At 60.6% G+C, this 57,671-nt stretch carries 59 protein-coding genes (2 of these 59 cut by a window edge); 53 read left to right on the forward strand and 6 right to left on the reverse strand.

Annotated elements, in window-relative coordinates; genetic code table 11:
• From OOZ53_RS19125 to OOZ53_RS19230, 22 genes are all read left to right on the forward strand, one after another.
• Positions 1-107, forward strand: the final stretch of a protein-coding gene (locus OOZ53_RS19125) for an NAD(P)-dependent oxidoreductase (protein ID WP_271091315.1). 910 nt of this gene lie to the left of the window's left edge; the window shows 107 of its 1,017 coding nt (coding positions 911-1,017); its start codon lies beyond the left edge, outside the window; its stop codon occupies positions 105-107.
• Positions 108-128: 21 nt separating this feature from the next.
• Positions 129-1,217, forward strand: a complete 1,089-nt coding sequence (locus tag OOZ53_RS19130) for an ABC transporter ATP-binding protein (RefSeq protein ID WP_271091316.1) — start codon at positions 129-131, stop codon at positions 1,215-1,217.
• Entirely contained in the window at positions 1,214-2,257 is a 1,044-nt protein-coding gene (locus OOZ53_RS19135) for a Gfo/Idh/MocA family protein (RefSeq protein ID WP_271091317.1), read from the forward strand. Before OOZ53_RS19130 ends, OOZ53_RS19135 begins: the two co-directional genes overlap by 4 nt.
• A 7-nt stretch (positions 2,258-2,264) precedes the next feature.
• Positions 2,265-3,293: a Gfo/Idh/MocA family protein gene (locus OOZ53_RS19140; protein WP_271091318.1), complete on the forward strand. Its 1,029-nt coding sequence runs from the start codon at positions 2,265-2,267 to the stop codon at positions 3,291-3,293.
• A complete protein-coding gene (locus tag OOZ53_RS19145; protein WP_271091319.1) occupies positions 3,293-4,369 on the forward strand; it encodes a Gfo/Idh/MocA family protein in 1,077 nt (358 codons plus the stop codon). Before OOZ53_RS19140 ends, OOZ53_RS19145 begins: the two co-directional genes overlap by 1 nt.
• Complete coding sequence (uxaC, locus tag OOZ53_RS19150; protein WP_271091405.1) at positions 4,369-5,784, forward strand: glucuronate isomerase; 1,416 nt, start codon at positions 4,369-4,371, stop codon at positions 5,782-5,784. Before OOZ53_RS19145 ends, uxaC begins: the two co-directional genes overlap by 1 nt.
• A gap of 20 nt (positions 5,785-5,804) precedes the next feature.
• A complete protein-coding gene (locus OOZ53_RS19155) occupies positions 5,805-7,268 on the forward strand; it encodes a mannitol dehydrogenase family protein (protein WP_271091320.1) in 1,464 nt (487 codons plus the stop codon).
• Positions 7,269-7,408: 140 nt separating this feature from the next.
• Positions 7,409-8,395, forward strand: a complete 987-nt coding sequence (locus OOZ53_RS19160) for a LysR family transcriptional regulator (protein WP_271091321.1) — start codon at positions 7,409-7,411, stop codon at positions 8,393-8,395.
• A 708-nt stretch (positions 8,396-9,103) separates the two neighbouring features.
• A complete protein-coding gene (locus OOZ53_RS19165; RefSeq protein ID WP_271091322.1) occupies positions 9,104-10,705 on the forward strand; it encodes a methyl-accepting chemotaxis protein in 1,602 nt (533 codons plus the stop codon).
• A gap of 82 nt (positions 10,706-10,787) precedes the next feature.
• Positions 10,788-12,794 carry a methyl-accepting chemotaxis protein gene (locus tag OOZ53_RS19170; RefSeq protein ID WP_271091323.1) on the forward strand — a complete coding sequence of 669 codons (2,007 nt, stop codon included), beginning with the start codon at positions 10,788-10,790 and terminating at the stop codon, positions 12,792-12,794.
• Positions 12,795-12,840: 46 nt separating this feature from the next.
• On the forward strand, positions 12,841-13,143 hold the full coding sequence (locus tag OOZ53_RS19175) for an STAS domain-containing protein (RefSeq protein ID WP_271091324.1): 303 nt from the start codon (positions 12,841-12,843) through the stop codon (positions 13,141-13,143).
• Positions 13,140-13,508, forward strand: a complete 369-nt coding sequence (locus tag OOZ53_RS19180) for a response regulator (RefSeq protein WP_271091325.1) — start codon at positions 13,140-13,142, stop codon at positions 13,506-13,508. Before OOZ53_RS19175 ends, OOZ53_RS19180 begins: the two co-directional genes overlap by 4 nt.
• Positions 13,509-13,521: 13 nt before the next feature.
• Positions 13,522-15,840: a chemotaxis protein CheA gene (locus OOZ53_RS19185; protein ID WP_271091326.1), complete on the forward strand. Its 2,319-nt coding sequence runs from the start codon at positions 13,522-13,524 to the stop codon at positions 15,838-15,840.
• A 4-nt stretch (positions 15,841-15,844) separates the two neighbouring features.
• Complete coding sequence (locus OOZ53_RS19190; RefSeq protein ID WP_271091327.1) at positions 15,845-16,312, forward strand: chemotaxis protein CheW; 468 nt, start codon at positions 15,845-15,847, stop codon at positions 16,310-16,312.
• A 14-nt stretch (positions 16,313-16,326) separates the two neighbouring features.
• Positions 16,327-17,238 carry a CheR family methyltransferase gene (locus OOZ53_RS19195; protein WP_425499192.1) on the forward strand — a complete coding sequence of 304 codons (912 nt, stop codon included), beginning with the start codon at positions 16,327-16,329 and terminating at the stop codon, positions 17,236-17,238.
• On the forward strand, positions 17,238-18,293 hold the full coding sequence (locus OOZ53_RS19200; protein ID WP_271091329.1) for a protein-glutamate methylesterase/protein-glutamine glutaminase: 1,056 nt from the start codon (positions 17,238-17,240) through the stop codon (positions 18,291-18,293). The genes OOZ53_RS19195 and OOZ53_RS19200 overlap by 1 nt, the downstream gene beginning before the upstream one ends.
• On the forward strand, positions 18,293-18,679 hold the full coding sequence (locus OOZ53_RS19205; RefSeq protein WP_271091330.1) for a response regulator: 387 nt from the start codon (positions 18,293-18,295) through the stop codon (positions 18,677-18,679). Before OOZ53_RS19200 ends, OOZ53_RS19205 begins: the two co-directional genes overlap by 1 nt.
• Positions 18,679-19,224, forward strand: coding sequence for a chemotaxis protein CheD (locus OOZ53_RS19210; RefSeq protein ID WP_271091332.1), 546 nt, complete (start codon positions 18,679-18,681; stop codon positions 19,222-19,224). The genes OOZ53_RS19205 and OOZ53_RS19210 overlap by 1 nt, the downstream gene beginning before the upstream one ends.
• Positions 19,225-19,300: 76 nt before the next feature.
• On the forward strand, positions 19,301-19,705 hold the full coding sequence (locus OOZ53_RS19215; protein ID WP_271091333.1) for a hypothetical protein: 405 nt from the start codon (positions 19,301-19,303) through the stop codon (positions 19,703-19,705).
• 182 nt (positions 19,706-19,887) lie between these two features.
• Positions 19,888-21,624, forward strand: a complete 1,737-nt coding sequence (fliF, locus tag OOZ53_RS19220) for a flagellar basal-body MS-ring/collar protein FliF (protein ID WP_271091334.1) — start codon at positions 19,888-19,890, stop codon at positions 21,622-21,624.
• Between the two features lie 289 nt (positions 21,625-21,913).
• Positions 21,914-22,636: a transcriptional regulator VisN gene (gene visN / locus OOZ53_RS19225; protein WP_425499193.1), complete on the forward strand. Its 723-nt coding sequence runs from the start codon at positions 21,914-21,916 to the stop codon at positions 22,634-22,636.
• A 194-nt stretch (positions 22,637-22,830) separates the two neighbouring features.
• Entirely contained in the window at positions 22,831-23,466 is a 636-nt protein-coding gene (locus tag OOZ53_RS19230) for a helix-turn-helix transcriptional regulator (RefSeq protein ID WP_271091336.1), read from the forward strand.
• A 16-nt stretch (positions 23,467-23,482) separates the two neighbouring features.
• On the opposite strand, the gene OOZ53_RS19235 is transcribed toward OOZ53_RS19230, so the two are convergent.
• The 6 genes from OOZ53_RS19235 to motA form a co-directional block, all read right to left on the reverse strand.
• The gene (locus OOZ53_RS19235) at positions 23,483-23,920 is read right to left on the reverse strand and encodes a hypothetical protein (protein ID WP_271091337.1); all 438 of its coding nucleotides are present in this window, start codon (positions 23,918-23,920) and stop codon (positions 23,483-23,485) included.
• 6 nt (positions 23,921-23,926) lie between these two features.
• Positions 23,927-25,003 carry a flagellar biosynthesis protein FlhB gene (flhB, locus tag OOZ53_RS19240; protein WP_271091338.1) on the reverse strand — a complete coding sequence of 359 codons (1,077 nt, stop codon included), beginning with the start codon at positions 25,001-25,003 and terminating at the stop codon, positions 23,927-23,929.
• A gap of 68 nt (positions 25,004-25,071) precedes the next feature.
• Positions 25,072-26,112: a flagellar motor switch protein FliG gene (locus tag OOZ53_RS19245; RefSeq protein WP_271091406.1), complete on the reverse strand. Its 1,041-nt coding sequence runs from the start codon at positions 26,110-26,112 to the stop codon at positions 25,072-25,074.
• Positions 26,112-26,681 (reverse strand): flagellar motor switch protein FliN, encoded by a 570-nt coding sequence (gene fliN, locus OOZ53_RS19250; RefSeq protein ID WP_425499189.1) that lies wholly within the window; start codon positions 26,679-26,681, stop codon positions 26,112-26,114. The genes OOZ53_RS19245 and fliN overlap by 1 nt, the downstream gene beginning before the upstream one ends.
• A 51-nt stretch (positions 26,682-26,732) precedes the next feature.
• Entirely contained in the window at positions 26,733-27,698 is a 966-nt protein-coding gene (locus OOZ53_RS19255; protein ID WP_271091340.1) for a FliM/FliN family flagellar motor switch protein, read from the reverse strand.
• Positions 27,682-28,560: a flagellar motor stator protein MotA gene (gene motA, locus OOZ53_RS19260; protein ID WP_271091341.1), complete on the reverse strand. Its 879-nt coding sequence runs from the start codon at positions 28,558-28,560 to the stop codon at positions 27,682-27,684. The genes OOZ53_RS19255 and motA overlap by 17 nt, the downstream gene beginning before the upstream one ends.
• 188 nt (positions 28,561-28,748) lie before the next feature.
• Between motA and OOZ53_RS19265 the strand changes: the two genes are divergently transcribed.
• From OOZ53_RS19265 to cas9, 31 genes are all read left to right on the forward strand, one after another.
• Positions 28,749-29,525, forward strand: a complete 777-nt coding sequence (locus OOZ53_RS19265) for a DUF1217 domain-containing protein (RefSeq protein WP_271091342.1) — start codon at positions 28,749-28,751, stop codon at positions 29,523-29,525.
• A gap of 9 nt (positions 29,526-29,534) precedes the next feature.
• Entirely contained in the window at positions 29,535-30,245 is a 711-nt protein-coding gene (flgF, locus tag OOZ53_RS19270; RefSeq protein WP_271091343.1) for a flagellar basal-body rod protein FlgF, read from the forward strand.
• A 28-nt stretch (positions 30,246-30,273) separates the two neighbouring features.
• Positions 30,274-31,677: a flagellar protein export ATPase FliI gene (gene fliI, locus OOZ53_RS19275; RefSeq protein ID WP_271091344.1), complete on the forward strand. Its 1,404-nt coding sequence runs from the start codon at positions 30,274-30,276 to the stop codon at positions 31,675-31,677.
• Positions 31,678-31,690: 13 nt separating this feature from the next.
• On the forward strand, positions 31,691-32,254 hold the full coding sequence (locus OOZ53_RS19280; protein ID WP_271091345.1) for a flagellar protein: 564 nt from the start codon (positions 31,691-31,693) through the stop codon (positions 32,252-32,254).
• A 96-nt stretch (positions 32,255-32,350) separates the two neighbouring features.
• Positions 32,351-32,728, forward strand: coding sequence for a flagellar basal body rod protein FlgB (gene flgB / locus OOZ53_RS19285; protein WP_271091346.1), 378 nt, complete (start codon positions 32,351-32,353; stop codon positions 32,726-32,728).
• A gap of 5 nt (positions 32,729-32,733) precedes the next feature.
• The gene (gene flgC, locus OOZ53_RS19290; RefSeq protein ID WP_271091407.1) at positions 32,734-33,150 is read left to right on the forward strand and encodes a flagellar basal body rod protein FlgC; all 417 of its coding nucleotides are present in this window, start codon (positions 32,734-32,736) and stop codon (positions 33,148-33,150) included.
• On the forward strand, positions 33,150-33,479 hold the full coding sequence (gene fliE, locus OOZ53_RS19295) for a flagellar hook-basal body complex protein FliE (protein WP_271091347.1): 330 nt from the start codon (positions 33,150-33,152) through the stop codon (positions 33,477-33,479). Before flgC ends, fliE begins: the two co-directional genes overlap by 1 nt.
• Positions 33,480-33,490: 11 nt before the next feature.
• Positions 33,491-34,276 carry a flagellar basal-body rod protein FlgG gene (flgG, locus tag OOZ53_RS19300; protein WP_271091348.1) on the forward strand — a complete coding sequence of 262 codons (786 nt, stop codon included), beginning with the start codon at positions 33,491-33,493 and terminating at the stop codon, positions 34,274-34,276.
• 26 nt (positions 34,277-34,302) lie between these two features.
• The gene (gene flgA / locus OOZ53_RS19305) at positions 34,303-34,758 is read left to right on the forward strand and encodes a flagellar basal body P-ring formation chaperone FlgA (protein ID WP_425499194.1); all 456 of its coding nucleotides are present in this window, start codon (positions 34,303-34,305) and stop codon (positions 34,756-34,758) included.
• Positions 34,755-35,861 carry a flagellar basal body P-ring protein FlgI gene (locus tag OOZ53_RS19310; protein ID WP_271091350.1) on the forward strand — a complete coding sequence of 369 codons (1,107 nt, stop codon included), beginning with the start codon at positions 34,755-34,757 and terminating at the stop codon, positions 35,859-35,861. Before flgA ends, OOZ53_RS19310 begins: the two co-directional genes overlap by 4 nt.
• A complete protein-coding gene (locus OOZ53_RS19315) occupies positions 35,858-36,403 on the forward strand; it encodes a MotE family protein (protein ID WP_271091351.1) in 546 nt (181 codons plus the stop codon). Before OOZ53_RS19310 ends, OOZ53_RS19315 begins: the two co-directional genes overlap by 4 nt.
• A complete protein-coding gene (gene flgH / locus OOZ53_RS19320) occupies positions 36,400-37,110 on the forward strand; it encodes a flagellar basal body L-ring protein FlgH (RefSeq protein WP_271091352.1) in 711 nt (236 codons plus the stop codon). The genes OOZ53_RS19315 and flgH overlap by 4 nt, the downstream gene beginning before the upstream one ends.
• Before the next feature lie 23 nt (positions 37,111-37,133).
• Entirely contained in the window at positions 37,134-37,652 is a 519-nt protein-coding gene (locus tag OOZ53_RS19325; RefSeq protein WP_271091353.1) for a flagellar basal body-associated FliL family protein, read from the forward strand.
• Complete coding sequence (fliP, locus tag OOZ53_RS19330) at positions 37,649-38,386, forward strand: flagellar type III secretion system pore protein FliP (protein ID WP_271091354.1); 738 nt, start codon at positions 37,649-37,651, stop codon at positions 38,384-38,386. Before OOZ53_RS19325 ends, fliP begins: the two co-directional genes overlap by 4 nt.
• A gap of 244 nt (positions 38,387-38,630) precedes the next feature.
• Positions 38,631-39,593, forward strand: a complete 963-nt coding sequence (locus tag OOZ53_RS19335) for a flagellin N-terminal helical domain-containing protein (protein WP_271091355.1) — start codon at positions 38,631-38,633, stop codon at positions 39,591-39,593.
• Positions 39,594-39,989: 396 nt separating this feature from the next.
• Positions 39,990-40,952 (forward strand): flagellin N-terminal helical domain-containing protein, encoded by a 963-nt coding sequence (locus OOZ53_RS19340; RefSeq protein WP_271091356.1) that lies wholly within the window; start codon positions 39,990-39,992, stop codon positions 40,950-40,952.
• 348 nt (positions 40,953-41,300) lie between these two features.
• A complete protein-coding gene (locus OOZ53_RS19345; protein WP_271091357.1) occupies positions 41,301-42,266 on the forward strand; it encodes a flagellin N-terminal helical domain-containing protein in 966 nt (321 codons plus the stop codon).
• 176 nt (positions 42,267-42,442) lie between these two features.
• Positions 42,443-43,102: a hypothetical protein gene (locus OOZ53_RS19350; RefSeq protein ID WP_271091358.1), complete on the forward strand. Its 660-nt coding sequence runs from the start codon at positions 42,443-42,445 to the stop codon at positions 43,100-43,102.
• Entirely contained in the window at positions 43,099-44,388 is a 1,290-nt protein-coding gene (locus OOZ53_RS19355) for a MotB family protein (protein ID WP_271091359.1), read from the forward strand. Before OOZ53_RS19350 ends, OOZ53_RS19355 begins: the two co-directional genes overlap by 4 nt.
• Before the next feature lie 6 nt (positions 44,389-44,394).
• Positions 44,395-45,666 (forward strand): chemotaxis protein, encoded by a 1,272-nt coding sequence (locus OOZ53_RS19360; RefSeq protein ID WP_271091360.1) that lies wholly within the window; start codon positions 44,395-44,397, stop codon positions 45,664-45,666.
• Positions 45,659-47,113, forward strand: coding sequence for a flagellar hook-length control protein FliK (locus OOZ53_RS19365; protein ID WP_271091361.1), 1,455 nt, complete (start codon positions 45,659-45,661; stop codon positions 47,111-47,113). The genes OOZ53_RS19360 and OOZ53_RS19365 overlap by 8 nt, the downstream gene beginning before the upstream one ends.
• Positions 47,049-47,615, forward strand: coding sequence for a transglycosylase SLT domain-containing protein (locus OOZ53_RS19370; protein ID WP_271091362.1), 567 nt, complete (start codon positions 47,049-47,051; stop codon positions 47,613-47,615). Before OOZ53_RS19365 ends, OOZ53_RS19370 begins: the two co-directional genes overlap by 65 nt.
• A gap of 281 nt (positions 47,616-47,896) precedes the next feature.
• On the forward strand, positions 47,897-48,568 hold the full coding sequence (locus OOZ53_RS19375; protein WP_136659705.1) for a response regulator transcription factor: 672 nt from the start codon (positions 47,897-47,899) through the stop codon (positions 48,566-48,568).
• A gap of 136 nt (positions 48,569-48,704) precedes the next feature.
• A complete protein-coding gene (locus OOZ53_RS19380; RefSeq protein ID WP_271091363.1) occupies positions 48,705-49,961 on the forward strand; it encodes a flagellar hook protein FlgE in 1,257 nt (418 codons plus the stop codon).
• Between the two features lie 35 nt (positions 49,962-49,996).
• Entirely contained in the window at positions 49,997-51,451 is a 1,455-nt protein-coding gene (gene flgK, locus OOZ53_RS19385; protein ID WP_271091364.1) for a flagellar hook-associated protein FlgK, read from the forward strand.
• A 4-nt stretch (positions 51,452-51,455) separates the two neighbouring features.
• On the forward strand, positions 51,456-52,508 hold the full coding sequence (locus OOZ53_RS19390; protein WP_271091365.1) for a flagellar hook-associated family protein: 1,053 nt from the start codon (positions 51,456-51,458) through the stop codon (positions 52,506-52,508).
• Positions 52,509-52,553: 45 nt separating this feature from the next.
• Positions 52,554-52,901 carry a flagellar biosynthesis regulator FlaF gene (flaF, locus tag OOZ53_RS19395; RefSeq protein WP_271091366.1) on the forward strand — a complete coding sequence of 116 codons (348 nt, stop codon included), beginning with the start codon at positions 52,554-52,556 and terminating at the stop codon, positions 52,899-52,901.
• Positions 52,898-53,347, forward strand: coding sequence for a flagellar biosynthesis repressor FlbT (gene flbT / locus OOZ53_RS19400; RefSeq protein ID WP_271091367.1), 450 nt, complete (start codon positions 52,898-52,900; stop codon positions 53,345-53,347). The genes flaF and flbT overlap by 4 nt, the downstream gene beginning before the upstream one ends.
• Positions 53,338-53,739 carry a flagellar hook assembly protein FlgD gene (gene flgD / locus OOZ53_RS19405; protein WP_271091368.1) on the forward strand — a complete coding sequence of 134 codons (402 nt, stop codon included), beginning with the start codon at positions 53,338-53,340 and terminating at the stop codon, positions 53,737-53,739. Before flbT ends, flgD begins: the two co-directional genes overlap by 10 nt.
• A 9-nt stretch (positions 53,740-53,748) precedes the next feature.
• Positions 53,749-54,015: a flagellar biosynthesis protein FliQ gene (gene fliQ / locus OOZ53_RS19410; protein WP_271091369.1), complete on the forward strand. Its 267-nt coding sequence runs from the start codon at positions 53,749-53,751 to the stop codon at positions 54,013-54,015.
• Between the two features lie 477 nt (positions 54,016-54,492).
• Positions 54,493-57,671, forward strand: the 5' portion of a protein-coding gene (cas9, locus tag OOZ53_RS19415) for a type II CRISPR RNA-guided endonuclease Cas9 (protein ID WP_271091370.1). It continues 148 nt past the right edge of the window; only the first 3,179 of its 3,327 coding nucleotides appear in the window; its start codon is at positions 54,493-54,495; its stop codon lies off the right edge, out of view.

The following is a 57,671-nucleotide window of genomic DNA, read 5'->3' on the forward strand; positions in this document are numbered from 1 at the left end:
TCCGCGACATGATGCTCGACGATGTGAAACAGATATTGCGCGGCCTGCCGCCTCAGCGCCTTCAGCGCGCCGAGCCGAAACAGGCTGCCATGGCGCGCAGCAGATAGCGGCCAGGAAAGGGCAGGCACGTGACCGAAATCATCCTCAAGGACGTTCGCAAGGCCTATGGTGACGTGGAGGTCATCCACGGCATCGATCTGAGCATCGACAGCGGTAAATTCGTCGTCTTTGTCGGCCCGTCCGGCTGCGGAAAGTCGACATTGCTGCGCATCATTGCGGGTCTCGAAGGCGTTACGTCGGGCGATGTCGTGATCGACGGCGATGTGGTCAACGAACAGCCCGCCTCCGAGCGCGGCCTTGCCATGGTATTCCAGTCCTATGCGCTCTATCCGCATATGAGCGTCTACAAGAACATGGCATTCGGCCTGGAAAACTCGAAGATGCGGCGCGAGGAGATCGACCGCCGCGTCAACGATGCGGCTTCCATGCTGCAGATCACGCCCTATCTCAAGCGTCGGCCCAAGGCGCTTTCCGGCGGCCAGCGCCAGCGCGTCGCCATTGGCCGGGCCATCGTGCGCGATCCCAAGGCCTTCCTGTTCGACGAGCCGCTTTCCAATCTCGACGCTGAGCTTCGCGTTGCCATGCGCAAGGAACTGGCCAGCCTGCATGCCAAGCTCGGCGGCACCATGATCTATGTGACCCATGACCAGGTCGAGGCGATGACGCTGGCCAACACGATCGTCGTCCTCAATGCCGGCCGCATCGAGCAGGTCGGCGCGCCCCTCGATCTCTACAACAGGCCGCAAAATACTTTCGTTGCCGGCTTCATCGGCTCGCCCCGCATGAATCTCGTCGACGCGGCGGCCGAAGCCTCGGACGGGCGCATCGAACTCGTGACCGGCCCGCAGCGGATCGCCATATCCTCATCCATTCGCATCACGCGCAGCGACAAGATCACCTTCGGCGCCCGGCCGGAGCATATCGAGATCGTCGATGAGAAGGATGCCGACATCACCGCGACCGTGGATCTTTCCGAGCAGCTTGGCGGCGAGACCTATCTCTACTGCACGCCGGACGGCATGCCGCAACTGACGGTTCATCAGCTCGGCCAGTTGCCGGTGCAGCGGGGCCAGGAGGTCCATTTGCGCTTCGACCGGGCCTCCATGCATCTCTTCGATGGCGACGGAAAGGTCATCGCCAACGGTATCCCGCAATGAGCGGAGGCAGATTTGGCATCGGCGTCATCGGAACGGGCATGGCGGCAAAGCCGCATGCCGGCGCGCTGCGCGATCTTGAGGAGATACTCGATGTGCGAGGCGTGTTTTCCCGCAATCCGGACAAACGCGCCGCCTTTGCCGGGAACTATGGATTTCCAATCGCCGATTCCATAGACGCGCTCGCCGACGATCCCGAACTGAACGCCGCGATCCTGATCACGCCGCCCAGCGAGCGGCTTCACCTCGTGCGCCGCTTTGCCGAGGCCGGCAAGCATATCCTGATGGAAAAGCCGGTCGAGCGCACCACCGATGCCGCACGGGAGATCGTCAGCATCTGCGAGCAAAACGGAGTGCGGCTCGGCATCGTCTTCCAGCACCGTTTCCGCCAGGCGTCGATGGCCCTGAAGGACCGCATCGACAGCGGTGCTCTGGGCGCCATCGGTCTCGTGCGGATATCGGTGCCGTGGTGGCGCGAGCAGGCTTATTATGACGAACCCGGCCGCGGCACCTATGCCCGCGACGGCGGCGGTGTCCTGATCAGCCAGGCAATCCATACGCTCGATCTGATGTTGAGCATCGCCGGCCCGGTGGCCGAGGTGCAGGCGGTGGCGGCAACGACACCGTTCCACCGGATGGAGGCGGAAGATTTCGTTGCCGGCGGCATGCGCTTCGACAACGGCGCCACCGGCTCGCTCATGGCAACGACGGCGGCTTTTCCGGGCGGCGCCGAATCGATCGCCATCGATTGCGAGGCGGCAAGCGCCCATCTGCAATCGGGAACGCTGACGATAGACTGGCGCGACGGCCGGACCGAGACGGTGGGCGAGGCGGCCGGCACTGGCGGCGGGGCCGACCCCATGGCTTTCCCGCATGACTGGCACCGCGACCTGATCCGCGATTTTGTCGACGCTGCCAAATCCGGCCGCGACCCGGCGGTCACGGGCCGCGAAGCGCTGCGCGTTCATCATCTGATCGATGCGCTCATGGAATCGTCGCGCGAAGGACGGGCCGTCAAACTGACCGCGAACAATCTGAACTGAGGTTTCTATGCACGATCTGAAGCTCGCCGTCATCGGCGTCGATCACCGGCACATCTATGGCCAGCTTGAGGGCATGCTGGCGCTTGGCTGTATGTGCAAGGGCTGGTGGACCGAGGGCGATCCGCAGCCCGTGGACGGTTTTGTAAAACGGTTTCCCGATGTGCCTCGGGTCGCGGACCGTTCGGTCCTGCTCAACGACCCGGAAATCGATCTGGTGCTGATCGCAGATATTCCGGCGCGACGGGCTGAACGGGCGATTGAGGCAATGCGTGCCGGCAAGGACGTGATGACCGACAAGCCCGGCTGCACGACCATGGAGCAGCTTGAGGACATCCGCCGGACCGTTTCGCAGACCGGCCGCATCTGGTCAATCGACTTTTCGGAGCGCTTTGAAGTGCCGGCGGTTTCGAAAGCGGCCGAACTGGTGAATGCCGGCGCTGTCGGCACCGTTGTGCAGACGGTGGGACTCGGCCCGCACCGACTGAACCGGGCTACCCGGCCGGACTGGTTCTTCGACGATAGGCAATATGGCGGCATCCTTTGCGATATCGCCTCGCATCAGATTGACCAGTTCCTGTTCTTCACCGGTTCAAGCGACGCGGAAATCGTCTCCGCCGGCATCGGCAATTTCGCCAATCAGCAAGATCCGGGCCTGCAGGACTTTGGTGAGATTCTGCTGCGCAGCGACAAGGGGCAGGGCTATATCCGCGTCGACTGGTACACGCCCGACGGCCTGCCCACCTGGGGCGACGGGCGGCTGACGATCCTTGGTACCGAAGGCTATATCGAGTTGCGAAAATATGTCGACGTCGCCGGCCGCCCCGGGACCGATCATCTCGTTTTGGTCAACGGCGAACGGTGCGAGCACATCGACGCATCGGGCGCGCCGCTGCCCTATTTCGAGAACCTCGCCAGCGATGTTCGAAACCGGACCGAAACGGCGATGGGCCAGTCCCACTGTTTCAAGGTGATGGAACTGGCGATCCGGGCACAGGCGGCGGCAACGCGGCTCGGCCATCTCCGGGATACGGCCTGATGCACAATGTCGCGATCCTGGGCGCCGGTATCGGCCGGGAACATATGCTGGGCTACCTGGCGCTTGCCGAGCAGTTTGCCGTCCTGACCGTCTGCGACCGGGAGACAGAGCGCGCAGAGGAGCTTGCCGCCCTTTCATCCGGCTGCGCCGCCGTTTCGGAAATCGATACTGTGATCGCCGACCCACGGATCGATATTGTCGATATCTGCCTGCCGCCGCATCTGCACGGCCCGGTCGCCTTGCAGGCGCTGGCGGCCGGAAAGCATGTGATCTGCGAGAAGCCGGTGGCCGGAAGTGTCATCGAGGCCGATGAATTATTGGCGGCGGCTGAACGGGCAGGGCGTCTCTTCGCGCCGGTGTTCCAGTATCGTTACGGACGCGGGCTCTACCGGCTTGCCGGCCTTCGGGACAGGGGCCTTGCCGGAAAGCCGCTCGTGGCAACCCTCGAAACTCACTGGAACCGGGGCGAAGACTATTACGCCGTGCCCTGGCGCGGACGCTGGCAAAGCGAGCGCGGCGGCGCGGTTCTCGGCCATGCGATCCATATCCACGATCTTGTCACCCGGTTTTTCGGACCCGTAACGCAAGTCGCATCCTTGGTGGACACGCGGGTGAACGATATCGAGGTGGAGGACTGCGCCGCCATTGCGATGACGACGGGCTCCGGCGGGCTGGTGACCTCGTCCGTGACGCTGGGCGGCGCGACCGACACGTCGCGCCTGCGCTTCGTCTTCGATGCGCTGACGGCGGAAAGCGGGCGCAATCCCTATGCGCCGGGAGCCGGTGACTGGACCTTCACGGCACGCGATCCTCAAGGGCAGGGCGCGATTGATGCGGCGCTTGCCGAAATCGACCGGGAAATCGCCGACCGCCCGACCGGCTTTGCCGGATTGTTCCGGGAGATATCGAACCACCTGAACGGCAGGCCGGCGGATCTGGTCAGCGCAGAGGACGGGGTGCGATCGATCGAACTGGTCGCGGCGATCTATCGTGCCGCGCGTACCGGCACGCGCGTTTGCCTGCCGCTTGACCGTGCACTGCCGGTCTGTGCCGACTGGGTGCCGGAGGACGAATGATGAGACCGCCGCTCAACCATCCGGACAGGCTGTTTCCCCCGGACCCGGCCGTGCGCGATATCGCCCGCGCGCTCTACGGTTCGATCCGCGACCTTCCGATCATCAGCCCGCATGGGCACACGGACCCGCAATGGTTTGCCGGCAATGAAAAATTTTCCGATCCCGCATCGCTCCTGGTGATCCCGGATCACTACGTGCTGCGCATGCTGGTCAGCCAGGGTGTGCCGCTGGACGATCTCGGCGTTGCGCGCCGCGATGCCGACAGTGCAGAGGTCGATGGGGAGGCGGTCTGGCGGCTGTTTGCCGAGAACTATCATCTGTTCCGGGGCACGCCGACGCGCCTTTGGCTTGATCATACATTCGAGACCCTGTTCGGCCTGGACGAGCCGCTGGGGCCGGCAAGCGCCGACATGTATTTCCGCCGCATCGGCGATTGCCTGGGACAGGACGATTTTCGCCCGCGCGCGCTCTATGAGCGTTTCGGGATCGAGGTGCTGGCGACCACCGAGAGCGCTGTCGATCCGCTTGTCCACCACAAGGCCATCGCGGAAAGCGGCTGGCATGGCAAGGTGGTGACCACCTACCGGCCGGACAGCACGGCCGATCCCGATCACCCGCAATTCCTGGGCGACCTGGAAACGCTCGGTTCCCTGACCGGATGCGATGTCACCCGCTGGCAGGGCTTCCTCGACGCCCATCGCCAGCGCCGCGCCACTTTCCGCGACCATGGCGCCACGGCAACCGATCACGGCTTTCCGAGCGCCGATACGGCCGATCTGTCGCCATCCGACTGCATCGTCCTGTTCGACAAGATCATCGCGGGCGGTGCGGATGCGTCGGAACGCGCCCTGTTCCGCGCCCAGTTCCTGACCGAGATGGCGAAGATGAGCGTCGAGGACGGGATGGTCATGCAGATCCACCCCGGATCGGTGCGCAATCACAACGCAGCCGTGTTCGAACGCTACGGGTCGGACAAGGGTTTCGACATACCGGCGCGCACGGATTACGTTGCAGCCCTCCGGCCCCTTCTCAACGCCGTGGGCATGGAACCGGGACTTTCGCTGATCGTCTTCACCCTGGACGAAACCACCTATGGACGCGAGCTTGCGCCGCTTGCCGGTGCCTATCCGGCGCTGAAGCTGGGGCCGGCCTGGTGGTTCTTCGACAGCCCGGACGGCATCAAGCGGTTCCGCGAGCAGACCACGGAAACCGCCGGCTTCTACAACACCGTCGGCTTCAACGACGACACCCGCGCTTTCCCGTCCATCCCGGCCCGCCACGACATGGCCCGCCGCATCGACTGCGCTTTTCTGGCCGAGCGCGTGACCGACCATCGCCTGCGTGAAGATGAAGCGCATGAAATCGCGCGCGCGCTGACCTATGATTTGCCCAAGGCGGCCTATCGGTTCGTCTAAGGAGTCAGGAGGAGCATCCAATGCGCAGGCTTGGCCCGGACATCCTGAACGATTATGAGGGCACCGCAAGGCGGCCCGCTTATGATCGCCGCGCGGTAGCGCCCGGTATCGTGCACCTCGGCATTGGCGCTTTCCATCGCGCGCACCAGGCGGCCTATATTGACGAGCGCCTGGGTGAGGAGCCGGACTGGGCGATTATCGGAGCCAGCCTTCGGCGCGGCGACATGCGCGAGGCGCTTGCGCCGCAGGATTTTCTCTACACGCTCGCGGTCCGCCACGGCGCGGAAACGCAAGCACGCATCATTGGCGCGATCGTTGATGTGTTGCACGCGCCGCCCGGCAATCGGCCGGTCATCGAAGCGATCGCGTCTCCGGTGACGCGGATTGTCACGCTGACGGTCACCGAAAAGGCCTACTGTCGCAATCCCGCGAGCGGCGATCTTGATTTCGAGCATCCCGAAATAAAAGCTGACCTCGGCGAGACGGATGGCGCCGTATCCGTTCCGGGGCTTCTTGCAGCGGCGCTCGCGGAAAGGCGCCGCCGCGGCCTGCCCGCGATAACGCTTTTGAGCTGCGACAACCTGCCGGACAATGGCGCGACACTTGCCCGCGTGGTCACGCAGTTCGCGCAGGAACGCGATCCGTCGCTTGCCCGCTGGATCGCGGATCATGTCGCTTTTCCCTCATCGATGGTCGACCGGATTGTGCCGGCGACCACCGACGCGGATCGCGAGGCGCTTGCGGCAATGACGGGCTATCACGACGCGTGGCCCGTCGTCACCGAACCGTTCAGCCAGTGGGTGGTGGAGGACAGCTTCGCGGCCGGCCGGCCGGCGCTTGAACTGGCCGGCGTGATCATGACCGGCGATGTCGCGCCCTTCGAGGCGATGAAACTCAGGCTGCTCAACGCCAGCCACTCGGCGCTCGCCTATCTTGGTGTCGAGGCGGGCTACGAGACGGTCGCCGAAGCGGTGGCCGATCCGGTCCTGACCGCATATCTGGAAGCCATGATGCGCGACGAGATCATTCCGACGCTCAGCGTGCCGCATGTCGATCTCGATGCCTACGGGCGTGCGCTCCTCGAGCGATTTGCAAACACGGCGCTCAAACACCGGACCATGCAGATTGCCATGGACGGCTCGCAGAAGATCCCGCAGCGGCTGCTCGGCACGATCCGCGACCGCATCGCACAACGTCAGCCCTGTCAGCGCCTGGCGCTGGCTGTTGCGGCCTGGATCCGCCATCTGAGTGGCAGCAATGGCAATGGCGACCGTTACGAGATCGATGATCCGATGGCCCGGGAGCTGTCGGGCATTGCCGGAAGGACGCTGCCGGACGTGTTGGCATTCGGCAATGCCATCCTTGATCTTCAATCGGTGTTCGGTGACCTTTCAGGCAACGAAGACTTCCGTGACGTCGTTCTGGCGCAACTGCGCATTCTTTTCGACGACGGCGCAATTACCGCCATGGCGGCGACCCGTTAGATCGGCTCAACCTTGCCGTCGGCAATGATCACCGGCCGATCCCCGTACAGTTGGTGCAGCCGCGCACCAACACAGCGCTTCGATTTGCCTCCGCGCCCGGGCCGCTCCATAGTGGCGGCCGGCCGTGTTCGAAATCGGTTATGGTTCCGATAGCATATCGGCAAGCCGCAAAGGATAGGGCGTTGGATTTCCGCCAGTTGAAGACTTTCATTTGCGTCGCTGAGTCGGGTTCCTTGAGCCGGGCCTCGGACCGCATGCGAATTGCGCAGCCGGCCCTCTCGCGCCAGATCAAGCTTCTCGAACACGAGGTCGGCGTGCCGCTTTTCGACCGGCATGTGCGCGGTATGGAACTGACCGAAGCCGGCACCGAGCTGTTGCGCCGCGTTTCGGGTGTCATACGCCAGCTGGAACAGACCATGCAGGATGTGCAGTCGCTGCACGCTGAAATCAGCGGCAATGTCGCGCTCGCGCTGATGCCGACCATATCGGCCGTCTTCGCGGCCCGGCTGGTCCAGCGGATATCAAGGGAACTGCCGCAGGTCAGCCTGCGCATCCGCGAAGGTTATTCCGTCGACATTCTGACATGGATCCAGCGTGGCGATGTTGACTTCGCTTTCCTTTACGGGCCGTCAAGCGATCTGCACATACGCACGAAGGAACTGCTTCACGAGGAGGTCGTCCTCATCAGTCCGCCCGGTTCCCTGGACGGCGTCGGTCAGCAACCGGGTTTCGACGTCATCGAGACCTTGCCTCTCGTTCTGCCGGGACGCCCTTACGCGCTGAGACACCTCGTCGAAAGTACGGCCAAGAAGGCGGGGCACACCATCAACGTGCCGCATGAAGTGGATTCATACTGGGCTATCAAGTCGATGGTCATGTCTGGCATAGGCCACTCATTCCTGCCCCCGGCTTCGCTGAAATCGGAACTCGAACAGGGATTGATGGAGGCCCGCTCCGTAGGATCGGGCGGCCTGTGGCGGCAGCTTGTACTGGGAATTCCCTCGCAGCGGCCGAATACGCGCGCGGCCGATGCGGTTCTCGACCTGCTGCTGGATGAGATCGCGTCGATGATCAACGACGGCGATTGGCAGGCTCAGCCGGGGGCGGATCTTCGCGACCGGATCTGAACCGTCTGCGTTCCTTTCGGCAATGGTGCCGGTGTACAACTCAATCGGTTACTGCGACCTGGAACGATTTCGCTCTAGATGCGCGGATAAGCGTTTGTTTTCCGGTGTGTATCCAAAATATCCAATAATGAAATTGCAAGTGTCATTACAACGACGATAGACAAGGCGACCAGGCCGATAGCAAACATTCAGCACATCTCCACTCAGTCATCATGACTGGAACACAAGAGGTCCTGCTCCAGATTACGGGCTCAGCCTTGCAGAGAAAGCTTGCACGAAGCTTGCGGTCTGGAGGTCGTCTTACTCAAGTAATATTAATGCATGAAAACAACTATAAGTATTTATAAGTGTCGTGGACTCTATTTATCTAATAAAAATCAGACGCCTGTCGACTAATTCGTACTACATTTTTGAAGGTTTTGTTAACCTTAGTGAAACGAATTCGCCATAGCGTTTGAGTGAGGCGGAATGGGTCAGCGCAACGGCGTTCGGTCCATGAGCATGAAGCTGCTCCGTTGAACCGGTCGTAACCCGGTATTTTCACTTCAGATTGTTTTGACTGGAACCGTAACCCCGTAAGCGCCAGCGGGAGTTGGGTTGGCTTGTGCCAGGGTTTGCAGCGCGACGGGCAACCGCGCCGAAACCTTCCGGAAGGAAGTGGCCCGTCGTCCTGCACGGTCGATGGTGTCGGGTTGTCGGGGAATCCGTGTGCGCAGGCAGACGTCAACACAGACAGACAACGACCAGGGGGCGGGCACGCGCGGCAAGCGCGATTTCCTGACTCTGGGCGATGCCGGCGCCGGCGCAGCGCGGAGGATTGGCGGTGAGATCGAAGCCGCCGCCGATGCCGCCCAATCGCGCCTGCAGTCGCTGCGGGCACCTTCCGGCGTGCAACCGGCTGAATTCGATAAAATGCGCACCGCCATGGCATCCGTGGTCAGACTGCTTGAGGCGGCCGGTGAGTTGGGGCAGGCCGCCGACCGCTCGGCCTACGAGGATAGAGCGCGTTCGCAAGGCAGTGCGTTGGCGCGCGACGATATAGACCCGCAATGGGCCCTGGCAGCGCAAACCGTCCATTTCGAGCAACTGGTCCGGCAGGTTCTGAGCCAGCATTGGCCAAAGGGCATGTTCGCCCGTTCGGCCCGGGAAACTCTCGATGAGGCGGTCGATGAGATCGCCGCCGCATTTACTGTTTTTGCCGATACCACCGGCCTGTTGTGGTCGGGACATCGTGAAGAGCAACAGGCATCCGCCGACGCTGCATTCCAGGAAACCGCCTCGCAGGAGCGCCAGGCGGTCAATGACGAATTGGGAAGTGCCGTTCGCGGTCTGATGATGGGGGATCTCCAGAACCGTATCACGGGATCGGTGCCGGCGGATCACCGGGAACTGGCGGCGACGTTCAACGTCGCGCTGGATCGCATCCAGTCGACCTTCGCGGCGATCGTCAAAAACCTGCTCGCCGGAAACGAGAAAGCCGAGACCTCGGTTGCGACGATCGGTGAGCTTGCCGGCGGCGCAGCGTCCGCCGCAAGCCGGATCGGCGATGTGTCCTCTGCCCTTGCGGCATTGGGCAGCGCCAATGGCGGCCGCGACGCCTTCGCCGGTGTCGAGACGGTCATCGTCAGTGCCCGTGACAGCGCGGAAAACAGCGGCAAGGTCATGGGCAGGGCCGTTGAGGCGATGAACGGCATCGAAGGTCTCGCCGACCGGATCGGCCAGATTACCGCGGCAATCGACGACATCGCGTTTCAGACAAATCTCCTTGCGCTCAACGCAGGCATCGAAGCGGCGCGCGCCGGAGAGGCCGGACGGGGCTTTGCCGTCGTTGCGCAGGAAGTCAGGGCGCTGGCGCAACGCTCGACGGAAGCCGCAAAGGAAATCGAGACGCTGGTCAGCGACACCAAGACGCGCATCGACGCCGGCGTCGAGGCCGTCGGCAAGGCGGGCACCGCAATCGACGATGTGGTCGGCCGCTTTGAAGAGATCGATACCGCCATCGCGCAGACCGTTGAAGGGTCGGGCGGCAATTCCGATGAACTGGAAAAGCTTCAGGCCGATCTGGCGGCTGCGGGCGCGCAGGCAGCCGGCGTCGCCGCAGAATCGGACCGCGCACACAAATCCGTCGAGGATGTGCAGTCGGCGATCGTTCAGCTTGGCGAGATCGTTCGCCGGTTCCGTCTCGGCGGGCAGGCGGGTCAGCCGGTGACACAGCCAGCGCAGAACCTGGACCGGCATTCCGATGCCGCCCCGGATTTCGATGCGCATGCGTTGGCGGATATGCCGGCGCCGATCAGGCGGAGTGCGTGATCATGGACTGGCTGAAGAAGAACAATGTGCGGGCGAAAGAAGGTTGCTTCGTGCCGGCAACGAGTATCCGCGGGGAGACGGAATGAGTATTTCGATTGCAAGGGGTTTGCTGGTATTCGGTTCGATCGTATCGCTCGGTTTTCTGGCCGCGGTCGGCATCAATTCGCTGACGATCAGCAAGGTCGAAATCGGTTCAGCCGAATACAATCGCATCATCGATCTCAATGACCTGCGCGCAGACATCCTGCCGCCGCCGCTTTTCCTTGCCGAGGCCTATATGATGACCCTCGAGGCGGCCAGCACGCGAAGCCTGCTTGAGGAGAATGTCGAGCGGCTGCACGGGCTCGAAGCGCTTTACCACGAACGTGCCCAACACTGGCGCGATTCCAGCATCAAAGGCACTTTGAAGGAAGGCATCGAAGCCAGCGTGATGAACGACGGGGAGCGTTTCTGGCAGGTCGTCAACCAGAGCGTGATCCCGGCCATGGAAGCCGGCGACAGCCTTCTTCTTCTGCCCGCCCTTTCCGAGTTGCGTCAGGTGTTCCACCAACACCGCGAGAACCTGCAAGCCGTTATCGGCGAGGCGGATACGGCCTTGGCAGAGCAGCAGGTTCGGGCGAACCAGACGGTGACGCTCTACCAGTCCGCAGCGCTCGCTGCTGCGTTGATCGCACTGCTGCTGTTGCTGGGCGGTATTTTCGCCATCCGCCGGCTGGTTGTACGGCCGATCGGCAAGATGACCGAATACATGGGCGTTCTTGCCTCCGGCACCTATGACCAGGAGGCTCCATACACGAACCGGTCGGATGAAATCGGTCAGATGGCCCGGTCCGTCGAGGTGTTCCGCCAGGCGATCATCGACGGTCAGGACGCACGCGATGCCGCCGATCTTGAACGGCGCAACCGTGAGCAGGCCGAATCCGACAGCGCGGCCCGGCGCGAGGATGAAGACCAGCAGCGCCGCACGGTCATCGACAGCGTGGCGAACGGGCTCAACCACATGGCCGAGGGCGACCTTTCGTTCGAATTGCGCGAGCCTTTCATTGCCGAATACGAGGAACTGCGCAAAGCCTTCAATCGCACGGTTGGCACTTTGAACAGAACGCTGTCCGAAATCACCGGATCGACCGATATCGTACAGACCGGCTCGACCGAGATTTCGCAGGCGGCCGATGACCTGTCGCGTCGCACGGAACAGCAGGCGGCCGCGCTTGAGGAAACCGCGGCGGCGCTGGACGAGATAACGACCACTGTCAGGAATTCCGCTTCTGCCGCCGAAGAGGCCGGCCAGATGGTCGAGGACGCCAATAACGGCGCCCGCAAATCCGGCAAGATCGTCAAGGACGCCATAACGGCGATGCAGCGCATCGAGCAGTCGTCCGGGCAGATAAGCCAGATCATCGGCGTCATCGACGACATCGCGTTTCAGACCAACCTCCTGGCGCTCAACGCCGGTGTCGAGGCGGCGCGTGCGGGTGAAGCCGGCAAGGGTTTTGCCGTCGTCGCTCAGGAAGTGCGCGAACTGGCCCAGCGTTCGGCCAACGCCGCCAAGGAGATCAAGGACCTCATCAACAATTCGGTCGAGGAAGTCGGCGATGGCGTCTCGCTTGTCAGCCAGACCGGTGAGGCGCTTGAAGATATTGAACAGCATGTCCTGAAAATAAACGACCGTGTCGCCTCGATCGTCACCTCGTCGCGGGAACAGACCGCGGGCCTGCAGGAGATCAACACCGCCATCAACCAGATGGACCAGGTGACTCAGCAGAACGCGGCGATGGTCGAGCAGACCAATGCCGCCTGTCAGAACCTGACGGCCGAAAGCGGCAAGCTCAGGAGCCTTGTTTCGGCGTTCAACACCGGCGCAGCCGTTGCCGTGCGCAAGCAACCTGTGCAGGTCAGGGCGCCTGCCCCTGCTGCCGCTCCGGCCCCCGTTTCGGCTCCGGCGCCCGCTCCCGCGCCGGCGCATGAGAACAGCGCGCCGGTGGATTCGCCTGCCAGAAGCCTTGGCAAAAAACTGGCCAGCGCATTCGAATCGGGCGGCGGAGCAGCGACGTTAACGGAATCGGACGACGACTGGACTGAGTTTTGAGCGAGGGGCGCTTAACGCAAATGAATGTCAACGGGATGGGACCAAAATGAGCGACGAAAGCCAGACAGGGACAGGACAGTTGAAACTGGCCGAGAATCTCGACCTCACGGCTGTAACGCCATTGCACAAGAGCCTTCTGTCGGCGCGCGGCAGCGCCCTCGTCATCGATGCGTCCGAGGTTGAGCGCATTGGGGGACAGAGCGTCCAGTTGCTGCTGAGCGCCAGCAAGAGCTGGGCCGACGATGGCGTGCCGTTTGAAATCGGGAATGCATCCGACAATTTCCTTTCGGCCCTTGCGCTGCTCGGGGTGGGACCGGACAGCCTGCATGTGAAGGAGCAAACACAATGAACAAAACGATCGTCTTGACAGTCGATGACTCACGCACCATCCGCAACATGCTGCTGATGACGCTCAGCGGCGCCGGATTCGAGACCCTCCAAGCTGAAGACGGTGTCCATGGGCTTGAGGTGCTGGACGGCTCGATGCCGGACGTCATCATCACTGATATCAATATGCCGCGCATGGACGGGTTCGGTTTCATCGAGAATGTCCGCAAGAGCGAGCGGCATCGCGCGATCCCGATTCTGGTCCTGACGACCGAAAGCGATGCAGAAAAGAAAAACCGGGCGCGCGAAGCCGGTGCCACCGGCTGGATCATAAAACCCTTCGATCCCGAAAAACTCATCAACGCAATTCAACGCGTCACGGCCTGACGGAGATATCGCGATGGATATGAACGAAATCAAAGAGATTTTCTTCCAGGAATGCGAGGAGGGGCTCGCGGAACTGGAAACCGGTCTGCTGGCGCTCAACGATGGCGATGACGATCCCGAAACCGTAAACGCGGTGTTCCGGGCGGTGCATTCGATCAAGGGTGGCGCCGGCGCATTTGCGCTCGACGATCTGGTCAGCTTTGCCCATGTCTTCGAAACGACCCTCGATTGCGTTCGATCCAAGCAGCTGGAAGCGACCCGCGACGTGGTCAAGGTTCTGCTGAAATCCGCGGATGTCCTGGCCGATCTGACCAATGCGGCCCGCGATGGCGGCAGCGTCGATCCGGCGCGTTGCCAGGCGCTTGTCGCGGATCTGGAAGCGCTGGCCAATGGCGAGATTCCAGCGTCCGACGACGCGGTTGCCGACGAGCCGGCGGCGGAAGCTGAATCGGCGCCTGCCGACGAACCGGCACCGGAAGCCCAGGCCGAGGGCGAAGATGACTTCAAGCCGATCCCGGTCCAGTTCGACGATCTGGAGGAGAAGGGCGACGACTTCGAACCGGTTCCGTTTTCCTTCGACGATTTCGGTACCGATCAGGCGCCGTCCGCCAATATTTTCCGGATTGTGTTCAAACCGAAACCGGATCTGTATCTGAAGGGCAACGAGACTTTACTGCTTCTGCGGGAACTCGACCAGCTCGGCACGCTGGACGTCGCCTGCGACTGGTCGGAACTGCCGGCGATCGATGAATTGGATCCTGAAGGCGCCTATCTGACCTGGGATGCGACGCTGACCACATCCGAGGATGAGGATGCCGTTCGCTCGGTATTCGAATTCGCCGAATGGGATTGCGAGCTGACAATTGCCGCGGCAGGCGAAGAGGCCGAAACCGCCGAAGACGCAGCGCCGCAGCCGGACGTCGAACCGGAGACGGATGAAAGCCAGCCTGATACGGAGCAGGAGGATGTGTCTGCCTCCAAGGAAGAGGAACAGGCCGAACCTGTCGAGAAGCTCGAATTGCCGAACGTCATAGACCTGCAGCAGGCAGCCGGCGCGAACAGGCAGCAGGCCGCCGAAAGCGCCGCCGCGCCGAAGGCTCAGGCGACGGCGTCCGCATCCGGCGCGGGTTCGACCATTCGCGTCGAACTCGGTCGCATCGACCGCCTGATCAACCTCGTGGGCGAACTGGTGATCAACCAGGCCATGCTGGCGCAAAGCGTAACCGAATCGGCCACGTCCGGTTCATCGGCCGTGACCATGGGGCTGGAGGACCTTCAGCAGCTGACCCGGGAGATCCAGGACAGCGTGATGGCAATCCGCGCCCAGCCGGTCAAGCCGATCTTCCAGCGCATGTCGCGCACCGTGCGCGAAGCGGCGGAAATGGTCGGCAAGAATGTGCGCTTGGTCACCGAAGGCGAGGCAACGGAGGTCGACAAGACCGTCATTGACAAGCTTTCCGAGCCGTTGACGCACATGATCCGCAACGCCGTCGATCATGGCCTCGAGTCGCCGCAGGACCGTGAAGCCGCGGGCAAACCGGCCGAGGGCATCGTCAAGCTTTCGGCCAAGCACCGCTCGGGGCGCATCGTTCTCGAGATCGCCGATGACGGCGCCGGCATCAACCGCGAGAAGGTGCGCCAGAAGGCCATCGATCGCGGCCTGATTTCCGCAGAAGCCACGCTCAGCGATGAAGAGATCGACAACATGATCTTCCATCCCGGTTTTTCCACGGCCGAACAGCTGTCGGATATTTCGGGGCGCGGCGTCGGCATGGATGTCGTCAAACGCTCCATCCAGGCGCTTGGCGGGCGTGTCGGCATTACCTCGACACCAGGCAAGGGATCGGTGTTCACGATGAGCCTGCCGCTGACGCTGGCCGTGCTCGACGGCATGGTGGTTTCCGTCGGTGAGCAGACACTGGTCGTGCCGCTCACCTCGATCATCGAGACGTTGAAGCCTGAAACCGAACATATTCATGGCTTCGGCGCCAGCGGTCAGCTGATTTCGATCCGCGACAGTTTCAAGCCGCTCATCGATGTCGGCCAGATCCTGAATTTCAGCAACATGCCGACCGATCCGCTGGCAGGTGTCGCCCTGCTGGTCGACTCGGAGGACGGCGGTCAGAGCGCTCTTCTGGTGGATGCCATTCAGGGGCAGCGTCAGGTCGTGATCAAGAGCCTCGAGGCCAACTACGCGAATGTGCCCGGCATTGCCGCGGCCACCATACTTGGCGATGGCCAGGTAGCGCTGATTGTCGATGTCGAGGCGGTTGTCTCGGCGTCGCGGAGCGGCGCGCTTAAATCCGAAATGTCACTTGCAGCTGTGGGGTAAGACCATGCATCAGACTTCAAAGAACCTTGCCGAGGGCGCTCGCGAACTGATCGCATTCAGGATCGGCGAGCAGGAATTTTGCGTCGATATCATGTCCGTGCGGGAAATCCGCGGCTGGACGCCGGCAACGGCTTTGCCGCATTCGCCGGGCTATGTCCTGGGTGTTATCAACCTGCGCGGCGCGGTATTGCCGATCGTTGATCTTTCAAGCCGGCTCGGCATGAATGAATCGGATCCTTCCGCCCGCCATGTCATCATCGTCGCCCAGGTGCACCAGAAAGTGGTCGGCCTGCTCGTCGACGCGGTGTCCGACATTCTGACGGTCACCGACGACAACATTCAGCCGACCCCGGAAGTTTCCTCCGAACTCGACCGTTCATTCGCCAAAGGCGTGCTGGCGATCGAGGGGCGGATGATCTGCCTGATCGAGCTGGAATCGATTTTCCCGGAAGGTGAGAGTGAAGCTGCATGAGTGCATTACCCGCCATGAGCAAGCCGTCGTTAACCGGCGGAACCACGGACTCGAGCAAGAATCAGGCGCCGGGTGGCGACGTGCTTGTGGATGGCGAGTTTCGCATGACTGCCCGCGATCTGAAGGACATCGCGTCGATGATCTATGACGACGCGGGGATCTATTTGAACGAGAGCAAGGCATCGCTTGTGTATTCCCGGCTCGCCAAGCGTATCCGGCGCATAGGCATCGACAGCTTTGCAAGCTACTGCAAACTCGTTTCCGGTCCTGAGGGACAAGATGAGCGGCGGCAGATGCTGTCCCTGCTGACGACCAACTTTACGCGGTTTTTCCGCGAGGAACATCATTTCGAGCATCTTCGCAACGAGGTTTTTCCCGATCTTGCGGCCCGCGCCAAGGCTGGCGGCCGCGTGCGCATCTGGTCGGCCGGATGCTCCCAGGGACAGGAACCCTACACGATTGCGCTGACGGTCCTTTCGGCAATGCCCGATGCCGAACGCTACGATGTGAAGATCCTGGCCACGGACATCGACCCGATGGTGATCGCCCATGCCAGGGAAGGCGTCTATGACGATGCGGCAATCGAAACGGTTTCGCCGGAATTGCGCCGTCAGTGGTTCAAGCCCCACGACACGGCCGGTCAATGGCGCGTCGACGACGCGGTCAAGCGGCTGATCACTTTCCGTGAACTCAATCTCATGCGTGACTGGCCCTTCAAGGGGCCCTTCGACGTGCTCTTCTGCAGAAACGTCGTGATCTATTTTGACGAGCCCACGCAGGCTCGGATCTGGGCGCGGTACCGCGACATGCTGGCCGAAGGAGGCTGGCTCTATATCGGCCATTCCGAACGCGTGTCGGGTGAGGCCAAGGATCATTTTCGCAATTCGGGGATCACTACCTACCAGAAACGGACGGGAGGCGTGTAGTGGACAACGGCAAGGTACAGGTTCTCGTCGTCGACGACTCACCCACCATGCGCAGCATGATCAGTTCGGTGCTCGCCTCGGACGCCGCCATCGAGGTTGTCGGCACAGCCGGTGACGCCGCGCAGGCGCGTACCGCCATCAAGCAGCTCAATCCCGATGTCATCACGCTTGATGTCGAGATGCCGAACATGAACGGGCTGGAGTTCCTGGAAAAGATCATGCGGCTGAGGCCGATGCCGGTAATCATGGTCTCGACCCTGACGAGCAAGGGTGCCGAGGCGTCGCTGGCCGCACTGGAACTCGGCGCGTTCGACTGCATCGGCAAGCCGACCGCCGGGGATCCGCAGCCTTTCGCCGGGCTGGTTGAAAAGGTCAAGCAGGCCGGCAAATCCAAGGCGCGCATTGCATCCGCCGCGTCTTCAACGCCGAAGCTCAATGGAACACCGGTGATCGAGGATTACCGCCCGGGCGTGAATCTCGTGGCGATCGGCGCATCGACGGGCGGTGTGGAGGCATTGATAACGCTGCTTTCCAACTATCCCAAGAATTGCCCGCCCACCTTGATCACGCAACACATGCCGGAGGCTTTCACCAGCAGCTTCGCGGCACGGCTCGACCGGCTGTGTCAGCCGGACGTTGCCGAGGCGACCGACGGGGCGCCGATCCTGCCGGGCAAGGTTTACGTGGCGCCGGGCGGCGAGCGGCATCTGGAGGTCGTGGGCGGAACATCGTTGCGCTGTCGGCTGCGCGAGGGTGAGACGGTGAATGGCCACAGGCCATCCGTCGATGTTCTTTTCAAATCGGTTGCCGCGCGTTGCGGCAAACGGGCTGTGGGGGTGATTTTGACCGGCATGGGGCGTGACGGTGCCGCCGGGCTGCTCGAGATGCGCAAGGGGGGCGCAATCACAATCGGGCAGAATGAGGCCAGCTGCGTGGTTTATGGAATGCCGCGCTCGGCCTTTGAAATAGGTGCCGTCGAGAACCAGTTACCGCTTCGCAAAATCGGCGAAGAGGTACTCAGATCAACTCTATCCCGCAAAGGGGGGACAGCGTGATGTCTATGGCCCAGAAAATAAAGGCACTCATTGTCGACGATCAGGTCACCAGCAGGTTGCTGCTGGGTGACGCTCTGCAACAACTCGGATTTACGCAGGTGACCGTTGCCGGCGACGGACAACAGGCTTACGAGATTATGCAGAAGGATCCGCACCATCTGGTCATCTCCGATTTCAACATGCCCAAGATGGACGGACTCGGCCTGTTGCAGGCGATACGCGCAAACGCCGCGACGAAACGGGCTGCGTTCATCATCCTGACGGCGCAGGGCGATCGCGCATTGGTTCAGAAGGCGGCGTCCCTCGGTGCCAACAACGTGTTGGCGAAACCGTTTACGATCGACAAGATGAAAGCCGCGATCGAGGCTGTGTTCGGAGCACTGTGATGAATGTCGATGTTCCGCGTAAGCGACTGCATGTAATACAGGGTAATTTTCTCGTCTCCGATCAGCCGGACGTGGTCCTGACGACGATACTGGGCTCTTGTGTCGCCGCCTGTCTGCGCGATCCCGTGGCCGGCGTCGGTGGCATGAACCACTTTCTGCTGCCCGGTTCGGCAAATGGCGGGTCTGGCGAGGCGACGCGCTATGGCGTTCACCTGATGGAATTGCTGATCAACGCGCTGTTGCAGAAAGGCGCGCGCAAGGACCGCCTTGAAGCCAAGCTGTTCGGCGGCGCCCAGACCATGTCGCGCCTGTCGGATGTCGGGCGAAAGAACGGCGTCTTTGCGGAGAAGTTTCTCGGCGATGAGGGGATCAGCGTGATCGGTTCCAGCCTGGGCGGCGAACTCGGCCGCAAGGTGGAGTTCTGGCCGGTCAGCGGACGGGCCCGGCAGAATGTCCTGAGTGGCAATGAGACGCTCAAGACGGTTGCCCGCGAACAGCCCGTTGCACCCAAGCCGGCTGTTGCCGACGAAGTGGAATTTTTCTGACCGCCTGTTAAGCGGATCGAAACGGGATGTGTGTAGTGTCTGTAACTTGACGGGCGACCCAGCGGAGTATTGCGTAATGGCGGGGACAGGCCAAAATCTGGCAAAAAAAGACGTCGAGGCATCTGATCAGGCAGCGGAATCGCTGACGACGCTGCTTCTCAAACTACAGCTTGAACTGGCGGAAGTGGCGCAGTTGATCGAGGCGGCCGAAGTCGTCCTGTGCAGGGTTCATGGCGATGGCAAGCACGTCAATCCAGAAGATCTCCCGGTGATTCAGGGGATGGATCTGGCGATACAGAAGACCAAGGGTCTCAGCGACTTCCTCGCCAAACTTGCCGGGGACACGCCGCAGGACCTGCTGATCGACACGACAACGGCGCTCAACGTCCTGAAATTGTCCGAAATGCAGCAGCGTCTGCGCCCCTATCCGGTAAAGGATGGCGGCTCTCGACACGACGCCGGTGACACGGAGATGTTTTGACGCCGCAATCCCGGCGGCTTCGGACGCTGCGGTCGATACCGGCAAACCGCGTTGATTTTCAACGGCTACGTCCTTCACATCACCCTCGCGCAAGCTTCGATTTGTAGCGTTTGATCGTCCGGCCTTCACGGGTCCGGCCGGCGCTGCTTTTGGCGGCGGCGGGGGTGCGATGTGGAGACAGAATGAATCTGTTGAACCAACTTTCCAGCTTACCGGGTACGCTTTCCGCGCTCGGCACGAACAGGCTCCTTGCGCTTGCCGGGACCGGTATTCTTGCCGTTGCCGTTATCGCGGTGGCGGCGTTGTTCCTGAACCGGCCGGCCTATGAGACCCTCTATGTCGGCCTGGAGGGCAGCGATTCGAACCAGATCGCAATTGCCCTGGGTGAAATGGGCATCCCGTTCGAAGTCAGTTCGGATGGCGGGACCGTCAACGTCCCGGCCGGCCTGACCGGGCGCGCGCGCATGGTGCTCGCCGAACGCGGGCTGCCCAACAGTTCGACATCCGGATATGAGCTGTTCGACAATGTCGGCTCCCTCGGCCTGACATCCTTCATGCAGGAAGTGACGCGGGTGCGCGCGCTGGAAGGGGAAATCGCCCGCACCATCCGTTCAATCAACGGAATATCGGCGGCGCGGGTGCATATCGTCATGCCGGACAGGGGCAGTTTTCGCCGCGGCGAACAAAAACCGTCCGCATCGGTCATGGTCCGGGCGATCGGCAATGACGGGCGCCGGGCCGCGCAGTCGATCCGTCATCTTGTCGCCTCATCCGTCCCCGGCCTCAGCGTCGACGATGTCACGGTGCTCGATTCGACCGGCCAGCTGCTGGCCTCGGGAGACGACTTTTCCAACAGCACGATGAACCGTTCGCTGAACATTGTTCAGACCGTGGAGTCGGAAATTGTCAGCAACATCGACAAGGCGCTGGCGCCGTTCCTCGGCATTGACAATTTCCGCGCCAGCGTCCGCGCCAACATCAATACCGATACGCAGCAGATTCAGGAAACCGTTTTCGATCCCGATTCCCGGGTGGAGCGATCTGTCAGGGTGACACGGGAAAACAAGGCTTCCAACAGCTCCGAGACCAATGCGCCGGCGACGGTCGAGCAGAATCTGCCGACCGAACAGGTGCAGGGTTCGGCGGGTCCGCAATCGTCCGAATCCAACGAGCGCAAGGAAGAGCAGACGAACTACGAGATCAATTCCCGCACCATCGCAACGGTCCGCAACAGCTATAGTATCGAGAGGCTCTCGATCGCAGTCGTGATCAACGAGGGCCGCATCATGGCAATGCTCGGAGACGGAGCCGGCAAGGACGATGTCGACAACCACCTTGCCGAGCTGCAGCAGATCGTGGCGTCGGCGGCCGGCCTGGATCTCGAGCGCGGCGACCAGATCAAACTGACGGTTGTAAAATTCCTGGAAACGGAATTGCTGAGCGAAGCCGCCCAGAGCGAAGGCATCGGTCAAACGGTAGGGCGGCATCTTGGCAGCATGATCAATGCCGGTGCCTTCGTTCTGGTCGCGATCCTTGTCGTGTGGTTCGGTTTCCGTCCGCTGGCCAATGCGTTGACATCCGGGGTAAGGCAGGAAGAGGCGGAAACCGCGGACCTGCCTGATTTCAGTCCAACCAACGCCAGTATGGATGGTTTCGGTGCCGATTTCGGTTTCGATCCCGCTGAGGAGGCCGCGCCTGAAGCCGGTCCGTTTGCCCTTGACGCTGATCCGGCAGCAGCCGCTGCCGCGGCGGCGGCGCCGATGCCAGGCGCGCCCATGCCGGGCGCTGCTCCGCCCACCGAGGATATCAGTCGCCGCGTGAAGGAAGGACCCGAAAAACGCCTGGCGCGGATGGTCGAGATCAATGAAGAACGCGCCGCCAAGATCCTGCGGAAATGGGCGCTTGAAGATGCAGCCTGAGGTTTTGTCCATTGACAAGGGATGGCAATGGCTGCGAGGTTGTGCCTGCAGTTGATTAATACGAATCACTGCGGTCATACTTTCTGCAGTGTGTAAAGTGCTAGAAGTGACCATACGAATTACGCAGGGAGAGTGATAACCTCTCCTTGGAATGTCAGGCCCGATTTGAGTTTACTTGGCCGGACATCCTACTCGGGGGCGACGGGAAGCGTACGGGGACTGAATTTTTGCGAAGGGGAATCGGCCGCGGCAATAGTGTACGGATTTGTGCAATTCCGCGCGTTGAAAAATCAACGAAACTACGAACGGTCTTGCCGGCCCTTGTGCACGCGGGAGCATGCGAATGAGCAGGGCACGGTTGCTGGAAGACGTGAAACTGGCCGGACAAAGCGGTGATATCGCCGACGGCCTGAAGTTGATTGCCGACTATGCCGGTGCGGCCAACTATCTTCTGGCGCGCTGGGACGTTTATTCGGAAGGCAGCCTTGAATTTGCGGTTTCCGCGAACTGGCCGTTCGACCTGGTGCGCACGCTGGGATCGATTCTGGCCAGGGCACAGTTCAAGATCACCGAAATCGAGCGTTGTACGTCGGCCATGCTGCCGTCTTTTCTGGATTGTCCACAGGCAATTGCGATGCCGCCGCATCTGAGCCGTCAGCTCTGCGTCGTTCCGTTCGACGTCGGTCCGGCGCGCATGGTTCTGATGCTTTGTTTCGTGGATGGCATGATCTTTTCTCAGAACAGGCTGCATGATGTTGCCCAGGTCTGCGCCTATCACCTGGCGAGTTTCCAGAAGGATATTTTCGGCGTGGAGGTTCTTCAGGATCTGACCGACCGGGAACTCGAATGTCTGTCCTGGATTGCCGAAGGCAAGACCAGCGACGAAATCTCACTGATTATCGGAATCTCACGCAACACGGTGAACAACTACATCACCAGCATCATGAAGAAGACGTCAACCAAAACAAGATCGGAGGCCATCGCACATGCCGTAAGGAACAATCTCATTTGAAGACGCGGGTTTGCAACATCCGCATTCGCATTTCGAAACGCATACTTTGTTTCGTAATTTAGCTCATTAATCAGTTCGTCAAAAACGGGGGCGAGACGTTGGAGACGGCACTTAGAAAATCGGTCAACGACAATCTCGAGGATTGTCAGGCTTGGCCTCAGAAACCCGACAGGGACCCGGAAGGGACTACCGAGTTGGAGGACGCGGCGCAGGAGCTGAGGATGATCCTCGGCGCAGATGGTTATGTTGTGTGTCGGGTCAATCGATTTGCAGCGAGCAACGCGCAACGCATAACGGTCGTATTGAGTTCGGTCGACCGGCAGATGCGAAAGGCAATGTCGACCATTGGCGCTTCCATCGAGGCGCATATGGAATGGTCGCTGCTTCCTTTTGCCTGGCCTGGCGAAGACAGCGATGCTGCCACCGGTCCTTTCATTGCAGAGTTATCCGTGAGCGGAGCACCGGTCGCCGGTATCGGCTTTCCGGTGAAACTGGGCATCATGGGCAATGGCTTTGCACTGTTCTTCGGTTCGGACCTTGATCTCGCGGGAGACCGCGTGGTGGAGTTCCATCGCGATATCTACCGCATAATGCGGGAGCTGCTGACCCTGGATGTCCAGCGGATTTCTCCGCACCAGAACCTCAACGACCGTGAACTGCAATGTCTGCAGCTTGCGGCCGACGGTCACAAGAGTGAAGCGATTGCCGAAGAGCTTGCTCTATCGGTACACACGGTCAATGCCTATCTCGGCTTTGCTGCAACAAAACTCGATGCAGTCAACCGTATTCAGGCAATAGCCAAAGCCATAAGGCTTGGCCTGATCGGTTAGAAAAGCCTGCTCTGTCCTATTGCGGGCAGGGCAGGTTGAAATCGTTGAATGCGCTGGCTTTCAGATTGGCTGCCAGCAAGGCCGTGTTCTCATCCGGGTTCGGCGACGGATCGTCGAAAGAGATATGGTTGATTTCGACTTGTCCGTGGCTCTCCAGCAAAGTGAGCCGCGCGAACACCGTTATGCCGTCCGGCTTCAGCTCCAGGTCGAGGGTGACCTGCGGCGTCGTTCCCCAATCGAGGTTGTAGTCTCCTCCCACACCGAAATTCACGGTGCCGGGCTGGAAGAACAACTCGGCCGCCGAGGAAACCAGATCGGACAGATCGCTATGGCACCCCAGTCGCAAGAGAGCGATAAGGTCCGCGGCATCGATGAGACGCAACTCGCTGGCAACCGACCGGATGGCGTGAGCGACGATCTCTTCGCGCTCTTTGGTGTACGGGCAAATCTTCATGGACGGCTAGTTCATTTTTGCGGGTGATTTCGAGTAAACCACATGGATCAGTTCTGCGACCGCCTTGTAAAAGGCTGGCGGGATGACACTACCAACCGAAGCTTGTGCAAAAATGGAGCGCGCGAGCGGTGGGTCCTCAAATACCGGAATGTCATTGTTTTCAGCAACTTCTCTGATTTTCAGAGCGACAAGATCCTGCCCTTTGGCGACCACCATCGGCGCGTCGTTTTCTTCGCGCACATAGCGCAACGCGACCGCATAGTGCGTCGGGTTGGCGATCACCAGCGTGGCTCTCGGGACATCGGATATCATGCGTTTGCGCGCCCGGTCGCGGGCAAGTGAACGCTGCCGCGCCTTGACGATCGGATCACCATCCGATTGCTTGATTTCGTCCTTCAGCTCCTGGCGCGTCATCCGCAGCTTGTTGCGCCAGTGGAACCGTGTCCACAGCAGGTCGACAATGGCCAGGAGCGCCGTGGCGATCAAAACGATGACGAACACCTTGCGCGCCAGCCGCGCGATCGTTTGCGGAACGGTCGCCGGGTCGGAGAACATGCCGCTCAGAACCGCATAATAGTCGGTCAGCATCGCGACGCCGATAATCGAAGAGATGACCAGGATCTTCGTGATGGACTTGGCAAAGTCCACCAGTCCCTGGGCGCCGAAAAGGCGCTGAAAGCCCTTGCTGATGGAAAGGCGCGACAATTGCGGCTTGATGCGGTCAACCGCCGGCCGCGGGATGTTCTGCATGACGGATGCGGCGATGCCGAAGATCATCATCAGCGCAAAAGCCGGCAGCAGCAGGTGGCTGGTCTCCCAGAAGAGGTGATTGAACAGCGAAACGACATCTTCGCCGCTGCTGATCGAGTGCACGGAGGAGTTGGCGAAAATATCGGCCAGCGAGACGGAGACATAGGATGCGCCCGACGGCATGAAGAAGATACAGAAGACCAGGATTGCACAGGAGGATGCGAAGACCGGCACTTCACGCGAGAAAGGGATATTGCCCTTTTCGATGGCGTCACGGATCTTCTTTTCCGTCGGTTCCTCTGTTTTGCTTTCCTGGTCCTGTTCTTCGGCCATCAAATGCTCCAAGCTAACTCAGAATTACTCTAGCCCGGATTTCTCCAGTTTCGCGACACGCGGTGCCGTCAGGCCGCCTGATCGTCCTGTTCGTCGTCAACGAGCTTGATCTGTCCCATGGACGCAAGGCGGATCGCTTCCTGCGTGATCGCGCGCCTTGCGACGGCGATATCGCGTGTCGTGATATTCTGCATTTCCTCGGACAGGTCCGCCTCGATCATGCGCCGCTGCCGCGCGCCGATGGAGGACAGGGCGGCTTCCTTGACCTCTTCGCCGGCGCCGCGCAGTGCGGTGGTCATTGTCTCGCTGCCGATATCGTTGAACAGCGTGACACGGCTGCGCTGCGGCATTGTAAGGATATCGTCGAACAGGAAGACCTTGGGCTTGACCTTCGCCACATCCTCCGAGCTGATTGATTCAAGGTCGCCGAGCAGTGCGTCGACAACCGGTTTTTCCAGCTCGTTCATCAGATCGGCCACGCGGGTGGTCGCTTCGGTGTTCTGCTCGCCCTGCAGGTCGTCGATCATTTGCGTGACGCGCTGCTCGATGATCTCCGAGATCTTCGGATTGACCGATTTCATGTTGACCGCCCGGTGAACGATATCGGCCCGCTGTTTTTCGGGAACTTCCAGCAGGATCTTTGCGGCAAAGGAGGACGGCAGCATTGAGACGACATAGGCGATGGTCTGCGGATGTTCCTTTGAGAGGAACTGGCCGATGAAACCCGGATCCGTGTCCTGCAGCCTGTCCCAGATGCTGGTATCGCCGCTGAGCGGCACGTCCTTGCCGCCGAGGAGGCCTTCCAGTTCCTCCGGTTCGAGACCTTCCTGGAGGATGCCCTGCATCGCCTTGGCATTGTCCATCAATCCGGTGCCTTCGGTGAAGAGGTCCTCGAATTCGCTGACCACCTCCTCGAGCTCGTTCGGCGGGATGCTGCGCAGCGATTGGGCGCTGGAGATGATGGTCTGAAGCTCGGAAGGAGCGAAGAATTTCAGCAGCTTGCCGGCAACCGGCTTGCCCATCGCGATCAGGATGGCAGCCGCCTTCTGCGGTCTGGAAAGCGGCTGGCCGATGGATTTTCCGGCCGCGAGTTCTTCGTATTCCTCCATCATTTGCCGCTGCCGAGGATTTCCGTCAGCCGCACGCCGAAGCGTGTCTCATCTTCCTCAAGAACCGTGATCTCGCCATGCCCGATCATCCGGCCATTGACCATGATATCGACGGTTTCGCCGATCTTGCGGTCGAGCGATATGGTTGCGCCCTCGTCGAGGCTCATCAGGCTCGACACTTTCATGCGCGTCTTGCCGAGAACGATCTGAACGTCGACGGGAATCTCCATGATGATGTCGGCATTGGGGATATTGCCGCTCGCACCTGTCGTTTGACCCATGGCCGGCGCTGCGGGTTCCGTTGCAAACGGCTCGGCGGAAAAATCGCCTCCGATATCACCGGTCTCGGACAAAGGGTCGGTCTCCTCGGTTGCCGTTTCGGGGAAATCGTCCATGGACAGTCCGCCCGCGCCAAACGGATCTTCTTCTTCGTTGCTGTTGCCCAGTGAGCCGGCGGCGTCTTTTTCCAGAACGCCGCGCAGATCGCCGATTGCCTGATCCAGTTCAGCGTCCGGTTCTTCGGCCGGCGTATCCTCGTCCTTCATGGCCTTGTTGTCAGACATAGTCATGTGTCCTTCGTCTCGTTGTCCTTGCGGCGCCGGACGCCGCGGCTTGTTCGCTTACCCCGGGGCGATGTCCCGCATCAGCTCGTGTTCGTGGCGGTGCGGCTCCTGCACCCGGACCGTGTACCGGTTGCCGGCCTTGCCGAACTCGCACCAGAAGAGTTCCTTGCCGCCGGCCGACAGCAGCGTGCGCACGCCGCCCTCGTCATCAAAAGGCAGGACATCGCCTTCCTGCAGACGCGCCACTTCACCCAGCGTCAACGCGCTCAGCGATATGCGCGCCTCAAGCAGCACATGGGAATGGCTGACCTGGGTCGTCAGTTGCCTGGCCCAGCTCGGCCGTTCCGGTTTCAGCGGTTTTCCGTCCTCCTGCTCGGCGATTTTCGATTTCAGCAGCGGGCGCTGGGGCAGCACAACCATGAACGGCGCCTCGACCGATCCGAGGCGAACTTGAAATGTGAGCAGCACACACGGCGTGTTCTCCTTGCCCTCCTCGAGCTCCGGCTGTTCCTGCGTCGCTTGGCCGGCCGTTGCTTCCTTGGGCACCGGCAATGCAATTGCGGATTTCAGGCTTTCGGCGAACTGGGCGAAGAGGATCGTCGAGACATCGAGTTCGATCTCCGACAGTTCGCGCGGCTTGATCTTCTTGCCCTCCGGAACGCCGCCGCCGAGCATGCATTCCATGACGGCGATGACGAAGACGGTGTTGGCTGCCAGCGTGATGTCATCGCACCAGCCGTCGATAAAGACCGGGCAGATGACGGAATTGACGTCGAATTCCGCGATCAGCTCCGATCGCGGACCGGCCTTGAAACTGTCGAACTCGACATCGACCGGCTCTCCGATGGCCTTGCCGGCGTTGAGCGCCAGCGACAGGCCGGTCATCTCGGCCAGCATGAGGCACTGCATTTCCAGTGTGTCCCGGTCGCCGGACTGCCCCGTCATGCGCTGCAGGAGCGCGGCGTCGAAGCGTTCGGCTGCTGTGGTTGCCTCGTCGTTCATCGGATCAGGCCGCTTTCGCATCGCCGCCGCTTCCGGCGCTCATCATCTCCTGCTCGACCGCATCGATCGACGGGCGTTCGTAGGAGGAGATGGTCTTGCGGCCGTGCTCGAGCGCCACCTGTGGAACCGAGCCGTTCATATAGGCAAGCAGTGTCTGCTTGACGATGACATAGAGGCGGTTCTGCTTTTCGCGAACAATCTTGATCTGTGCCGCGATCGGCCCGAGCACGGAATAGGACAGGAAAATGCCCAGGAACGTGCCGACGAGGGCCGCGCCAATCAGCGCACCGAGGATTTCCGGGGACTGGTCGATGGCGCCCATCGCCTTGATGACGCCGAGAACGGCGGCGACGATGCCGATGGCCGGACAGGCATCCGACACGGTCACGATGGCATGGTAGGATTTCAGCTTGTCATGCTCGATCGTGTTGATTTCCTCGTCCATCAACGACTCGATCTCGTGCGGGCGCGCATTGCCGATGATGATCAGCCGGACGTAGTCGCAGATGAATGCCGTCAATTCGTGATTGGCGAGCACGGTCGGCGCTGTCTGGAAGATGCTCGATTCCTCGGGATTGTCGATATGCGCTTCGATCTCGTTGCGCGACTTCGACCTGAGATCGCGCATCAGCCCGTAGAGCACGGCCAGCGTGTCGAGATAATCGCGCTCCTTGGGCACCGCGAATTTGAACGCCTCCCAAAGGGCCTTGCCGGAATCCTTGATGGTCTTCATCGGGTTGGCGACCAGGAATCCGCCAAAAGCCGCGCCGCCGATGATCAGCAGCTCGTAGGGCTGCATCAGGACGCTGAGATAGCCGCCCATGGCCATGTAGCCGCCGAGTATGCATCCGAAGGTGACGACAAGTCCTATGATGATGTTCATGGGCGGGCACGACTCTTTTGCTGAAAACGTCGCGCTAGAGGTACGTGCTCTGGCTTGCGTGAAGCTTGACCTTTCATGCGGCGCGGCCCGTCCTGCGAAAGCTTCGCACAAGGCTGCGACCGTAGTTTCGGCTTCAGCAAGGATGGGCGTGTTGGCGGCCCGCGCCGAAGGCAAACGACGAGAGCACGATGGTAACCACCTACACAAGCTATCTGAACATCGCCAACAATCTGGACCGCTCCATACAGCTGGCCAGCGAGCAGCCGATCGTCGCGCGCGAGACCGAATATTACCTGGCCAATGTCGGAAAGATCGATACGGTCGATGAATTCATGGCCGACAGCCGCATCTACAATTATGCGCTGAAGGCCCATGGGCTGGAGGAGATGTCCTATGCCAAGGCCTTCATCCGCAAGGTCCTGACCGAAGGCATCGACAACACCGACGCATTCGCCAACCAGTTGACCGATACCCGGTACCGTGATCTTGCCGAGGCGTTCAACTTCGCCCGACATGGCGACACCGCGACCGTCTTCACCGTCGCGCAGCAGGGCACGGTCGACAAATATGTTCGCCTGACACTTGAGGAGGACGCCGGCAACGCCAATGAGGGTGTCCGCCTGGCGCTCTATTTCGAGCGCATGGCACCCACCCTCGAAAATGCCTACGAGATCCTGTCGGATACGGCGCTGTCAGCGGTCGCGCGCACCATTCTCAGCTTGCCGGACGAGTATGCCTATACCGACATCGACAAGCAGGCGGCGTTTTTCGAGGCCAATCTGGACTTCGCGGATTTCAAGGATCCGGCCAAGCTCAGCGAGCTGATGCAGCGCTTTACGAGCCTTTGGGAAATAAACAATCCGTCGACCGCGCTGAATGCGGCCTCCTTGCTGTCTCCATTCTCACCGAGGGAAATCTCCCCCGACCTGATGATTGCCATCAACAATCTCAAGCTCGGCGGCTAGGGCGGAATCATGCAGTCATCACTTTACGTCGCGCTATCCTCGCAGATCGCACTTGAGAACCGGCTGAACACGCTTGCCGACAATATCGCCAATGCCAGCACTATCGGATATCGGCCGACCGAAATCCGGTTCGAATCGCTGCTCAGCGACAACACCGCCTTTGTGTCGGAAGGCCAAACCTATCTGTCGACCATCGGCGGCGGGATGACACAAACGGAAAACCTGCTGGATTTCGCGGTCCAGGGCGAGGGGTGGTTCGCTATCGAAACACCTGCCGGCCTGACTCTGACCCGGGACGGACGCTTCACCATGGCCGAGGGTGGCGATCTGGTGACATTGAACGGCTACCCCGTGCTGGACCCGGGCGGTGCGCCGATCCAGCTGGATGGTGCCGCCGGTCCTCCGGAAGTGTCCCGCGACGGGCTGTTGCGGCAGAACGGCGCGGTGGTCGGCTCCATCGGTGTCTACGCGGCGGATCTTGAACAGGGCTTCATCCGTTTTGAAAACAGCGGGATTGTTCCGACGGCAAATCCCGAACCGATCGTCGACAGGGCGAATTCCGGTGTCCTGCAGGGCTATCTCGAGGATTCCGGCGTCAATGCCATGTCCGAGATGAGCCGGCTTATCATGGTGACACGCGCGTTCGAAAATGCGGCAAGCCTGATCAAGGAGGGAGAGAACACCCTTGATGAGGCGGTCCGCACATTAGGGACCACGTAATGCGGCTTTTTCGCCGAAGGGCTGAGCGATGTCCGAGGTGACGAACGCGCCGGCCGGCATCCGGCGCCGGTCGGCAACGCTGGACGCCTTCGAGCGGCTGGTTGGACGGTTCTCCAATCCCGATGAACTGGTGCGTCGCGGCGGGCTTGTCACCACCATCACGCCCAACAATTACGAAGTGTCCGGCCTTTCGCCCTATGTGTGCCTCGGCGACTATGTCGAGCACCACGGGCGCGCCGGCATGACCCTGGGTGAAGTGGTCAAGGTCGAGCCGCACGCCGTCATCGTGTGCCCGGTGGAGCGCGGCGAGGCGATCGCCATCGGCGATCCCGTCATTCGTTTCGGTGCGTTTCGTATTGCGCCCGACGCCAGCTGGTGCGGGCGCACCATCAACGCGCTTGGACAGCCGATAGACGGACTTGGCGCTCTGGAGCCGGGAAAGCGCCGGCGGGCGGTCGCCAACGACGCACCGGCCTCGATGACCCGGCAGCGGGTCAACAAGCCGCTGAAAACAGGCATCCGTGCCATCGACATATTTTCTCCGCTATGCCTCGGGCAGCGTCTGGGGATTTTCGCCGGATCGGGTGTCGGCAAGTCGACGCTCCTGTCGATGCTGACCCGAGCCGAGGCCTTTGACCGTGCCGTTATCGCGCTGGTCGGCGAGCGCGGTCGCGAAGTGCGCGAATTCATCGAGGATACGCTGGGCGAGCAGATGGGCAAATCCGTTGCCGTCGTCGCGACCAGCGACGAGAGTCCGATGGTGCGCCGCATGGCCCCGATGACCGCCATGACCGTGGCGGAACATTTTCGCGACAATGGCGAAAACGTCCTTCTTGTGGTCGACAGCGTAACCCGCTTTGCCCACGCCATACGCGAAGTCAGCGTCGCATCGGGCGAATTGCCCGTTGCCCGGGGCTATCCGGCGACGGTGTTCACCGAACTGCCTCGGTTGCTTGAGCGTGCAGGACCCGGCGGCGCCAATGCCGGCTCGATCACCGCCATTGTCTCGATCCTGGTTGACGGCGACAACCACAATGATCCGATCGCCGACTCGACCCGTGGCATACTTGACGGGCACATCGTTCTCGAACGCAGCCTGGCGGAGGAAGGCCGTTATCCGCCGATCAATCCTTTGGCTTCCATATCGCGGCTTGCGCGAACCGCCTGGGAACCGGATGAGGAAAAGCTGGTGATCAGGCTGCGTGCCCTGATCCAGCGCTACGAGGAGACCAAGGATCTCAGATTGTTGGGCGGCTACAAACCCGGATCGGACAGCGAACTGGATCTCGCGGTCCAGCAGGTGCCGGTCATCTACGACATTCTGAGGCAACAGCCGCATGACAAGCCCGCGCGCGACGCCTTCAACGATCTTGCCGATGCCATGAAACATGCTGCTGCCAAGGCGCAGCAGGAACAAAAGCCCGCACAATGACCAGAGCGCATCCATGAGCGACAAAAAGCAAACAGCCTCGCATGACGACGATCTGCCTGAAGTGCCGCAGGGCGATGGCGATCGCGCCGATCGGATGCTGATCGGCGCGGGTCTTGCGATCGCGGCCTTTGCCGCATTCTTCCCATGGTACGTATTTCTCAATCAGGAAGATTTCGGAATACAGCCTTACTCGCTTTCGACCGGCCGCGATATGGCCGGCATGCCCGGTCGCGGCGCGGTCAGCGTTTCGCCGCTGTCGATCCCTGATTCCGAAGAGGAAGCGCAGGACGAGGATTTCGATTCAATCACCACGGCGACCATTACGCTCGACGGCGAGGAAGGTGAATACGAAGCCGAGGACGATGGCGAGGTTCCCCAGCAGGCCTTTCCCGGCGTTTCATCCGCCTTTCGCCTCCTGCATGTCGTCAACGGCCGGGCCCTGATCGAGGATGGAAACGGCGTATACGTTGTTCGCGTGGGGTCGATTTTGCCCGACGACAGCCGGCTGGCGACCCTCGAACAGCGCGATGGGCGCTGGGTCATCGTTACCTCCGACGGCGAAGTCATAGAACGGTAGCCCCTGCGGCTCCGGCCGAATTTGCGTGCACACAGGCCCCGCGCAAGTCCCGCGCAAGATTGAATTCCTAGTTTGCCCGCCAAAGGGGAGATTCGGATGGAGCCGATCCAGCTGTTTCAACTAGCATCGGACAAGGCGCATTGGCTGTCTGTCCGGCAAAGTGTGGTGGCCGGCAACATCGCAAACGCCAACACGCCGGACTATGTCGCGATGGATATCGATCCGTTCGAGACGGTGCTCAACTCCGTCGGCTCGCGCATGGCCGCCACCCATCCGGCGCATTTCACGGAAGACCCGCTGCGCGGATCGGTACGGGCGGATACCGGCCAGGATCTGAACGTATCGCCTTCCGGCAACGCCGTGTCGCTTGAGGAAGAACTGATCAAGGCGGGCGATATCCGCAAGGAATACGAACTCAGTACCGGCCTCATGCGCACCTTTCACCGCATGATGCTGCAGACGGTGGCGAAATGACGGTGATCGATCCCCTTTCGGCGGCCCTCAGAACCGCTGCTTCCGGACTTGAGGCCCAGTCCGTTCGCCTTCGCGTGGTGGCGGAGAACATGGCCAATGCGCAGACCACGGGCGCGGCGCCCGGGGCCGATCCCTATCAGCGCAAGACCATCGGTTTCGTATCCGAACTCGATGCGCTGACCGGCGCTTCGATGGTCCGCATCGAATCGATCGGCAAGGACAATTCGGATTTTTCGATCGAATACGATCCCGGGCACTCGGCCGCCGACGCCGAAGGCATGGTCAAGCTGCCCAATGTGAATGTGCTCGTGGAGATGGCCGACATGCGCGAGGCAAACCGCTCCTACGAGGCCAATCTGCAGACCATCAAGCAGGCCCGCGAGCTGATTTCCATGACCATTGATCTGTTGAGGACGTCGTGATGATCGAACTGGCCGGCACCGCCGCAATCACGTCTTTGACCCGGCCGGCCGGCGAAACCGCCGACGTCGCGGCGCAGTCGTCCGCGGCCGGTGCAGCAACCGGCTCCGGCGACTCCGAATTCGCCGCGATGCTGTCCGACATGGTCGCCGACATGACCGCGACCATTCGCCAGGGCGAGGAAATGTCGATGAAAGGCATCAACGGTCAGGCTGGAACACAGGAAGTCGTCGATGCGGTCATGAGCGCTGAGCGCACGCTGCAGACCGCGATCGCCGTGCGCGACAAGATCGTCACCGCCTATCTCGAAATCAGCCGAATGGCCATCTGAGGAGAAAGCCAATGAAAGCACTGGCCATCGCTGCGACGGGCATGAACGCCCAGCAACTCAATCTCGAAGTCATCGCGAACAACATCGCCAACATCAACACGACCGGTTTCAAGCGCGCGCGCGCTGAATTTTCGGACCTGCTTTATCAGGTCGAGAAGGCGCAGGGCGTTCCCACCGCGGCCAATCAGGCGATTGTTCCCGAGGGCGCCTATATCGGCCTCGGCGTGCAGACCATGGCGATCCGAAACGTTCATATCCAGGGTTCGTTGGTCAATACAGGAAACGCGATGGATCTGGCGCTCGTCGGACGCGGCTGGTTCCAGGTCCAGAATACCGATGGCGAAACACTCTACACGCGGTCCGGGGCGCTCAATACCAATGCCAATGGCCAGATTGTGACGGCTGACGGCTACCCGATTGAGCCTGCCATAACCATTCCACAGGACACCAGCGAGACAGTGATCACCAAGTCCGGGCAGGTCTTTGTAAGGGTCGGCGATGATGCCAACCTGCAAGAGGTCGGGCAGATCACCATCGCCAATTTTGTGAATGAGGCCGGCCTGGCGCCGCTGGGCGATAATCTGTTCCAGGAAACCGAGGCTTCGGGCACGGCGATCGTCGGCGTGCCCGACGATCCGGGATTTGCCTCCATTGAGCAGGGCTATCTCGAGGCCTCCAATGTCGATGCCGTGAAGGAGATCACCGATCTGATTTCCGCTCAACGCGCCTATGAGATGAACTCCAAGGTGATCAAGGCGGCCGACGAGATGGCGGCGATCGTTTCGCAGAACATGTGATCCAACAGAACGCAGAGTATTACGCGATGATGATCCGGGCCGCCCTCGCCATTTCCCTGTTCCTGCTGGCAGGCGCATGGCGCGTGGCGGCCGCCGAGCCCTATGCGGTCATTCCGAAGCAGATCATCTATCCCGGCGAAACGGTCGAGGCGCATATGCTGGAAATGGTCAAGGTGACCAACCGGAATGTGCGGCGCGACTTTGCGTCCTCCATGGACCAGGTGGAAGGCATGATCGCCAAGCGGACCCTGCTGCCGGGTCGCGTTGTTCCGGTATCGTCCGTGCGCGAGCCCTATACGGTGGAGCGCGGTTCCGTGGTGACGATGGTCTTTTCGCAGAACGGATTGATGATCACGGCCCCGGGCAGCCCCCTGAAGAATGGCACCGTCGGCGATTTCATTCGCGTGCGCAACGTCAACACCGGTGTCATGGTCTCCGGCACTGTGATGGCCGACGGCACGATCCGGGTTGCAGCGCAATGAGGTGGGCGGCGGCGGCACTCGCGATAGCGATTGGTCTTGCATCGGCCTTTCAGGCGGCGGCGGCATCGCGCATCAAGGATATTGCCTCCCTGCAGAGCGCCCGCCAGAACCAGCTTATCGGCTATGGCCTCGTCATCGGTCTCCAGGGGAGCGGCGACAGCCTTCGCGGTTCTCCCTTCACCGAACAGTCCCTGCGCGCAATGCTGGAGAATCTGGGCATTGCTACGGAAGGCGAGTCGGCCCGCGTAAACAATGTAGCGGCGGTGATCGTCACCGCCGACCTGCCACCCTTCGCAAGCGTCGGTTCGCGCATCGATGTCAGCGTCTCGTCGCTTGGCGATGCCACATCCTTGCGCGGCGGCATTCTTGTCATGACGCCGCTATCGGCTGCCGATGGAGACATCTACGCCGTTTCGCAAGGCTCCGTGGTCGTATCCGGATTTACGGCGGAAGGGGACGCGCAGACCCTCACATCGGGCGTTACCACGACGGGGCGGGTACCGGGCGGTGCGATCATTGAGCGCGAGATCCCGATGCGTTTCAGCGAAACCGGCCACCTGACCTTCCAGTTGCGCAACCCGGATTTTTCGACGGCCGTCTCGGTCGCCGACGCCATCAACCGTCATACCGGCAAGCGATACGGCCGCATGCTGGCCAGCGCCAACGATTCGACAACCGTGAGCGTTTCACGGCCCAAGAATGTCGCGCTGCCGCGTTTCGTTGCCGAGATCGAGCGGCTGATGGTCGAGACCGATGCACCGGCCCGTGTTGTCGTCAATGAGCGCACCGGAACGATCGTCATGGGGCATGACGTGCGCATTTCGAAGGTGGCGGTCAGCCACGGGACGCTGACCATCCGGGTGAATGAATCGCCCGTCATCTCGCAGCCTCTGCCATTCAGCGATGGCGTGACGGCGGTCGAACCGCTGACCGATATCACCGCCATGACGGAAGGCGGGCAGGTGGCAATAATCAACGGACCCAATCTTCAGACGCTGGTCGCCGGACTGAACAGCATCGGCGTTCGCCCCGACGGGATCATCGCGATCCTGCAGGGCATCAAGTCCGCAGGCGCCCTGCAGGCGGAACTGGTGCTGCAATGACGAAAACCGCGCGACCTATCCTGAGCAAATTGTTTGCCGCGGCCCTGGCGCTGGCAACGGGCCTCGGCGCCTGGGGTCTGCCGCTGAGCCTGTCGATTGCTGCCGAAAAGGACGACGAGGCGATCCAGAACGAGATCACCGACGAGATCCGCGCCTTCTGCACGAACATCGCCGATGCGGCGCGCGACCGGCGCTATCTGCTGCAGAAGAGCGAACTCGAACAATTGCAGTCGGATATCGAGGACCGCATCGCGACGCTGGAAAAGCGCCGCGCCGAATATGAACACTGGCTGAAGCTGCGCAATGATTTCCTGGTCAAGGCGGAAGGCGGCCTGGTCGAGATATACAAGAATATGCGGGCCGATTCGGCGGCGGAGAAGCTCGAGCTCGTCGACGTGAACGTCGCGGCCGCCATCATCATGAAACTGAAACCGCGGCTTGCCAGCCAGATCCTCAACGAGATGGAAGCCGAGACGGCCGCGAACCTCACCAGCATCATAGCCAGCGCCGCGGATGCCAACATACCGGATGAACCGTCATGAACGCCCGACTATTCGTTATATCGCTTGGGCTTTTATTGGCCGGTTGCGGTTCAAGCACCTTCAACGACATCGGTCGCGCGCCTGCGATGAGCCCGATCGGCAGCGGTCTGCGCTACGGCCAGACACCGCAAATGGCGCTTTACCCGAAACCGCCGCGCAAGCCCGGCAACGGCTATTCCCTGTGGACAGACACCCAAAGTGATCTGTTCAAGGATGCCCGCGCCATGTCCGTCGGCGATATACTGACGGTCAACATAGCCATCAACGACAAGGCGACCTTCGACAATGCCACCGACAGGGACCGCACCAATTCGAGCGGGATCAATGCCGGCGGCAACTATGCCGTCAACGGGGCGGGTTCCAACGGAGAGTTCGGTTTGACATTCGGTTCGAACACCAGCACCGAAGGCAAGGGCACGACGGCGCGCTCCGAAAAACTTGAACTGCGCGTTGCTGCCGTGGTCACCGGCGTCCTGGACAACGGCAACCTCGTGATCAGCGGATCGCAGGAGGTGCGCGTCAACTACGAAATGCGCATTCTGAACATCGCCGGCATCGTGCGACCGCGTGACGTCGATGCCTACAATACGATCGCCTATGAGAAGATTGCCGAGGCCCGCGTCTCCTATGGCGGCCGCGGCAGGCTCATGGAAGTCCAACAGCCGCCGGTCGGTCAGCAGATCGTGGATATCTACTCACCAATCTAGAGCAAACGGCCAAGCAGGGTGACATGACGACACCTGAAGAAAAGACGAATAAGAGCGGCGGATCCTTCATCGTTACGGCGGTCGTCCTGCTCGTGCTGACGGCCCTGGCCGGCGGCGGCGGCTGGTTTGTCGGGATGATTGCCGGCGCCAAGAACAGTGAAGAGGCTTCCGAGGCGCGCGAGCAGGCGGCAAGCACCGAAACGGGTGAAGACGAAGATGCGGCGGATGGTGAGGCCGAAATGGCTTCCGGTGTCGTTGACCCCCAGATTCTCACCCTTGCGCCGATCACCACCAACCTGTCCTTCCCGTCAAGCAGCTGGGTCCGGGTAGAGGTGGCGCTCGTTTTCGACAAGGAGCCCGACCCGACGCTGGCCGAGCTGATCCATCAGGACGTGATGGCCTATATGCGAACGGTCTCTCTGCCTCAGATCGAGGGACCGCGCGGCTTCCAGCACCTGCGTGACGACCTTTCCGAACGTGCCGTGATCCGCTCGAACGGCCGTGTATCGAAACTGCTCTTCCGGACCTTTCTGATCGAATGACACGATTTGTTCTGGCAGCACTCGCCATGATGGCGATGGTGGCCACAGCCGATGCCCAGATACTGGACCCGAATGTGCTGACGCAGCCGGTGGACGGTTCAGTCGCCAGCTGGATCATCCGCACATTCGGATTGCTGACGGTGCTGTCCGTCGCACCCGGCATCCTCATCATGGTGACCAGCTTCCCGCGGTTCATCATCGCCTTTGCGATCCTGCGCGCCGGCATGGGGCTAATGACGACGCCGGCAAACCTCATTCTCATCAGCCTTGCGCTGTTCATGACCTTCTACGTCATGGCGCCGACCTTCGACCGCGCCTGGGATAACGGCATCCAGCCGCTGCTCGACAACGAGATCGGCGAGGCTGAGGCTTTCGAGCGGATCGGCGATCCGTTCCGCGATTTCATGCTGGCCAATACGCGCGACAAGGACCTGAATCTTTTCATCGACCTTGCCGCCGAACGCGGCCAGCCGGTGACCACCGACGGCAAGATCGATCTGCGCGTGCTCATCCCCGCATTCATGATCTCGGAGATCCGCCGCGGCTTCGAGATCGGCTTCCTGGTGGTGCTGCCTTTCCTGGTCATCGATCTGGTCGTGGCGACGATTACAATGTCCATGGGCATGATGATGTTGCCGCCCACCGCGATTTCGCTGCCGTTCAAGGTCCTTTTCTTCGTCTTGATCGACGGTTGGAACCTGCTCGTGGGAAGCCTGGTGCGATCCTTCGTGTGACCGGTCACCGAACCGGCGTAAACCCTTTGTTAACCATGTTTTTTAGATATTCGCGCCATTGTGGCGCCGATCTGCCGGATGTTAGCCATTTCGTAACCGCTGACCGTCAAAGTGCCTGGCAACATGACGGGAAAGGTCCCCACGTGAGCGTCGGGAGGCCGGCAGGCATGATGCCGATCCGCCATCACCGGTAATCAAGTCCGGTATGTCCCCTATCGTATCGGGTAACCCGAGGGACAATTCCATGACGAGTATCAATACAAACAACTCGGCGATGGCCGCGCTGCAGACGCTGCGGTCCATCAATTCCGGCCTTGAAACGACGCAGGCGCGTATTTCTTCCGGTTATCGCGTCGAGACCGCTTCCGACAACGCCGCCTATTGGTCGATCGCAACCACCATGCGTTCCGACAACAAGGCTCTCTCAACCGTCAGTGACGCGCTTGGCCTTGGTGCTGCCAAGACCGACATCGCCTATACGGGTCTGGAAAGCGCGATCGATGTTGTTGACGAAATCAAGTCCAAGCTGGTTGCTGCCGCTGAGCCGGGCGTTGATGTCGAGAAGATCAACTCCGAACTCACCGAGCTGAAGAACCAGCTGTCGTCGATCGCCGAATCGGCTTCCTTCAGCGGCGAGAACTGGCTCTACAACGACACCGGCTCTGCTGCTGCGACCGCTTCGATCGTCGGTTCGTTCAACCGTTCGGCTTCCGGTAACGTTTCGATCGCAACACTCGACGTTGATGTCGCGGCTGTTGTCCTGATCGATACGACGACCGATTCCGGCGGCATCCTGACCAAGGATATCGATGCCGATGCGCTGCTCGACACGCCGACCGGCACCGCCGACAACTACTTCCTGATCGACGGTGGCGGCACCGGTGGTACGGGTACGGAGATTTCCCTCTCCTCTTCCACCACCGATGCCCAGATCCAGGCGATGATCCGCGTCACCGACGAGGTCATGAGCCAGCTGACCGATGCAGCATCCAGCCTGGGTGCGGTCAACTCGCGTATCTCCATGCAGGAGGACTTCGTGTCCAACCTGATGGACTCGATCGATCAGGGTATTGGCCGTCTTGTCGACGCCGACATGAACGAGGAATCGACACGTCTGGCAGCGCTTCAGACTCAGCAGCAGCTCGGCATTCAGGCGCTTTCGATCGCCAACTCCAACACCCAGAACGTTCTCTCGCTCTTCCGTTAAGAGCGCCATCCATTGATGGAATAGGGCAAGTCAGGGAGCGGCCGTCAGGCCGCTCCTTTCTTATGACAGCATCTCGTTCGGCACGATGATACGCCGTATTCCCGTCGGGGTTGCGGCGTTCTGTTTTTCGCAGGAAGGCGGCCTCGTTGCCTGGCTGTTCGGCCGCTTGCCGGGTGCCGCGCCGAAATTAGCAATCCATTAACCAAAAAAAGTAATCCGATCCCGGCTTTGTTCAGAATTGATTAACCTTAATAATGTGTTGTAGTGGCGACGAATGACGGACCGGGCCTGCGGCATTTCAAGGGCAGGCCCCAGGTGAGCATGATGCGACACCGTCGTTGCCGGTGAACTACTCCGGCATGTCCCTTAGATGTCGACTGTCAGAAGGGGCAGACAATGACAAGCATTATGACCAACACCGCCGCTATGGCCGCGCTGCAGACGCTGCGTGGCATCAACTCTTCCATGGAAATGACGCAGGCGCGCATATCGTCCGGTTATCGGGTCGAGACCGCCTCCGACAATGCCGCCTACTGGTCGATCGCAACGACAATGCGTTCCGACAACAAGGCTCTTTCAACCGTCAGTGACGCGCTCGGCCTCGGCGCCGCCAAGGTCGATGTCGCTTACACCGCACTCGACAGCGCCATCGATGTTGTCGACGAGATCAAGTCCAAGCTTGTCGCCGCCGCCGAGCCGGGGGTCGACAAGGTAAAGATCAATTCGGAACTGGCAGAACTGAAGAAGCAGCTTTCCTCGATTGCTGAATCGGCTTCCTTCAGCGGCGAGAACTGGCTCTACAACGACACCGGCGCCGCGGCCGCGACCGCCTCGATCGTCGGCTCGTTCAACCGTTCGGCTTCCGGCAACGTTTCGATCGCAACCCTCGACGTTGATGTCGCGGCTGTTGTCCTGATCGACACGACGACCGATGCCGGCGGTATCCTGACCAAGGACATTGACGCCGATGCGCTGCTCGACACGCCGACCGGCACCGCCGACAACTACTTCCTGATCGATGGCGGTGGAACGGGCGGCACCGGCACGGAGATCTCCCTCTCCGCCTCAACCACCGATGCCGAAGTGGAAGCCATGATCCGCGTGGCCGACGAGATCCTCAACCAGCTGACGGATGTGGCCTCGGATCTGGGCGCCATCAACAGCCGCGTTCAGATGCAGGAGACCTTCGTTTCCAATCTGATGGACTCGATCGACAAGGGTGTCGGACGCCTGGTCGATGCGGATATGAACGAGGAATCGACAAGGCTGTCGGCTCTGCAGACGCAGCAGCAGCTCGGCATCCAGGCGCTGTCGATCGCCAACTCCGCTTCGCAGAACATCCTGCAGCTCTTCCAGTAACAGGAAACACCCGGCCCTCTTTAGGGCCGGGTCCGCCAATACGGGCATCGCAGCCGCACGAACCAGCGATTCGCCCGGGTGCAAATTTGCGGCAGATCTGGAACCGTATCACGCAAGTGGTGCGGTTTTTCCTTTCATGGGCCTGATTTTATTTACACTTTCGTTACGAAATTTAACAACTTGCGAAGCCGGTTAATACTCTGTTAACCATAGCCTGAATAGATTTGTTAACGAATGGCGGGCTGACCTTTTCAAAGCGGATCAGCGGGCATGATGCCAGCCGCTATTGCCGGTACAACGATCCGGCATGTCCCCCTCATAAAGATTATTGGTAACAGGGGCAGCCTGATGACCAGCATTATGACCAATGCCGCCGCGATGGCCGCGCTTCAGACGCTGCGTGGCATCAACTCTTCCATGGAAACGACGCAGGCGCGAATATCATCGGGCTACCGGGTGGAAACAGCGTCGGACAATGCCGCCTACTGGTCGATCGCAACGACAATGCGTTCCGACAACAAGGCTCTTTCAACCGTCAGTGACGCGCTCGGCCTCGGCGCCGCCAAGGTCGATGTCGCTTACACCGCACTCGACAGCGCCATCGATGTTGTCGACGAGATCAAGTCCAAGCTTGTCGCCGCCGCCGAGCCGGGGGTCGACAAGGTAAAGATCAATTCGGAACTGGCAGAACTGAAGAAGCAGCTTTCCTCGATTGCTGAATCGGCTTCCTTCAGCGGCGAGAACTGGCTCTACAACGACACCGGCGCCGCGGCCGCGACCGCCTCGATCGTCGGCTCGTTCAACCGTTCGGCTTCCGGCAACGTTTCGATCGCAACCCTCGACGTTGATGTCGCGGCTGTTGTCCTGATCGACACGAGCTCGGATGCCGGCGGTATCCTGACCAAGGATATCGACGCCGATGCGCTGCTCGACACGCCGACCGGCACCGCCGACAACTACTTCCTGATCGACGGTGGCGGAACGGGCGGCACCGGAACGGAGATCGTCCTGTCCGGATCGACCACCGATGCCGAAGTGGAGGCGATGATCCGCGTGGCCGACGAGATTCTCAACCAGCTGACGGATGTGGCCTCGGATCTGGGTGCCATCAACAGCCGCGTTCAGATGCAGGAGACCTTCGTGTCCAACCTGATGGACTCGATCGACAAGGGTGTCGGACGCCTGGTCGATGCGGACATGAACGAGGAATCGACAAGGCTGAACGCCCTGCAGACACAGCAGCAGCTTGGCATTCAGGCGCTGTCGATCGCCAACTCCACGTCGCAGAACGTCTTGCAGCTCTTCCAGGGCTAGCACTGAACACGAGACATTGAGGCGGCCGTCGTACCGGCCGCCTTTCTCCCGGATTGCGACGGTTGCGGCCGCTCCGCTCCGGCTCGTCCATCACCTTCGCACAAGTTTCGATACCTATGCTTTGCGGCAAAAGCTGCATGCGAACGGACCGGCGGTACCGGTCCGAGGGTGATTGAATGGCCTTGGCGATTGAACGCTATCTGAAAGATTTCGGAAAGCCCGAGACCTTTGTCGTGTCGGACGACATCGGGTTGCTGTCTGGACCGTCCGAGCTGCCGCCGATCGAAGCGGTTGCGCCGGAACCGTCGCTTCCCGTGGCGGCACCGGTCGACCTTGAGGCCGAGGTGGCCGAAGCCATGGAGCGCGGACGGGCCGAGGGAGCCGAGGCTGCGGAAGCGCGCCTGACGGAAGCCTTCGAGGAGGAGCGCGGGCGGCACCGGGATGAAATCAACGAACTGCGTACGCGCTACGAACAGGATTTCTCGACCGTCGTTGCATCCCGCTACGACGCGCTGTGCGATGAGTTGGTGGAAACGGTGGGAGCCCAGGTTACCCGTATTCTTGCTCCGGTCTTCGAACAGTCCTTGAGCGAACAGATGGTTACTTCCCTGGCCGAAGCCATTCGCCAGACCATGAAAGACCGTTCGGCGACCGTCATGACGATCACCGGCCCCGCATCGGTTTTCGACAACCTGAAAAACGCACTCGGAGACGATGCCGCGCAGTTGGAGTTCATCGAGAGCGATGAATTCGATCTGACAGTGCGTATCGACGATGCGGTGTTGTGCACGCGCCTTTCCGAATGGGCGGGCCGCCTGCGTGAGGTGCTTCCTTGAGCGAGAGCCAGTCGAAACACCACTCCGGTGGCGAGATCATCATTGTCAAGAAACGCAGTGGCAATCACAGCGGGCATCACGGTGGCGCCTGGAAGATCGCTTATGCCGACTTCATGACCGCCATGATGGCGTTCTTTCTGGTCATGTGGCTGATCAACGCCTCCAATGACGAGACCAAGGCGGCCGTTGCCAGCTATTTCAATCCGATAAGACTGACGGACAACAAACCCGCCGAGCGGGGCCTGAAACAACAGGATCAGGCGACGGTCGGCGATGAGGTCGAATATCTGTCGGACAGCGACAAGGCCGGTTACCAGTCCGGGCCGCAATCGGGCGGTGGCGACGACATCGATTCGGCCGCAGGCGAGGAGGTCAAATACTCCGATGCCGATTTTTTCGAAAATCCTTACTCCGTCCTTGCGGAGATAGCCCTGGAAACCGGACAGCAGACCAATGTCAGCGCTGCCGGGGAGGGCGGTGCCAACACGTCCGGTCCGGCGACTGGCGCGTCCGGGGGCGAGGCCTATCGTGATCCGTTCGATCCTGACTTCTGGTCAAAGGCGGTCGAAATCGCCACCTCCGCCGATATAACGGAAACAGGCGCGGAGCGCGGGCTCCTGGAAGGCGGCAGCCGCGATGCCATCGAGGAAGCGCTGGAGGCTGCCGAACCGGTCAGCGAAGAGCTGGAACAGGCGGTTGACATTGCCGGTGAGGCGGCCGGCGGCAAAACCGGCCGCCTGGTCATCGGCGCGGATGGTGAGGTCCAGGTCGAGGAGGCCGCTGACGTCGCGGAAGGTGAGCAGGCGCCTGACGAGGAGCAAATGCAGGAGGCCGCCGAACTGAAGGAACAGATCGAGCAGGCGCTGACCGAGGAACAGATCCAGCTCGGTGACGGGCTGACGGTCATGCCGGTCGATGGCGGGTTGCTGGTTTCCCTCACCGATGAGCTGAAGGGTGGAATGTTCAATGTCGGGTCTGCCGTTCCGAAACGGGATCTTGTCCTGGCCATGGGCGAAATCGGTCGCATACTGTCCGAGCGCCAGGGGCCCGTCGCCGTGCGCGGACACACCGACGCCCGTCCGTTTGCCGGAACGAAAAACGACAACTGGAAGCTCTCGATGGACCGCGCGCACAGTGCCTATTACATGCTCGTCCGCGGCGGGCTCAGGGAGAACCGCATCGTCGAAGTCTCGGGCTTCGCCGACCGCAAGCTCAAGAACGCCGAAGACCCGCTGGCCGATGCCAACAGGCGCATTGAGATCCTGATTGTCGGACCTCCGGGGTAGGCCAACATGGCGCGCATTTTGAAGCGAAATGCTGGATTGGCCTCGCAGCGTGTGTTTCGGGCGCTGCTATTTGGCCTGTTGTTGCACAATATGTGTGTGGTGGCGGCACATGCGGCGGCCAATGAAGATGACGCGATGCTGGCCCCGTACAAGATCGTACGCTCCCTTCAATCCGTGCAGGATTCGGTGGTTCAGGGCGACCATTCGGCCGGCGAGATGCAGCGCCATCTTCTCAAGATCGTTGACGAAAATCTGCGCTCCGCCGGTCAGGAAGCCTTTGAAGACCGCCGCAATGTCGAGGCCGCCTTCATCTATGCGATGAGCGGCGGTAATCCCGAGACGCTGGTGCTTCTGGTCGAAAGAGACGTGGAGGAGCGGTTCGACCGCCGCCTTGCTGCGGCTCTGCATGCCTATTTTTCCGGTTCGCCCGAAACCGCAAGGCCCGTTTTCCAGGAACTGCTTCCCGAATTCGCGGATGGTCGCCTGGGCGCCTATCTCATGCTGGTTACGGCCAATGTCGTTGCGGCGAGAGACGAAGAGGAGGCGATGCGGCTGTTCGACTGGGCCCGCCTGCTCGCTCCCGGCACGATTATCGAGGAATCGTCCCTTCGCCGTGCCACCCACATCGCGTCGCGCACCGGCGATGTGGACCGGGCGCTCGACAATGCCGAACGTTATGTCCGCAGGTTCCTGCATTCCCCCTATGCCAGCCAGTTCGTCGACATATTCGTCTATGCCATCGTGTTCCATTCGGAGAATGTCGATTCAGACCGGGTCGATTACATCCTGTCGCTGATGGACCGTCCGAGGCAGCGGGAGATTTATCTTCGCATGGCGCGCATGGGCACGATTGCCGGCAAGGAGGAGATTGCGCTTCTGGCCGCTTCGCGCGCCGAGGCGCTGTCCGGCGAAAATCGGGATGTCGTGCGTGACCTGGCGGGCTTCTATGCCGGCATCGCCAGGGTTCCGACAGGCGATGTGACAGAGGCGCTCGAGACCATTGCAGCCATTCCGGACGACAGACTCTCGAAACGGGACCGCGCCCTGCGTGACGCTGCAAAGACCATTGCCAGGCAGGTCATGGCGCCGCCCGATGCACAAAGACTGGCAATGCCGGTTCCGTCTTCCGAAGTGGTTGTGCCGGATGACGACGGGCCGCAGAACGACGAAACGGACGCGCCGGTAACGGATACGTCGGGCCATGTTGAGTTCCTGACGAACAAGCGCGCGACCATTGAAGAGATAGACACATTACTGGACGGGAGCAGCGATGAATAGCAATCCGCCATCGAACCCCGGAAAAGGGGCATCGGACGCCGTCGCGCTTCTCGGCAAGACCGCTGGAGCCGGCAAGCGCGGACAAGCCATGTCCGGCCAGGACACCGCCTTCAGGACAGCCTTTGACGAGGCGAGCGCCGCGGCGAAGTCCGGGGGGGCGAATGTTTCGCAAACGCCGGCCGGCGGGGCGAATCAAACGGCCGGCGCAGATGCCCGGTCAGGGTCGGCGCACGCCGAATCGCGGCACGCCGCCATCCTGAACAGGCCGGCGCTCAAGGATGGCGACATCGCCCCACCGGAGCCAAATGCGGTTTCGCCGAAAACCGCCACTGAGCCCGCGCTTGCGACGTCGCAGAAAGCTGAAACGCATGTGAACCTGCGTGAAACGCCCATACTGAAGACGGAAAAAGACCCGGAAACAGCCTCCACCCCGAATGAGGAGGCAGACAGCAACCCGCCGGAATTGCCGCGCCATGAAGGCAGACGGCCGGAGCCGCAGATCCTGCCGCAGCAGGCCGCTGCGCACGGCGTGGTGCCGGCTTCCATGCCGGCAAAAGCGTTGGCGCGTCCCGTTACCGGGCCCGGTGGATCAGAACAGCCCTCGCAAGGCACCGAGATCCTGCGCCATGTCGAGTTTAAGAGCGCCGCAGACGGGGCAGCGCGGTCTCAGCGGCTTGCGGATGGCGACCAGGCCGGCGCCAGGCAACAGGATGACGCGGTTCCACCCGGCGGCGCCCGACGGGCCCTTGATCTGTTCGGCTTCGCGCGCAGCGCTGATACCGCGACACCAGGCGCCGGACCGGCGCTTGCCCCGCCCGCCGACGGTGGAGAGCAAGTCAGCCTGTCGACCGCAACGGTGACGGTTGTCGAGGCGAAGCAGTTTCCTGGATTGTCCGCCAGCCAGTCGAGTGCCGCCGCGGTCGTCAGCGCCGCAACGGGCGATGCGTCCTGGAGCGCGATGCTGCGCGGCGCGGAATCGATTTCCGCCCAGAGCCTTGATCAGGTGCAGAACACGGTCAATACGCTCAAGATCCGGCTTAATCCCGTGGAGCTGGGCAATGTCGATGCGACATTGAAACTGTCCGGCGGTCAGCTCGTCATGGAGCTGAAAGTGGAAACGATCGAAGCTTACAGGCATCTTTCGGACAGTCAGAACATCATCGTGAAGGCTCTGAAAAGCCAAGGCTATACGGTCGAGCAGATCATCGTCCAGCAACCTGGGTCTGAGCGTGGATTCGTGCAGCAATCGGCCGGTGCCGCGCAGGGCGGCAATCAGGCGTCAAGCGACGGGTCCACCCATACCGGACAGCACAATTCACCCCATGCGGGAACGGGTGACAGCCAGGGCCGGCGCGAAAGGGATGGGCAGGACAATGATCACAATGCTTCGAGCGAACAGCCGGCTGCTGCTGGCACTTCCGGTATGGCTGACGCTGTTTATCTTTGAGGCCGCGGCGGCAACCGGCTCATGTGAAAGGCAGATCGCCTCCGCCGCCAAACGGCATGGTGTGCCGGTCGGCATTCTGTATTCGGTTGGCCTTGCCGAGACCGGTCGCAAGGGGTCGCTGCATCCCTACGCCTTGAACATCGAGGGCGAGGCGGTTTTTGCAACGGATATCGCGGCAGCGCTGCGGGCCTTTCACCGCGCCCGGGCCCGCGGGCAAAAGCTCATCGATCTTGGCTGCATGCAGATCAATCATTATTACCACCGGGGTGAATTCGATGATCTGCGATCCATGCTGGACCCCGCGAAGAACGTCGATTACGCGGCAAAATTTCTCGCCGATCTGCGTCGGCGCCACAGCAGTTGGACGATGGCTGTTGCCCGTTACCACGCCGGTCCGCACAATGATCCGGCACAGAAAAAATATGTTTGCCGCGTGATCCGCAACCTGGTGGCAACCGGATATGGGCGCTGGACGGACGCGGCAAAATCCTTTTGCAAATAGCAACCATTGGTAGAGTAAGACGCTTCTGAGGGTTGTGCACCCAATTGTGTCACCGGGGTGGCCTGTCAAGACAAATTTCATTAATCGGCTGATGCAAGCGTTAACATTTCCACAGTTAATATGCACCTATCCACAGGCAGCCACTATATCTAGTGGCAAATCACGGCTCTCGTCACGTTCAACTACGAAAAAGCACCATTAACTTTCTGTAATTGTCGGAGAATCCGCCCTTTCGTTACCAATTGATTAACGGGGGTACAAAGTGATTCGGGGGCGGACTGATGATCGTTGTGGTTGATGAGCGGGAACTGGTGACGGAGGGGTACACGTCGCTGTTCGGCAGAGAAGGTGTTCCATCTGCTGGATTTGATCCCGACGAATTCGGTGAATGGGTCCACACGGCGGCGGATTCCGACATTGATGCGGTGGAAGCATTCCTGATCGGTCAGGGCAGTGACAACATGGTCCTTCCCCGGGTGATCAGAGACCGGTCCAAAGCCCCCGTGATCGCCGTCAGCGACAAGCCATCTCTCGATACCACGCTCGCCTTCTTCGATTGCGGTGCCGACGATGTTGTCCGCAAGCCGATCCATCCTCGCGAGATCCTGGCGCGGGCCGCCGCAATCAGGCGGCGCCTGGAGCCGGAACTGGAATATACCGAGATCGGCAGGATCCGCGTCTATTCGGACGGGCGCGATCCGGAAATCGACGGGCAGGCCTTCCCGCTGCCGCGCCGTGAACGGCGTATCCTCGAATATCTCGTCGCCAATCGTGGCCGCCGCGTGACCAAGGCGCAGATATTCAATGCCATTTACGGCATCTTCGACGACGACGTCGAAGAAAACGTGGTGGAAAGCCATATCAGCAAGCTGCGCAAGAAGCTGCGCATGCGCCTCGATTTCGATCCGATCGATTCAAAGCGTTTTCTCGGCTACCGCATCGACTGGCAATAGGCGCCGCAGCCTTGACGGCCCGTGCGGGCGCGCCGCCCCCATTTCGCTCTACAGCCTCCCGAAGCTCGCCTGGTAAGCCAGTTTCGCGCAAGCCTGCAGAACTACCTTGTCGCAAACGCAAACGGGGAATTGTGCGATGAGCCTCTATGGAATGATGCGGACCGGTGTATCCGGCATGAACGCTCAGGCGGCGCGCCTGGGCACGGTTGCGGACAATATAGCCAACGCCAACACCACCGGTTACAAGCGCAGTTCGACGGAATTTTCGTCCCTTGTTCTGCCGAGTGCCGGCGGAACCTACAATTCGGGTGGTGTCAGCACCTCGGTGCGCTACGCCATTTCCGAAGAAGGCGCGCTTCAATTCACCACGTCGATCACCGATCTTGCCATCGGCGGAGACGGCTTCTTCGTCGTGCAGGACAGTTCCGGCGTGTCTTTCCTCACCCGGGCGGGGTCCTTTATTCCCGACAGCGAAGGCAACCTTGTCAACGCGGCTGGCTACATGCTGATGGGCTACGATTATGCCAATGGAGCGCCCACGCCCGTCGTAAACGGATTTGACGGCCTTATGCCCGTCAATGTCTTGCAGGGCGAACTGCTTGCGGAAGCTTCGACCTCCGGGATTTTCACCGCCAACCTGGATTCAGACGCCGCCATCTCGCCCGGCCCGTTTCCGTCGACCAACTCGGCGACCGCGGACTACACGCACAAGAGCTCGCTTGTGGTCTATGACGATCTCGGTGGCGAGGTCCTGCTGGATTTCTACTACACCAAGACAGCGGCCAACACCTGGGAAGTGGCGGTTTACGACCAGGCCGGCGCCACTGCGGGAACCTCGTTCCCCTATTCGTCGGCGGCCCTGTCAACGGTCACGATCGATTTCGATGCGACCAGCGGCACCCTGTCGGGAACAAGCCCGACATCGATTTCCGTTCCCGTGCCGGCCGGCCAGAGCCTGAGCATCGACTTTTCCGGAATGACCCAGCTTGCCTATGAGTTCAATGTCGGCGACGCGAGTGTCAACGGCAATGCGCCGAGCAAGGTGGAGAGCGTCGAAATCACCAATGACGGGACTGTGTTCGCGAAATATGAGAACGGCACGCTTGAGCCCAAATACAGGATCGCGCTGGCCGACGTGCCGAGCCCGGATGAACTCAAGCCGATCTCCGGCAACGTTTTTGCCCAGAACAGCGAATCGGGTGTCGTAACGACCGGTTTCGCAGGATCCGGCAACTTCGGTGACATCGTTTCGGGCGCGCTGGAATCATCCAACGTCGATATAGCCGACGAACTGACCAGCATGATCGAATCCCAGCGCAGCTACACTGCAAACTCGAAAGTCTTTCAAACCGGATCGGATTTGATGGAAGTCCTCGTCAATCTGAAACGATAGGGCCATCAATGGCCCTGGAGGCGTAAGTCCAAGAAATGTCACTGTCATCGGCGATCAGTACTGCACAGTCCATACTGTCGAATACATCCAGACAGACCTTGGTGGTATCCGACAACATCGCCAATGCGGGCAATCCCGACTACGCACGCCGCGCGCCGACCCTCCAGACCTATTTCGGCGGCGAATTGTCGGTCTCCATACAGCGCGCCGAAAACACGGTGCTGTTCAACCAGTCGCTTGACTATCTTTCGGTGAGCAGTGCGCAGGCCATCGTCTATGACGGTCTGGAGCAGTTGAAGACGTCGATGGGCGGCAATGACTACGAGCTGTCGCCGTCCCGCTATATCGGCGACCTGCGGGACATGCTGCAGACACTCGCCGCCACGCCCGGCGATTCAACGCTGGCCGCATCCGTCATATCCGCCGCCCAGGATGTCGCCAACAGCATCAACGATGCCTCGGCCTCCACACAGCAGCTCCGTCTCGAGGCCGATCAGGCAATCGGTGAGCGCGTCGACAAACTCAACAATCTGCTGACGCAGTTCGAGGCGGTCAACAACGACGTCATTGCCGGCACCGCTGTCGGGGAAGATGTCTCGCAGGCCCTGGATTCGCGCGATTCTCTCTTGCGGGAAATCTCGACACTTGTCGGTATTCGCACGCTTGAGCGCGGCAGCAACGACATCGCGATCTACACGACCGGCGGTCAGACCCTGTTCGAGACCGTGCCGCGATCGGTATCGTTCGTTCCCACCAACGGTTTCGACGCAACGATCGGCGGCAATGCGGTCTATATTGACGGCGTGGCCCTGCAGCCCGGCGATGGGCCGCAGACAACCGCGAACGGAGAGTTGGCCGCCTATCTTCAGATCAGGGACAACGCCGCCCCGACCTACCAGTCCCAGCTGGACGAGATCGCCCGCGGCCTGGTCGTCGTTTTTGCCGAGCATGATCAGAGCGGATCTGCGCTTCCGGATTTACCGGGTCTGTTCACCTGGTCCGGAGGCACGGTGCCTTCCGCCGCGACGATCGAACCCGGTATCTCGGCGACCCTTTCGGTCAATCCCGCCGTTCTGGTGGATACCGGCAATCCGGCGCTGCTGCGTGATGGCGGCATCAACGGAGCCGCGTACATTTCAAACGCCTCCGGCGCGACCGGCTTTTCGAGCCTGCTGGACAGCTATGTGACGGGGCTGGAAGAGCCGATGTCCTTCGATCCGGCCGCCCTTGCGGGCGATGGCGCGAGCATGATCGGTTATGCGTCCGACTCGATCGGCTGGCTGGAACTTTACCGTTCACAGGCCTTTGAAGCCGCCGAAACACGCGAGGCGGCAACGGTTCGCATTTTCGAAAGCTACAGCAACGAAACCGGCGTCAACATAGATGAGGAGATGGCGCTGCTCCTCGATCTCGAGCAGTCCTACCGGGCGTCCACGCAATTGCTGCAGACGATCGACGAGATGCTCCAAGCCCTGTTGGCGGTGAGGTAGGGCGATGAAAACGACATTCGTATCGACCCTGGCCATACAAAGCGCCCTGCGGCTGACCGTTCAGCGCGCCCAGGCTGAGATGATGAATGCCCAGACCGAGGCGACGACCGGCCGCCACGCCGATATCGGGCTGGAGCTGGGTGCGCAGACGGCAAAGACCATTTCGCTGAACCGCGATGTGGCGCGGCTGCACACGATCATCGACAGCAATGCGCTCGTAACCAACCGCCTGTCGTCGTCCCAGAACGCGCTGGAGCAGATGGCGAACAGCGCCCAGCAGGTGCTCGACACGCTGATCAGCATGGTCGACATAAACGATCGGGGTCGTCTCGACGTGGCTGCCGAAACGGTGCAGACGGCCTTCCAGAACTTTACATCCTTCGCCAATTCATCGGCCAATGGCGAGTTCCTGTTCGCCGGCATCAACACCGATGTGAAGCCGCTTGCGGACTACACGGAAGGCGGCTCGGCGGCCAAGGCAAGCTTTGACGCGGCCTATCTGGCCTATTTCGGCTTTACGCAGAATGACGCCGCCGCATCCGGTATCACGACGGCGCAGCTTGATGATTTTCTGACCAATCAGGTGGAGCCTCTCATCCTTGGCGCGGGATGGAACACGGACTGGTCGAGTGCCGACGACCAGGTCATGACCAACCGCATCAACACGAATGAAGTCATCGACAGCTCCGCCACGATCAATGCTGACGGGCCGCAAAAAATGGCCATGGCCTCGACGATCGTCATGGAGATGCTCTCGACGCCGTTGTCGAGCGACACGCGCCAGGAACTTGTCGAGCGCGCCATCGACTATGTCGCACAGGCGATCACCGGAATAGATTTCCAGCGGGCGCAACTCGGCTTGTCCGAGCAGCGAATCGAAAAGGCCAATGATTCGATCCAGGTCCAGATAGACCTGATGTCGGTCTATATCGGCGAACTTGAAAATGTCGACGTTTACGAGGCTTCGACGCGTCTGACCCTGTTGCTGACGCAGGTCGAGACCTCATACACGCTGACAGCGAGGATCCAGCAGTTGAGTCTGACCAATTACCTGTAGTCGGACGCGCAACGGAGAGTAACGGAGAGGGCGAAGGTAGCTGAAATGTATCAGTTCTCATATGCGGAAGTGCAGCAAGATGCAGTTGCTGACTCCAAGGACCGCGAACGGCAGGTTCTCGACAAGTCCATCAGGATGCTGGAGGAGGCGAAAGAGCACGGTCCGAAATCCCGCGAGTCAATAGAAGCCCTGTTTTTCGTGAACCGCGTCTGGGTGCGTTTCATCGAGGACCTCGGGTCACCCGAAAACGAATTGGAGCAGGAACTGCGCGCCAATCTTATTTCGATCGGCATCTGGATACTGCGCGAGGCCGAGAAGATACGATCGGGTGAATCCCGGAATTACGAGGGCATCATCGATATTTCATCAATTATCCGGGACGGTCTGAAATGAAGAGTTCATTGCGCATTTCACTCAAGACCGGCGAGAAGATTTTCATCAACGGCGCGGTGCTCCGCGTCGACAGAAAAGTCGGCCTGGAATTTCTGAACGACGTCACATTCCTTCTCGAGAACCATGTTCTGCAGCCCGAAGATGCATCGACGCCGCTGCGTCAGCTTTACTTCATCGTGCAGATGATGCTGATCAACCCGGAAGGCGCCGAGCAGTCCCATGCGATGTTCAAGAAGTCCATCGTCATGCTGCTCAACTGCTTCAGCAACGAGCAGATCCTGACCGAGCTCAAGCACATCGACGCCATGGTCACCGAGGGTCGTGTTTTCGAATCGCTCAAGGCGATCCGCGCCCTCTACAAGATCGAGGAAGACATTCTCAACAACCGGCAGATGCCGGTGGAAACGCTGGAAGACATCAAGAAGGAGATTGCGCCATGGCGGTAGAAGCAGTTTCTAACAGCGCCCATACGGGTTCCTCGGCGGCGGCGAGCGCGGCCGAAAAGGCCACGGTCGATTACGATACCTTCCTGCAACTGCTGGTCGCCGAGATGAAGAACCAGGATCCGACCGAGCCGATGGATTCGACCCAGTACATCTCCCAGCTTGCCTCGTTCTCGCAGGTCGAGCAGACCATTCAGACCAATGCGCGGCTCGAGGAACTCCTTGCATCGAATTCCGTCTCGCAGGCCGGATCGCTGATCGGCCGCACCGTGACTTCGAATGACGGGACCGTGACGGGTATCGTCGAGCAAGTCGAACTCTATGATGACGGCATTGTCGCTGTGCTCGATACCGGTGAGAAAGTCGTCATGGGTGCCGGGCTGACGGTGTCGTAAGGGCTGGGCATGAGCGAGGCAGACGCACTCGACATCGTTCAAAAAGCCATCTGGACCATTCTGGCGGCCTCGGGCCCCGCGGTCTTTGTGGCCATGTTCGTCGGCGTCGGCATCGCGTTCCTGCAGGCACTTACGCAGGTTCAGGAAATCACGCTCACCTTCGTTCCGAAGATTGTCGCCATTCTGGTGACGGTCGCCGTCTCGGCCCCCTTCGTCGGCGCGCAGATCTCCAGCTTCACCAGCCTGGTCTTCTCGCGCATCGAAAGCGGCTTTTAGGGGTTCGGCCTGATACTTACGCTCTGAAACAAGCTTGATGCTTTTTCGAACAATCTACAAAGCTGGCGTCGCAGCGCGCAAAGGCCATATTTGGTCCGACAAGAAAAAGCGCCCGCCGGAGCGAGCGCCTTATTTGGTGCATATCTCAGCTTGTTAACGGCTGGACTGCGTTTTCTGAACAATGCGACGATAGGCTGACTCTCGACAATCGTCAAATGGGAAAGAGAGGCCGAAGCCCCTCTTTCCCGCACATGTTCAGAAACATAGTCCAGTCGCAACCACACACCTTTTCTTGCAACCATCTGGCAAGAGAGTATTGTGCTACAACTTTATGTGTCATCGATTTAGTCAGCGCCGCAACTGATCAGGCCATGTAGTCGCGAATTGCGATAGCGACCCGAAAACCCCAACACACAACCAAATTAGCTGACGCGGCCATGTCAGAATTTGCATTCATTAAGTAAAGGCGTTTGAGGAATGAATATAAGAACTCTCGGACTAGACTTAGGCACGAACTCGCTCGGCTGGGCCCTTATCGAGACGAAAGGAGAGCCCGGTGAAACCAGCGAAGGACGCGTTGTCGATATCGGCACGCGCATCTTTTCCGCCGCCGACATGGCGGGGCGCGATGCGAAGTCGAAGGAATCGCTTGCCGTCGCGCGCCGGCAGGCCCGGACCATGCGCCGACAGCGTGACCGGAGGCTGAAGCGCAAGAAGCGCCTTTTGAAGCAGCTTTCAGATTTTGACTTGATGCCGAAAAGCAAAGCGGAGCGCGACAAATTGATCCGCGACACGGACGACGGCAAGGGCGGTGACCTGTCGGAGAGCGTTCTGGCGCTGCGGGCGAAGGCGCTGGACGAGCCTTTGACCCCGTACCAGCTCGGCCGCGTTCTGTTTCAGATGAACCAGCGACGCGGCTTCAAATCCAACCGCAAGACCGACGGCCGCGATAACGAGGCCGGGAAAATAGCTTCGGGCGTGTCGCGCTTGCAACATGCCATGGCTGCCGAAGGTGCCCGCACCTATGGCGAATTCCTTTACAAGCGGCGGCAGGCCGGCAAATCCGTGCGCACCCGCTTGCGGCCGGTGAGCGAGTTCAGCAGCGATCCGGAATTGAAGGGCGACGGGTACGAGTTCTATCCCGACCGCAGCGAACTGGAAACAGAATTCAAGGCGATCATGGAGGTGCAGGCGGGCCATCATTCGGAGTTGCTTGCTCCAAATAAGGTTGACGCGTTGCGCGAAACCATCCTGTACCAGCGGGATCTGGTGCAACCGAAAGTGGGCAAATGCAGCTATAATCCCGATGAACAACGGCTGCCCAAGGCGCATCCGTTGTTTCAGGCCTTCAGGCTCTACAAGGAAGTCAATGAGCTTGCCGTGATCGGCGAGGATCAGAACCCGGTCAAGCTGACGCCGGAGCAGCGCGATATCCTGATTCTCAAGCTCAAGAGCGCAAAGACCGCCGGTTTTCCGGCGCTGCGCAAGCTTTTGAAGCTTGGCCCGGAGTACCGGTTTAACAAGGAGACGGACAACCGTACCAAGCTTGAGGGTGATGTCATCGCCGCCGCGCTTTCGCGTAAGGATTGCTTCGGCCCCGCATGGAGCGAAAAATCCATAGACGAGCAGTGGTCCATCATCGAAAGACTGCGCGAGGAGTCCGATCCGCAGACACTGCACGCCTGGTTGCGCAATGATTACGGCCTGGATGACGGGCGCGCCGATGCGGTGATGAAAGTGCAATTGCCTGAAGGCTATGGCCGGCTCGGGCCGTCGGCGCTCGCCAACCTTCTCGATGCGTTGAAGCATGACACGGACGAGGATGGTAAAGTCATCACCGAGGCCGCGGCCGCGATCAAGGTTTATGGCCGCACAAATGCCGAGGACGACCCGGATCGCGAAGCCCGCAGAACTCTGCCGAAATATCAGGAGATTTTGACCCGGCATATTCCGCCTGGCGAGGGCTCCGTCAGCGCGCCGCCCGATGACAAGGACCCAGCCTATGACCGCCATATGGGCCGGATCACCAACCCGACGGTGCATATCGCGCTCAACCAATTGCGCCGGGTCGTCAACGCGATCATCCGCAAGCACGGTCGCCCGGATCGTATCGCCATTGAACTGGGCCGCGAGTTGAAACTCACCGACAAGCAGCGCGAAGAGGTCAACCGGGCGATCGGCAAGAACACCAGAGACGCCGAGGAACGGTCTAAGAAACTGGAGGAACTCGGTCAGCCTGACACCGGCTATAACCGTCTGCGGCTGAAACTGTGGGAAGAACTCAATCCGGACCAACCGCTGAACCGCGTCTGCATCTATTCCGGAGAGCCGATCACAATCGGCGACGTGTTCACGGCCGAGGTCGATGTCGATCACATCCTGCCCTATTCGCGCACATTGGACGACAGCCAGGCCAACAGGCTGCTCTGCAAGGCGCGCGCCAACCGGGTGAAACGCAATCGCGCGCCGTCTGAGGTAACGGAATGGGACGGCGTCTACGACGATATTCTGGCGCGCGCCGGCAACCTGCCCAGGAACAAGCAATGGCGCTTTGCCCGCAACGCCATGGACCGCTTCGCCGATGAGGAAGGTTTCGCGGCGCGCCAACTGACGGACATGCAATATCTGTCGCGCATCGCGCTTTCGTACCTCGCCGCGCTGTATCCGGCCGGGCAGGCTGACATCGACGGTGTGTTGCGCCGTCACAATCGGGTCCGCGCCCTGCCGGGGCGCATGACGGAAATGCTGCGCCGCAAATGGGGACTGAACGAAATTCTCCCCGATCACAACTACACAGAAGCGGTGAAACCGAAGAACCGCAAGGACCACCGGCATCATTCCATCGATGCCTTCGTCATCGCCTGCACCAGCCGCTCGATGATTCAGAAAATCGCGTCCGCATCGGAGGAAATCGAAGCGCAGGGAACGGAAAAGGTGCTGTCGAAGATACCTGATCCGTGGCCCGGATTCCGTGACGAATTGCGCGAACGGGTGCAGGCTTCCGTGGTCAGCCACAAACCGGATCACGGCACGGTGTCCCGCAAGGGCTACGCCGAGGGGAAAGGCCAGACCGCCGGACAATTGCATAATGACACCGCTTACGGCTTTACCGGCGAGAAGGACGACAAGGGCAACGATCTCGTCGTACGCCGCGTTCCGATCACTGAGATAAAAAAAGCCGCCGATATTTTCAGGATTCGCTGCAACAGCCATGGTCACTCTGAACTGCATGACCGCCTCTGGCAGGCAACGCGAGACCTTGAAGGCAAGGCCTTTGAAAAGGCGATCCTCGATTTCGCCGGTACCGATGCGAAATTCAGGGGCATCCGTCATGTGCGGATCGTCGAGCCGCTGAAGACGATTCCTATCCGCGACAAGGCCGGGCGGGCCTACAAGGGCTACAAGGGCGACTCGAACTTCCGATACGATGTCTGGCGTTTGCCCAATGGCAAATGGGTGGCCGAGGTGGTTTCGACATTCGATGCGCATCAGCCCGGTTGGGCATCATCGGTTCGGGCAGAGCATCCCACCGCCAAAAAGCTGATCAGCCTTCACCAAAACGACATGGTGGCCGTCGAAAGGGATGGCAGGCGGGTGATCTGCCGGGTGGTCAAATTTGGCGCCAATGGTCAGATTACACTTGCGGAGCATAGCGA

It is taken from the genome of Allohoeflea poritis (assembly GCF_027889715.1).
Lineage (GTDB): Bacteria > Pseudomonadota > Alphaproteobacteria > Rhizobiales > Rhizobiaceae > Hoeflea_A > Hoeflea_A poritis.

Bases quoted from the DNA above. Each gene is read 5' to 3' on its own strand.
- OOZ53_RS19135 (WP_271091317.1), top strand. From the start codon at position 1,214: ATGAGCGGAGGCAGATTTGGCATCGGCGTCATCGGAACGGGCATGGCG.
- OOZ53_RS19140 (WP_271091318.1), top strand. From the start codon at position 2,265: ATGCACGATCTGAAGCTCGCCGTCATCGGCGTCGATCACCGGCACATC.
- OOZ53_RS19145 (WP_271091319.1), top strand. From the start codon at position 3,293: ATGCACAATGTCGCGATCCTGGGCGCCGGTATCGGCCGGGAACATATG.
- uxaC (WP_271091405.1), top strand. From the start codon at position 4,369: ATGAGACCGCCGCTCAACCATCCGGACAGGCTGTTTCCCCCGGACCCG.
- OOZ53_RS19155 (WP_271091320.1), top strand. From the start codon at position 5,805: ATGCGCAGGCTTGGCCCGGACATCCTGAACGATTATGAGGGCACCGCA.
- OOZ53_RS19160 (WP_271091321.1), top strand. From the start codon at position 7,409: ATGGTTCCGATAGCATATCGGCAAGCCGCAAAGGATAGGGCGTTGGAT.
- OOZ53_RS19170 (WP_271091323.1), top strand. From the start codon at position 10,788: ATGAGTATTTCGATTGCAAGGGGTTTGCTGGTATTCGGTTCGATCGTA.
- OOZ53_RS19175 (WP_271091324.1), top strand. From the start codon at position 12,841: ATGAGCGACGAAAGCCAGACAGGGACAGGACAGTTGAAACTGGCCGAG.
- OOZ53_RS19180 (WP_271091325.1), top strand. From the start codon at position 13,140: ATGAACAAAACGATCGTCTTGACAGTCGATGACTCACGCACCATCCGC.
- OOZ53_RS19185 (WP_271091326.1), top strand. From the start codon at position 13,522: ATGGATATGAACGAAATCAAAGAGATTTTCTTCCAGGAATGCGAGGAG.
- OOZ53_RS19190 (WP_271091327.1), top strand. From the start codon at position 15,845: ATGCATCAGACTTCAAAGAACCTTGCCGAGGGCGCTCGCGAACTGATC.
- OOZ53_RS19195 (WP_425499192.1), top strand. From the start codon at position 16,327: ATGAGCAAGCCGTCGTTAACCGGCGGAACCACGGACTCGAGCAAGAAT.
- OOZ53_RS19205 (WP_271091330.1), top strand. From the start codon at position 18,293: ATGTCTATGGCCCAGAAAATAAAGGCACTCATTGTCGACGATCAGGTC.
- OOZ53_RS19210 (WP_271091332.1), top strand. From the start codon at position 18,679: ATGAATGTCGATGTTCCGCGTAAGCGACTGCATGTAATACAGGGTAAT.
- OOZ53_RS19215 (WP_271091333.1), top strand. From the start codon at position 19,301: ATGGCGGGGACAGGCCAAAATCTGGCAAAAAAAGACGTCGAGGCATCT.
- fliF (WP_271091334.1), top strand. From the start codon at position 19,888: ATGAATCTGTTGAACCAACTTTCCAGCTTACCGGGTACGCTTTCCGCG.
- OOZ53_RS19235 (WP_271091337.1), bottom strand. From the start codon at position 23,920: ATGAAGATTTGCCCGTACACCAAAGAGCGCGAAGAGATCGTCGCTCAC.
- flhB (WP_271091338.1), bottom strand. From the start codon at position 25,003: ATGGCCGAAGAACAGGACCAGGAAAGCAAAACAGAGGAACCGACGGAA.
- OOZ53_RS19245 (WP_271091406.1), bottom strand. From the start codon at position 26,112: ATGGAGGAATACGAAGAACTCGCGGCCGGAAAATCCATCGGCCAGCCG.
- fliN (WP_425499189.1), bottom strand. From the start codon at position 26,681: ATGACTATGTCTGACAACAAGGCCATGAAGGACGAGGATACGCCGGCC.
- OOZ53_RS19255 (WP_271091340.1), bottom strand. From the start codon at position 27,698: ATGCGAAAGCGGCCTGATCCGATGAACGACGAGGCAACCACAGCAGCC.
- motA (WP_271091341.1), bottom strand. From the start codon at position 28,560: ATGAACATCATCATAGGACTTGTCGTCACCTTCGGATGCATACTCGGC.
- OOZ53_RS19265 (WP_271091342.1), top strand. From the start codon at position 28,749: ATGGTAACCACCTACACAAGCTATCTGAACATCGCCAACAATCTGGAC.
- flgF (WP_271091343.1), top strand. From the start codon at position 29,535: ATGCAGTCATCACTTTACGTCGCGCTATCCTCGCAGATCGCACTTGAG.
- fliI (WP_271091344.1), top strand. From the start codon at position 30,274: ATGTCCGAGGTGACGAACGCGCCGGCCGGCATCCGGCGCCGGTCGGCA.
- OOZ53_RS19280 (WP_271091345.1), top strand. From the start codon at position 31,691: ATGAGCGACAAAAAGCAAACAGCCTCGCATGACGACGATCTGCCTGAA.
- flgB (WP_271091346.1), top strand. From the start codon at position 32,351: ATGGAGCCGATCCAGCTGTTTCAACTAGCATCGGACAAGGCGCATTGG.
- fliE (WP_271091347.1), top strand. From the start codon at position 33,150: ATGATCGAACTGGCCGGCACCGCCGCAATCACGTCTTTGACCCGGCCG.
- flgG (WP_271091348.1), top strand. From the start codon at position 33,491: ATGAAAGCACTGGCCATCGCTGCGACGGGCATGAACGCCCAGCAACTC.
- flgA (WP_425499194.1), top strand. From the start codon at position 34,303: ATGATGATCCGGGCCGCCCTCGCCATTTCCCTGTTCCTGCTGGCAGGC.
- OOZ53_RS19310 (WP_271091350.1), top strand. From the start codon at position 34,755: ATGAGGTGGGCGGCGGCGGCACTCGCGATAGCGATTGGTCTTGCATCG.
- OOZ53_RS19315 (WP_271091351.1), top strand. From the start codon at position 35,858: ATGACGAAAACCGCGCGACCTATCCTGAGCAAATTGTTTGCCGCGGCC.
- flgH (WP_271091352.1), top strand. From the start codon at position 36,400: ATGAACGCCCGACTATTCGTTATATCGCTTGGGCTTTTATTGGCCGGT.
- OOZ53_RS19325 (WP_271091353.1), top strand. From the start codon at position 37,134: ATGACGACACCTGAAGAAAAGACGAATAAGAGCGGCGGATCCTTCATC.
- fliP (WP_271091354.1), top strand. From the start codon at position 37,649: ATGACACGATTTGTTCTGGCAGCACTCGCCATGATGGCGATGGTGGCC.
- OOZ53_RS19335 (WP_271091355.1), top strand. From the start codon at position 38,631: ATGACGAGTATCAATACAAACAACTCGGCGATGGCCGCGCTGCAGACG.
- OOZ53_RS19340 (WP_271091356.1), top strand. From the start codon at position 39,990: ATGACAAGCATTATGACCAACACCGCCGCTATGGCCGCGCTGCAGACG.
- OOZ53_RS19345 (WP_271091357.1), top strand. From the start codon at position 41,301: ATGACCAGCATTATGACCAATGCCGCCGCGATGGCCGCGCTTCAGACG.
- OOZ53_RS19350 (WP_271091358.1), top strand. From the start codon at position 42,443: ATGGCCTTGGCGATTGAACGCTATCTGAAAGATTTCGGAAAGCCCGAG.
- OOZ53_RS19360 (WP_271091360.1), top strand. From the start codon at position 44,395: ATGGCGCGCATTTTGAAGCGAAATGCTGGATTGGCCTCGCAGCGTGTG.
- OOZ53_RS19365 (WP_271091361.1), top strand. From the start codon at position 45,659: ATGAATAGCAATCCGCCATCGAACCCCGGAAAAGGGGCATCGGACGCC.
- OOZ53_RS19370 (WP_271091362.1), top strand. From the start codon at position 47,049: ATGCTTCGAGCGAACAGCCGGCTGCTGCTGGCACTTCCGGTATGGCTG.
- OOZ53_RS19375 (WP_136659705.1), top strand. From the start codon at position 47,897: ATGATCGTTGTGGTTGATGAGCGGGAACTGGTGACGGAGGGGTACACG.
- OOZ53_RS19380 (WP_271091363.1), top strand. From the start codon at position 48,705: ATGAGCCTCTATGGAATGATGCGGACCGGTGTATCCGGCATGAACGCT.
- flgK (WP_271091364.1), top strand. From the start codon at position 49,997: ATGTCACTGTCATCGGCGATCAGTACTGCACAGTCCATACTGTCGAAT.
- OOZ53_RS19390 (WP_271091365.1), top strand. From the start codon at position 51,456: ATGAAAACGACATTCGTATCGACCCTGGCCATACAAAGCGCCCTGCGG.
- flaF (WP_271091366.1), top strand. From the start codon at position 52,554: ATGTATCAGTTCTCATATGCGGAAGTGCAGCAAGATGCAGTTGCTGAC.
- flbT (WP_271091367.1), top strand. From the start codon at position 52,898: ATGAAGAGTTCATTGCGCATTTCACTCAAGACCGGCGAGAAGATTTTC.
- flgD (WP_271091368.1), top strand. From the start codon at position 53,338: ATGGCGGTAGAAGCAGTTTCTAACAGCGCCCATACGGGTTCCTCGGCG.
- fliQ (WP_271091369.1), top strand. From the start codon at position 53,749: ATGAGCGAGGCAGACGCACTCGACATCGTTCAAAAAGCCATCTGGACC.